Origin of the sequence: Mesorhizobium sp. NPDC059054, from assembly GCF_042739215.1 — a bacterium.
Lineage (GTDB): Bacteria > Pseudomonadota > Alphaproteobacteria > Rhizobiales > Rhizobiaceae > Mesorhizobium.
Genome location: NZ_JBHYHV010000006.1, coordinates 513,763 through 571,256 on the forward strand (window position 1 = coordinate 513,763; position 57,494 = coordinate 571,256).

The 57,494-nt window shown below is 61.4% G+C and carries 52 protein-coding genes (2 of these 52 only partly in view); 27 read left to right on the plus strand and 25 right to left on the minus strand.

What is annotated here, in order from left to right; genetic code table 11:
- The 17 genes from ACFWXH_RS26255 to ACFWXH_RS26335 form a co-directional block, all read right to left on the minus strand.
- A protein-coding gene (locus tag ACFWXH_RS26255; protein WP_379124314.1) for a conjugal transfer protein TraG crosses the window boundary here: on the minus strand, window positions 1-322 show its 5' portion. It extends 1,652 nt beyond the left edge of the window; only the first 322 of its 1,974 coding nucleotides appear in the window; its start codon is at window positions 320-322; the stop codon falls past the left edge of the window.
- Window positions 323-347: 25 nt separating this feature from the next.
- Window positions 348-2,081: a relaxase/mobilization nuclease domain-containing protein gene (locus ACFWXH_RS26260; protein ID WP_379124316.1), complete on the minus strand. Its 1,734-nt coding sequence runs from the start codon at window positions 2,079-2,081 to the stop codon at window positions 348-350.
- A gap of 242 nt (window positions 2,082-2,323) precedes the next feature.
- On the minus strand, window positions 2,324-3,037 hold the full coding sequence (locus ACFWXH_RS26265; RefSeq protein WP_379124318.1) for a lytic transglycosylase domain-containing protein: 714 nt from the start codon (window positions 3,035-3,037) through the stop codon (window positions 2,324-2,326).
- A 3-nt stretch (window positions 3,038-3,040) separates the two neighbouring features.
- A complete protein-coding gene (locus ACFWXH_RS26270) occupies window positions 3,041-3,376 on the minus strand; it encodes a DUF736 domain-containing protein (RefSeq protein WP_379124320.1) in 336 nt (111 codons plus the stop codon).
- Window positions 3,377-3,397: 21 nt separating this feature from the next.
- On the minus strand, window positions 3,398-3,982 hold the full coding sequence (locus tag ACFWXH_RS26275) for a S26 family signal peptidase (protein ID WP_379124321.1): 585 nt from the start codon (window positions 3,980-3,982) through the stop codon (window positions 3,398-3,400).
- Complete coding sequence (locus ACFWXH_RS26280; protein ID WP_379124322.1) at window positions 3,979-4,527, minus strand: DUF2840 domain-containing protein; 549 nt, start codon at window positions 4,525-4,527, stop codon at window positions 3,979-3,981. Before ACFWXH_RS26280 ends, ACFWXH_RS26275 begins: the two co-directional genes overlap by 4 nt.
- Window positions 4,524-5,564, minus strand: coding sequence for a replication initiator protein A (locus ACFWXH_RS26285; RefSeq protein ID WP_379124323.1), 1,041 nt, complete (start codon window positions 5,562-5,564; stop codon window positions 4,524-4,526). Before ACFWXH_RS26285 ends, ACFWXH_RS26280 begins: the two co-directional genes overlap by 4 nt.
- A gap of 16 nt (window positions 5,565-5,580) precedes the next feature.
- Window positions 5,581-5,862 (minus strand): helix-turn-helix transcriptional regulator, encoded by a 282-nt coding sequence (locus ACFWXH_RS26290; protein WP_379124325.1) that lies wholly within the window; start codon window positions 5,860-5,862, stop codon window positions 5,581-5,583.
- Between the two features lie 135 nt (window positions 5,863-5,997).
- On the minus strand, window positions 5,998-6,528 hold the full coding sequence (locus ACFWXH_RS26295) for a DUF2285 domain-containing protein (RefSeq protein WP_379124326.1): 531 nt from the start codon (window positions 6,526-6,528) through the stop codon (window positions 5,998-6,000).
- Window positions 6,473-6,760 carry a transcriptional regulator domain-containing protein gene (locus ACFWXH_RS26300; RefSeq protein ID WP_379124328.1) on the minus strand — a complete coding sequence of 96 codons (288 nt, stop codon included), beginning with the start codon at window positions 6,758-6,760 and terminating at the stop codon, window positions 6,473-6,475. The genes ACFWXH_RS26295 and ACFWXH_RS26300 overlap by 56 nt, the downstream gene beginning before the upstream one ends.
- Window positions 6,761-6,883: 123 nt before the next feature.
- Complete coding sequence (locus ACFWXH_RS26305) at window positions 6,884-7,141, minus strand: DNA -binding domain-containing protein (RefSeq protein WP_379124330.1); 258 nt, start codon at window positions 7,139-7,141, stop codon at window positions 6,884-6,886.
- A gap of 241 nt (window positions 7,142-7,382) precedes the next feature.
- Window positions 7,383-7,706, minus strand: coding sequence for a DUF736 domain-containing protein (locus ACFWXH_RS26310; RefSeq protein WP_379124332.1), 324 nt, complete (start codon window positions 7,704-7,706; stop codon window positions 7,383-7,385).
- Window positions 7,707-8,243: 537 nt separating this feature from the next.
- Window positions 8,244-9,971 carry a ParB/RepB/Spo0J family partition protein gene (locus ACFWXH_RS26315; protein ID WP_379124334.1) on the minus strand — a complete coding sequence of 576 codons (1,728 nt, stop codon included), beginning with the start codon at window positions 9,969-9,971 and terminating at the stop codon, window positions 8,244-8,246.
- A 77-nt stretch (window positions 9,972-10,048) separates the two neighbouring features.
- A complete protein-coding gene (locus ACFWXH_RS26320; RefSeq protein ID WP_379124336.1) occupies window positions 10,049-10,468 on the minus strand; it encodes a DUF2958 domain-containing protein in 420 nt (139 codons plus the stop codon).
- A gap of 43 nt (window positions 10,469-10,511) precedes the next feature.
- On the minus strand, window positions 10,512-11,474 hold the full coding sequence (locus tag ACFWXH_RS26325) for an ArdC family protein (RefSeq protein ID WP_379124338.1): 963 nt from the start codon (window positions 11,472-11,474) through the stop codon (window positions 10,512-10,514).
- A gap of 717 nt (window positions 11,475-12,191) precedes the next feature.
- Window positions 12,192-12,692, minus strand: a complete 501-nt coding sequence (locus ACFWXH_RS26330; RefSeq protein WP_379124340.1) for an RES family NAD+ phosphorylase — start codon at window positions 12,690-12,692, stop codon at window positions 12,192-12,194.
- 8 nt (window positions 12,693-12,700) lie between these two features.
- Window positions 12,701-13,051, minus strand: coding sequence for an antitoxin Xre/MbcA/ParS toxin-binding domain-containing protein (locus tag ACFWXH_RS26335; RefSeq protein ID WP_379124342.1), 351 nt, complete (start codon window positions 13,049-13,051; stop codon window positions 12,701-12,703).
- Window positions 13,052-13,496: 445 nt separating this feature from the next.
- Between ACFWXH_RS26335 and ACFWXH_RS26340 the strand changes: the two genes are divergently transcribed.
- A complete protein-coding gene (locus tag ACFWXH_RS26340) occupies window positions 13,497-13,931 on the plus strand; it encodes a MucR family transcriptional regulator (RefSeq protein WP_379124343.1) in 435 nt (144 codons plus the stop codon).
- Between the two features lie 122 nt (window positions 13,932-14,053).
- Here the strand turns inward: ACFWXH_RS26340 and ACFWXH_RS26345 are convergent, their stop codons facing one another.
- From ACFWXH_RS26345 to ACFWXH_RS26360, 4 genes are all read right to left on the minus strand, one after another.
- The gene (locus tag ACFWXH_RS26345) at window positions 14,054-14,647 is read right to left on the minus strand and encodes a cold-shock protein (RefSeq protein WP_379124345.1); all 594 of its coding nucleotides are present in this window, start codon (window positions 14,645-14,647) and stop codon (window positions 14,054-14,056) included.
- Window positions 14,648-14,965: 318 nt separating this feature from the next.
- Window positions 14,966-15,130 carry a hypothetical protein gene (locus ACFWXH_RS26350; RefSeq protein ID WP_379124346.1) on the minus strand — a complete coding sequence of 55 codons (165 nt, stop codon included), beginning with the start codon at window positions 15,128-15,130 and terminating at the stop codon, window positions 14,966-14,968.
- Window positions 15,131-15,139: 9 nt separating this feature from the next.
- Complete coding sequence (locus ACFWXH_RS26355; RefSeq protein WP_379124347.1) at window positions 15,140-15,331, minus strand: hypothetical protein; 192 nt, start codon at window positions 15,329-15,331, stop codon at window positions 15,140-15,142.
- Window positions 15,332-15,564: 233 nt separating this feature from the next.
- Window positions 15,565-15,873: a hypothetical protein gene (locus ACFWXH_RS26360; RefSeq protein WP_379124349.1), complete on the minus strand. Its 309-nt coding sequence runs from the start codon at window positions 15,871-15,873 to the stop codon at window positions 15,565-15,567.
- 536 nt (window positions 15,874-16,409) lie between these two features.
- Here ACFWXH_RS26360 and ACFWXH_RS26365 point away from each other — a divergent pair.
- Entirely contained in the window at window positions 16,410-16,691 is a 282-nt protein-coding gene (locus ACFWXH_RS26365; RefSeq protein WP_379124351.1) for a hypothetical protein, read from the plus strand.
- A 276-nt stretch (window positions 16,692-16,967) separates the two neighbouring features.
- Here ACFWXH_RS26365 and tssH read toward each other — a convergent pair whose 3' ends face one another.
- Window positions 16,968-19,778 (minus strand): type VI secretion system ATPase TssH, encoded by a 2,811-nt coding sequence (tssH, locus tag ACFWXH_RS26370; RefSeq protein ID WP_379124353.1) that lies wholly within the window; start codon window positions 19,776-19,778, stop codon window positions 16,968-16,970.
- A gap of 312 nt (window positions 19,779-20,090) precedes the next feature.
- Between tssH and tssA the strand changes: the two genes are divergently transcribed.
- The 18 genes from tssA (at window position 20,091) to ACFWXH_RS26460 (ending at window position 40,910) form a co-directional block, all read left to right on the plus strand.
- Complete coding sequence (gene tssA / locus ACFWXH_RS26375) at window positions 20,091-21,263, plus strand: type VI secretion system protein TssA (protein WP_379124355.1); 1,173 nt, start codon at window positions 20,091-20,093, stop codon at window positions 21,261-21,263.
- Between the two features lie 5 nt (window positions 21,264-21,268).
- Window positions 21,269-21,808 carry a type VI secretion system contractile sheath small subunit gene (tssB, locus tag ACFWXH_RS26380; RefSeq protein WP_379124357.1) on the plus strand — a complete coding sequence of 180 codons (540 nt, stop codon included), beginning with the start codon at window positions 21,269-21,271 and terminating at the stop codon, window positions 21,806-21,808.
- Window positions 21,809-21,811: 3 nt separating this feature from the next.
- Window positions 21,812-23,317 carry a type VI secretion system contractile sheath large subunit gene (gene tssC, locus ACFWXH_RS26385; RefSeq protein WP_379124359.1) on the plus strand — a complete coding sequence of 502 codons (1,506 nt, stop codon included), beginning with the start codon at window positions 21,812-21,814 and terminating at the stop codon, window positions 23,315-23,317.
- 76 nt (window positions 23,318-23,393) lie between these two features.
- Window positions 23,394-23,843, plus strand: a complete 450-nt coding sequence (locus ACFWXH_RS26390) for an Hcp family type VI secretion system effector (protein WP_165358353.1) — start codon at window positions 23,394-23,396, stop codon at window positions 23,841-23,843.
- Window positions 23,830-24,582, plus strand: coding sequence for a type VI secretion system baseplate subunit TssE (gene tssE, locus ACFWXH_RS26395; RefSeq protein WP_379124429.1), 753 nt, complete (start codon window positions 23,830-23,832; stop codon window positions 24,580-24,582). The genes ACFWXH_RS26390 and tssE overlap by 14 nt, the downstream gene beginning before the upstream one ends.
- A 1-nt stretch (window position 24,583) precedes the next feature.
- Window positions 24,584-26,458 (plus strand): type VI secretion system baseplate subunit TssF, encoded by a 1,875-nt coding sequence (gene tssF, locus ACFWXH_RS26400; RefSeq protein ID WP_379124361.1) that lies wholly within the window; start codon window positions 24,584-24,586, stop codon window positions 26,456-26,458.
- Window positions 26,422-27,489, plus strand: a complete 1,068-nt coding sequence (tssG, locus tag ACFWXH_RS26405) for a type VI secretion system baseplate subunit TssG (RefSeq protein WP_379124363.1) — start codon at window positions 26,422-26,424, stop codon at window positions 27,487-27,489. The genes tssF and tssG overlap by 37 nt, the downstream gene beginning before the upstream one ends.
- On the plus strand, window positions 27,486-28,895 hold the full coding sequence (tagH, locus tag ACFWXH_RS26410; protein WP_379124365.1) for a type VI secretion system-associated FHA domain protein TagH: 1,410 nt from the start codon (window positions 27,486-27,488) through the stop codon (window positions 28,893-28,895). Before tssG ends, tagH (ACFWXH_RS26410) begins: the two co-directional genes overlap by 4 nt.
- A 3-nt stretch (window positions 28,896-28,898) precedes the next feature.
- Window positions 28,899-29,351 (plus strand): type VI secretion system lipoprotein TssJ, encoded by a 453-nt coding sequence (gene tssJ / locus ACFWXH_RS26415; RefSeq protein WP_379124367.1) that lies wholly within the window; start codon window positions 28,899-28,901, stop codon window positions 29,349-29,351.
- Window positions 29,352-29,392: 41 nt separating this feature from the next.
- Window positions 29,393-30,727 carry a type VI secretion system baseplate subunit TssK gene (gene tssK, locus ACFWXH_RS26420; RefSeq protein ID WP_379124370.1) on the plus strand — a complete coding sequence of 445 codons (1,335 nt, stop codon included), beginning with the start codon at window positions 29,393-29,395 and terminating at the stop codon, window positions 30,725-30,727.
- Between the two features lie 4 nt (window positions 30,728-30,731).
- Window positions 30,732-32,054 carry a type VI secretion system protein TssL, long form gene (tssL, locus tag ACFWXH_RS26425; protein ID WP_379124372.1) on the plus strand — a complete coding sequence of 441 codons (1,323 nt, stop codon included), beginning with the start codon at window positions 30,732-30,734 and terminating at the stop codon, window positions 32,052-32,054.
- Window positions 32,054-35,596 (plus strand): type VI secretion system membrane subunit TssM, encoded by a 3,543-nt coding sequence (gene tssM / locus ACFWXH_RS26430; protein ID WP_379124430.1) that lies wholly within the window; start codon window positions 32,054-32,056, stop codon window positions 35,594-35,596. The genes tssL (ACFWXH_RS26425) and tssM (ACFWXH_RS26430) overlap by 1 nt, the downstream gene beginning before the upstream one ends.
- Window positions 35,578-36,120 (plus strand): type VI secretion system-associated protein TagF, encoded by a 543-nt coding sequence (gene tagF, locus ACFWXH_RS26435; RefSeq protein ID WP_379124374.1) that lies wholly within the window; start codon window positions 35,578-35,580, stop codon window positions 36,118-36,120. Before tssM (ACFWXH_RS26430) ends, tagF begins: the two co-directional genes overlap by 19 nt.
- Before the next feature lie 136 nt (window positions 36,121-36,256).
- Entirely contained in the window at window positions 36,257-37,312 is a 1,056-nt protein-coding gene (locus tag ACFWXH_RS26440) for a DUF2169 domain-containing protein (protein WP_379124376.1), read from the plus strand.
- A 119-nt stretch (window positions 37,313-37,431) separates the two neighbouring features.
- Window positions 37,432-38,364 carry a beta-ketoacyl synthase N-terminal-like domain-containing protein gene (locus ACFWXH_RS26445; protein WP_379124378.1) on the plus strand — a complete coding sequence of 311 codons (933 nt, stop codon included), beginning with the start codon at window positions 37,432-37,434 and terminating at the stop codon, window positions 38,362-38,364.
- Window positions 38,364-39,317: a DUF4150 domain-containing protein gene (locus ACFWXH_RS26450; RefSeq protein ID WP_379124380.1), complete on the plus strand. Its 954-nt coding sequence runs from the start codon at window positions 38,364-38,366 to the stop codon at window positions 39,315-39,317. Before ACFWXH_RS26445 ends, ACFWXH_RS26450 begins: the two co-directional genes overlap by 1 nt.
- A gap of 68 nt (window positions 39,318-39,385) precedes the next feature.
- Window positions 39,386-39,937, plus strand: a complete 552-nt coding sequence (locus ACFWXH_RS26455; protein ID WP_379124382.1) for an SMI1/KNR4 family protein — start codon at window positions 39,386-39,388, stop codon at window positions 39,935-39,937.
- 4 nt (window positions 39,938-39,941) lie between these two features.
- Window positions 39,942-40,910 carry a type VI immunity family protein gene (locus tag ACFWXH_RS26460; protein ID WP_379124384.1) on the plus strand — a complete coding sequence of 323 codons (969 nt, stop codon included), beginning with the start codon at window positions 39,942-39,944 and terminating at the stop codon, window positions 40,908-40,910.
- Window positions 40,911-40,990: 80 nt separating this feature from the next.
- Here ACFWXH_RS26460 and ACFWXH_RS26465 read toward each other — a convergent pair whose 3' ends face one another.
- From ACFWXH_RS26465 to tssI, 3 genes are read right to left on the minus strand one after another with little or no spacing between them, the layout of a single operon-like run.
- Window positions 40,991-42,070, minus strand: coding sequence for a HEAT repeat domain-containing protein (locus ACFWXH_RS26465; protein ID WP_379124385.1), 1,080 nt, complete (start codon window positions 42,068-42,070; stop codon window positions 40,991-40,993).
- Window positions 42,070-42,495, minus strand: a complete 426-nt coding sequence (locus ACFWXH_RS26470) for a DUF6484 domain-containing protein (RefSeq protein WP_379124386.1) — start codon at window positions 42,493-42,495, stop codon at window positions 42,070-42,072. Before ACFWXH_RS26470 ends, ACFWXH_RS26465 begins: the two co-directional genes overlap by 1 nt.
- Before the next feature lie 10 nt (window positions 42,496-42,505).
- A complete protein-coding gene (tssI, locus tag ACFWXH_RS26475; RefSeq protein WP_379124388.1) occupies window positions 42,506-44,833 on the minus strand; it encodes a type VI secretion system tip protein TssI/VgrG in 2,328 nt (775 codons plus the stop codon).
- 249 nt (window positions 44,834-45,082) lie between these two features.
- Here tssI and tagH (ACFWXH_RS26480) point away from each other — a divergent pair, with 249 nt between their 5' ends.
- The 7 genes from tagH (ACFWXH_RS26480) to ACFWXH_RS26510 all read left to right on the plus strand — a co-directional run.
- Window positions 45,083-46,138, plus strand: a complete 1,056-nt coding sequence (gene tagH, locus ACFWXH_RS26480) for a type VI secretion system-associated FHA domain protein TagH (protein ID WP_379124389.1) — start codon at window positions 45,083-45,085, stop codon at window positions 46,136-46,138.
- A 418-nt stretch (window positions 46,139-46,556) separates the two neighbouring features.
- Window positions 46,557-47,909: a type VI secretion system protein TssL, long form gene (tssL, locus tag ACFWXH_RS26485; protein ID WP_379124390.1), complete on the plus strand. Its 1,353-nt coding sequence runs from the start codon at window positions 46,557-46,559 to the stop codon at window positions 47,907-47,909.
- 25 nt (window positions 47,910-47,934) lie between these two features.
- Entirely contained in the window at window positions 47,935-51,465 is a 3,531-nt protein-coding gene (gene tssM, locus ACFWXH_RS26490) for a type VI secretion system membrane subunit TssM (protein WP_379124431.1), read from the plus strand.
- 135 nt (window positions 51,466-51,600) lie between these two features.
- A complete protein-coding gene (locus ACFWXH_RS26495) occupies window positions 51,601-52,380 on the plus strand; it encodes a PP2C family protein-serine/threonine phosphatase (protein WP_379124391.1) in 780 nt (259 codons plus the stop codon).
- Complete coding sequence (locus tag ACFWXH_RS26500; protein WP_379124392.1) at window positions 52,377-54,650, plus strand: protein kinase; 2,274 nt, start codon at window positions 52,377-52,379, stop codon at window positions 54,648-54,650. Before ACFWXH_RS26495 ends, ACFWXH_RS26500 begins: the two co-directional genes overlap by 4 nt.
- 99 nt (window positions 54,651-54,749) lie before the next feature.
- Entirely contained in the window at window positions 54,750-55,160 is a 411-nt protein-coding gene (locus tag ACFWXH_RS26505) for a DUF1036 domain-containing protein (RefSeq protein WP_379124393.1), read from the plus strand.
- Window positions 55,157-57,494, plus strand: partial view of a M23 family metallopeptidase gene (locus ACFWXH_RS26510; RefSeq protein WP_379124394.1) — the 5' portion only. The gene runs 68 nt beyond the window's last position; only the first 2,338 of its 2,406 coding nucleotides appear in the window; the start codon lies at window positions 55,157-55,159; its stop codon lies off the right edge, out of view. The genes ACFWXH_RS26505 and ACFWXH_RS26510 overlap by 4 nt, the downstream gene beginning before the upstream one ends.

Consider the following 57,494-nt stretch of genomic DNA (forward strand, 5'->3'; position numbering starts at 1 on the left):
CATAGGTTTCGGCCGTCTTGGCCTCACGCGCCCGCCAGACCGATATGCCGATGGCTGCCACGATCGAGAGAAACCCTCCGGAGGCCGCGATGAAACCGCCCTGCAAGAAAATGTCGGGCGCATAGGCGTCGTAGAAGTACCACCACGGGAAAAATGCCGTCGGGTAATACACCGGACAGCCTGCCACTATGAACCAGGGCGGACCCAGCTGCGCCTGGAAGCCCAGCTTCGACGCGACAAATTGGGTGGCGCTCCATGTCGTGGCCAGCACGATCAGGAAGACGGTGAGGATCTGACCCCAGAGGATTTTCGTCGAGGGCATGGCGGCACCCTTGCTATCCACCGGGCTAGAGACCGAGACCGCGGCGGCGGCTGAAAGCCCAGTCGACGCCGCCGTCGCCGCGCGCGAGGCCGGAGACGTGACGGCCCAGCTGCTTTTCGAGTGATGGGGACCAAGGCACGAGTTGAAAGCCGAGCCCATCATCGAGCATGGCGAAGCGGCCCGATGCGAGCGTGAGGCGCTGGCGGAAGGTGCCGGCAACATATTCGCCGGCGGCGGCCGGTTTGAACTGCAGCCCCGTGTCGGACGCAAGCTTCTCAACTACGGAATCCAGTTCGCGGCGGCGCAGCGTCTCGAGGAGATTGCCGGCAAAGATCATCTGCCGGCCCTGGCGTTCTGCAAGACCCTGTCCGACCAGATGTTCGGCGCGCTTGTCGAGCGCACGACGCACCTCGCCTCCAAAGCCGTTCTCGGAAAGTGAGATTGGGGCGCGAGCGACCGCCAGCCGATCGAGCCATGTGCAGCCCGACGCGGAGATTTGGGCCGACAGGTCAAGGTCGGAGCGAGCGGCGAGTGCGACGCGGCGTGCGCCCCGCGCGTCATCATAGGCGCGAAGTTCGACGATGGAGCCGACCGGCCCGTCGCCAGCGGCCTCGATGTGCGGAAGTTTGATGTGATGAACGCGGCCGTCCACGGCATCGATCACAGCATAGGCGGTGCCGTTGAGCTCGTCATCGAGACCTCGCTCGACGAGGCGGCCGGTCACGGCTAGGCCGAGACGCTCACCAGCCAGGACGTAGTCCGAGGAACCGCGCTCGATGCCCCGCGCCGTCAATGCGCGGTGCATGCGCGCGATGATGTCGCCCCGTTGGCCAAGGTCCCGCAGGGTCGTCTCTGCCTCCGGGCTGAGGTACCACTGCAAATGTCCGACTTGTCCGGCGACACCGAGGATTTCGAGAGTCCGAAGCCGACCGACCTTCAGCGTGTGAAACGCGTCGGGCTGACGTCCGGGCGGCGGCGCCATGTCAATGACACCGGCCATGCCGGCATCGCGCACGAGCTGGCGGTCGAGCTGGGTCCATCGGTGCGCCTCGACCTGTCTTGCAAGGCCACGGCGAATGTCGAGATCGGTACGGGGGCCGAGTTCCTGGGTGATCAGATCGCGCGCCCGGTCGCGCAGGCCATGGGAAATATAGTCCCGTGAGATCACCAGATCGCCGCCATCATCGCGCATGCCGCGCACGATCAGATGGATGTGAGGATGTTCGGTGTTCCAATGATCGACGGCGACCCAGTCAAGGCTGGTGCCCAGATCCTTCTCCATGGTGGCGACGAGATCGCGCGTGAAAGCGCGAAGGTCCGACATATCCGTTGCGTCATCGGGCGAGACGATGAGCCGGAAGTGATGACGATCGTCCTGGCAGCGCTCGGCGAATACGCGGCCGTTCGCCTCCCCCTCGCCGGGACCGAACAGCTTCGCCTTCGCATCGTCGCGGGTCACCCCGTCGCGGCGCAGGTAATCGAGATGCGCCCGTAACGGTGCAGACCGCGCCGACTGCCGCACCACCCGCGCCTTGATGACGGCACCACGCGTGGTGGTCATGATGAGACGATTGGCCTGAATGCTGGCACGCTGCCCCCGTCCGAAACGTGAGCGATTTGCTAAGACGCGGCCAGCGCGCGAAATGCCACCGGCCTTCTTCGCGGCGGCGAGTGCCTGCGCGACGAACGGGCGAGCCCGTTGTGCCCGAGCGGATCGTATCCGACCTGGGCGGATGCGGAACTCTTTTTCATCGGCCATGACGGATCACCGCGACGTTCGAAATACCTTTTGAATTCAGTGTCATGAGGTCGTTCCGCACGGTGCACGAGGAGCGTGCACCGTGCGGAACAGGCCAAAAATCCCAACAAAAACAACCGCCCGAACGGCGCGCACCGTGCGGCCTTTTATCCTGCCATCACTCGGTCGCGCCGGCTGGGGCATGCCCTTGGCACGCAGCACTGCGAACGCTGCCGATATGCTTTGCAAGGTCGGGTTGCGGTTCATGGGGTGCCGACCTGCCGGTTTGATCTTGGAAAAAGGCTGTCGGCGGCGCCTCTCGGCAAGCCGCCGTCGCGCTCCTCTTTCGAGCGGGCGAACAGGGCTGCACCACGCCAGCCTGAGGGCGAAGCCGATTGACGGCGCGCAGCTGACGGCCCGAATTCGCGCTCGAGCAGGGAAAGGACTGCCGCGACATAGGCAATTGTTGCGGCGGGCAAAGGCCGCCCGCGCGTAATGAATTCATCATAGCGACCGGGGCCGGCGTTGTAGGCAGCGAGCATGGCGTCGATCCTGCCATAGCGGTCGTACATCTCGCGAAGATAAGCCGTGCCAGCGAGGATATTGTCGCGTGGTGCGAACGGATCCTGCGCAAGCCAGTAGCGGATGCGCAGCGATGTCCAGGTCTCCGGCATGATCTGCATCAGTCCCATCGCACCGGCTGACGACACCGCGCGCACATTGCCGGCGCTTTCGATCTGCAGGACCGCGCGGATCCAGGGCAGCGGGATATCAAAACGCCGCCCCGCCTCAGCAATGTGGCTTGCGTGAAGATCGACAGACCATGGCCGCTGCTGCGGCGTCGGCTCTGCCGCTCTCGTGCCTGCCGCCGTTGCAACAAGAACCAGGACGTGCAGCCACAACACGGGTGGTCGGCTGCATTTGCGCGGCGTGCCGGTGGCACCGAGGCATAGGCTAAGACAGGCGGAAAGCGACATCGATCACTCCCTGTCTGCGCGTGCACGGCGCCGTGACCAGTGCAGCGACCAGGATGTCTTGTCTGCGCCGTTCTGGAAAAGCTTGGCGTATATGGGCTGCGCAAAAGCCGGGTCATCAAGCTGGATCGAGACATATTCGCCGGCCCTTTCAGTCGTACGTCTCCAGCCTGCGCCAATCTCCGGCCCATCATCGCTGTTGGCGTGGATGCGGTATTCGGGCGCGTTTCGGGTACCATCCTGATCCGCCGCGACAAGCACGATCTCCAGATCGAGGCTGAGCGTGTGGACACGTCCGACGAAGCCGGAGCGTGTGCGCGTGAATTCACCTATCTGGGTCATTTCGGTCTCCTCTGTTGCAGGTCATCTGGTCGGTGGACGCCGCGCCGCCTCAGGTTGAGGCAGGTTCGTTTGGGTCGGCGCGCGCCATTCGAAGCGGCCCGTCTCATCCTCGGTCCACAGCGGGGTCGCGCGACCAAGCAGATGGGCGAGCGGAACCGGTCCGAAGTAGCGACCGTCGAAACTGTCAGCGACCTGCCAATTCATCAGGAACAGCTGATCGGCGGCGATGCGGCGGCAACCCCGCCACACGGGAAGCTCGCGGCCGGCGCGATCGCATGGCAGCGCACTGCCCACGTCGATGCCATCGACAGCGATGATGGAACCCCTGCGGCAAACCGTTTGTCCCGGCAGTGCGAGGACGCGCTTGATCAGCGGGACGCCCCTGCCCAGATAACCGCGCTCGGCAAGTATGCCCGCGAGCGGTTCCTCGACGCGGGCAGCGACGAGGTCGCCAACGGCATAATGGTCGCTGGCGGCAATTGCATAGAGCCCGACAGGCACGCTGGCCGATACGTTCCAGATCAGCCTGGGGGTCGGCGCCAGTCCAGGCCGCGCAACGCCGAGCGTTGCCATGGCCGTGAGCAAAATAACACCAGCGCGCGTCACGACGTGACCCGCCTGCGCAAGAGGAAGGCGCGATGTTGACCGAGCGTGTAGGTACGGGGCGCCTGTCCGGCTGCCATCCTGTTGTGGACATGTCGCCAGTGTTCGGGCGAAACCGATTCGAGATCGATCCCAAGCCGTTCAATCGCATCGATGGTTTCCAGGACGCGCGCGACCCGTGGCCAGCCCGTTATCGTCAGCAGGATTTCGGCGCCGGGATCAATACAGGGTACGGTCTGAAAGGCCTGACCGGGCGCGACCGAGGCTACGACATCGAGACGGGAAAAGGTCGTGCCAAAGTCGTTTGCTGACCAGCGAAGCACGGCAAACACGCAACCAGGCCGGAAGGACAGGACGCGCTGGCGGCGATCGAGAATACGTTCCGCCACCGGCGCGCCGAAGCGGATCCACTGCTCCTCTCTCTTCTCGATCCAAATCAGCTGAACGTGTGTGAGATCGCCCGCTGAAAGCGCCGGCGGATGATCTGAAGCGGGTTCCCGAGTTCGGGCCGGAGATTCCTGCGCCGTTGTCGAACGCGGACCGATCATGGGCGGCCCCTCCGCTTCCGTTCAGGCTCGCACGCGGTTCTCACCTGCGCCTTGAGGTTAGATTCAATGTTAGAGTCTAAGTTAGCGATCCGAATTCCGCTGATATTGACGAGGGTTGGATCGCGTTTCGGTTCCCGTTGGCACGTGCCTGCGGTTCCCGATGGCACGCGTCGCGGCGTTCCCGATAGCACGAGGCCTTCCCCATTGGATGCACCGGGCAAGACGGGCTCGAAGGCGAGCAGCGTACGGCCTCCTATATCGACTTCGAGATAGAGCGCGTATCCCGGCAAAGGCTGGCGACGGATGATGTCCCGGAGTTCGAAAGCGAAGCGGTTGAACGGCGACATCGCGCCGGACTTTCGGTGAAGATGTCTGAATTCGAACCGCCAGCCCCGGCGTTGACGCCCGCCATGCTTGCGCACATGGCGATAGAGCCAGCGATCCAGCCCGCCCGTCAGCGCGAAATAGGCGTGGTCGATGGTCAGCACCAGCGCATCGTCGAGGACGCTCTGGTAGAACCAGTCCGGTATGATGAGTTCGATCCCATCGGCTTTGCCGTCGCGATCTGTCCGTTCCTTCCATTCGTTCAGCCACGAGAAACGATGACGCCGGCCCTCGGCGCGCTCGCGCAGGGAGGTGCAGATCGTCGTCGATTGGAGACGATCGAGAGCGGCCTTCAGACGCCGATAATCGCGCATGCTCGTGCCTCGGCCCACGAATTTGAGGATTTCATAGGGCGTGGCAACGATAAGCCGCGAGGTTCTGAGGCCGGCGTCCCGCGCTTCGACGATCTGGCTCGCGGCCCAGATCAGGACGTCGGCATCCCAGATCGTGGCCATGCCGTGCTCTGCGACCGCCTCGACGCGGATGGTGACGGGGCCGCTGGTAAAATCGAGGGGCGCGGTGCGACGGGATTTGGCAAGAGAGAAGAAGGGATAGGCCATGAGATCCTGCACGTCCCGCGGCGCGAAATTACCGGGCAGCGCCCGGAAGGGGTCGAACGGGCCGCGGTCGGAGATGGGTTGGCGCTCCAGCATGCGGATCGCACCAGGCTCAGCGCACATATCGGGCGCCAGCCGGCCCAGCCGCAGGCGCGTGGCGTTTTGCTGGCAGGACCGAGCCGCGTGGGTCGGAGGTGGAGGTGACGGCGCCACGATTTGCCCATGACTGCAGGTCATCGACGGCATAAACGACCCTTCCGCCGAGCTTGCGATAGTCCGGACCGGTGCCGTACGTCCTGTGCTTTTCCAGCGTGCGCGCAGACAGGCTGAGGAATTCGGCTGCTTCCTTGGTGCGCAGATAGCGCGGGGGCAGTAAAGCGAGTTCGGATCGCATGGGGCGGGCCTCCGTGAATGGATCGAGCTGCACTGGCGTGCAGCGGCGGATGACGACCATGGTGGCGTAGGGATGGTTGCAGGAGGGATGGGGAATTGATGGGAGGTAAAATCCCCACCCCACGCGACGCGAAGATCAGGGACGCCGTCGGTGGCGAAGGAGCTGGAGATAGCCTCCGCCGATCAGGGCTGCGGCACTTTCGACCAGACCGATCACGGTGTCGCGCAGCGGTGATGTCTTCCATGGTTCAGCCGCGACGCGAGGCGCACCATAGATCGCCATCGCGATCTCGCGATAGCTGGCCCCGTTGTCACGACCGTCGGCGGCGCGAAGCCCCAGTCGCAGACGCCGCCGACGTTGCACTGTGATGCGCGTATCGGGCGGGACGGAGAGTTGCTGCCAGTCGCGCCAGAGCCGCCTCAGGGATTCGATCCGGCTGAGCAAATCGGCGTCGAGCGGCATCAGGACTGCAAGCGGAAGCCCAGGCTCGGTGCCGGGACGAAGAAGGATTTGGGCGGCGACGACGTTGCCGTGGATTGCGTGATGCCCTTCCGGCGCGAGGCGGCGGGTCCGGAACTCCGGCGCCGGAAGCGATCGCCCAAAAGGCGGATCAGAAGCAGCAACCAGGGTAAGCACGGCGGGATCGGCGCGCGGCGACCAGAACACGGATTGCTTCAGGGCGGATAGATCTGGCCTTGCCGGGAAATCGCAACCCCCAGCGCTGCTGGGCTTCGGGTTCGAAGGGAACGCCATGGGTCCCTTTGGCGACGAGCAGCTTGTAGTGTTGTTGATAATCCCGCGAACGCCGCAGGCATTCCCAGGCGAGACCCTCCGTCGAAAGATTGTCGAGGAAGTCGTAACTGCTATGGTCGCGCCATCGGGACGTGTCCGGCTTCATGAACGGTGCCTCGCAGACATTGGGCAGTCGCATCAAAGGAAAGCGGGATGGTGCGAACGGCAAAAGTCCCCGAGCGGGCATCGGGTGATGCCTTTCCGGCATCACGCCATTATTCTCGAAGGCTCAATCACGGGGATCGCGCAAGAGCAGCAGATAGCCTGTCTCCGCCATCCAGCGCGCCCGCTCCAGATGGCTTGTGTAGACGCCAAGAGCGCGCTCTTCTCGCGCGGGATCGAGTCCAAAGAGGACGCTCGCCACCTCCTGCCATGCAGCGCCTTCAGAGTCGGCGTCGAGCAGACGCACATAGAGCTTCACGTGAGAACGGTCGTAGTCGGTGAGTTCCTCGCCGGTCGGAGCGCTGTCACGGAAGGGGGCGATCATCGTTTCACTGCTCGTTCGTAGCCCGGGACATGCGATCCTAACGGACCGCGATGGTTTCGAAAGCGGTGGCTTTCGACACCACGCGATGCCTATTTCGCATCGCATCTGCTGCCCGGCGCAGTCCGGTAGCGTCGGCTCGGACCGAACGCGTCGGCGGGACCGGAGAAGAGTTGGTGGGGCGTTTTCGCGCCCCTTGCAAGGGTGCCCCGCGCTTGCTGCGCGGGGCTTCTTGATCTGCCGGTCAGTCGGCCGCGTTCCAGATGATGGCGTAGGTTTCGTCGTCGTCGTGGCCGGCGGCGCGGCCGAGATTGGCGTAGAGTTTGCGCGGTCCGAATTCGGGGGCTGCGATGGAGAGGCTCACATAGTCCTTGCCGGAAGCCTCGCCGGTCCGGATCCAGCCGGCGCCGACCTCGACGCCCTGCGCCAGCACCCGGAAGTCGGGATGGTTGTCGGCGCTCTTGGCCTGATTGGGCACGATGTCGATGTCGGCGCGGAGGCTGAGTGTCTTGAGCTGGCCCTTGTAGCCGCCATTGTCCTGCTTGGTGACGTATCCGATCGCGGTCATTGTAATCTCCTTTGGTGTTCGCCGGGGGCCATTCCCCTGCGATGGCAGACCGTGATGGGCGATCTGGGCGGTCCGAACCCGATAGGCCGGAGCGGCAGCGCAGGACCCGAGCAGACGGCTTTTTTGAAGCGAAGCGGCGCGAGGAAGCCGCCGCAGGCGGCGGGGAAAAAAGTCGGCGGTCGAGGGTTTCGGGCCGGCCGGATCGGCCATAGGTCGACAAGCCAGCCGCAGGGGAATGATCCTCGGAAAAAGCGCCTGGAGATTTGGCTTCAACGCGTCGGACGGCGCCCGGGCACTACGGCAGCCATGACGCTCGCGGGACACTCTGGTGCGGTGCCTCATGCGATCATGCCCACCCGGAAATGTGCGCGTTGAGACGACAATCGGGCGAGGAGTTGCCGCGGGGTCGGTGATGACACAAGCGCCAGAACCGCACGGGTCAAGACTTGCGGCCCGCGACAGCTGAGCAAGCCTGTTGCGGACTGGGGCCGGAGCAAGCGGCGGCATGCCAACCTGCCGCCGCCTGCCACACGACAATCATTCGGACATGATCAGCCGCTGGACCTGCGCCCAATGATCGGCAGTGCGGAAGCCACCGCGATCCGTGTAGCTCTCGACGGGGAATTTCATCCAGCGTGGCAGCCAGCCATTGATCTTCTGCCTGCCATTGTCACCCGAAAGGAAGTCGCGGATGATGGTCTTCTGCGTCTTCACCTTCTCCGAGATATTGCCGTCCGCAACCTCCCTGCCGCCAATCTCGGCAAGCATCGCATTGGCGACTTCCCTGTCGCGCAACAGGTCGAAGAAAGTGTCGTCCGCTTGCCAGCATGCGGCCATATCGACGTTGAGATACGTGCCGAGGAGTTCGACGATAGCCGTGCCCGCGCAAAGCGTTTCCGCCATGACAACAGCCAGGATGCGGGCGACGTCTTCATCCGGCAATGCCAGCAACTGAGTGAAGACGGTGGCGAGCGTAACGCCATCGCAGTAGCCCCCGGCAACGGTCGGATCGTCGTCAGATCGTCCGAGCAGTGCCAAAACCCCGCGCAGCTTTCCGGTGAACGTCGCTTCCGCCGCGCTTGAGGCAATGCTTTCGGCGATGGCCTGATTGGCGGCGCGTTGCGGTTCCAGCCGAACCTGCCAAAGCGGCGAGCCGGCAATCGCATGGGCCACCATCAGCCGCAGCACGACACTCGGATAGTCGAAGAGTGCCGCGCGGACGGCTGCATGGCGGTGCAGGTCGACATAGTTCTGCATTGAGCCGGTGAGTTCCGGGCGCGCCGCCTTGGCGGGCGTGTCGTCCTGCTCGCCGCCATCGTCGCTGGCGCGGCGCCGCGCTTCCTTGCGCGTCAGCCAACCTTCATGAAACTCGACTTCGCCGCGCTGCGAGACGGTGATGAAGACCTTGCCGCCCTTCTTCTTCGGCGTCTTTTCGTGTTCCCAATCGTAGAAATACGTGCCGGTTTCCAGCACCACCACCTCGCGCCAACCTGCTTCCAGATAGGCGGCGCGTCTCGCCGCAATCGCCTCATTCTGCTTTTGCCAGAACAGATCGATATCGGCGAAATAGCTGTCCTCGCCGAAAAGGTCGGAAACGATCTGCCCGCCATAATCCTCGACGCCAAACAACGCCACCTTGGTGGAAATCGACTGGCCGCCCAAAAGCCATTGCTTCAACTGCCGCCCGTGCGGAGCGTATTGCGCGGGATCGGCAAAAAGCGCCAGCCATTCCTTCTGCTTGGCGCTAGACGCCATTGTCAGATGGCGCACCGTGTCGGCATCGATGTCATCCTTGCGATAGGCTTCGCGGATTTTGGGCAACAGGCGTCCCAACGCCAGCACGCGCTTCACTTGGAGTTCAGTGATGCCGAAGGTCGCAGCGATGTCGGCAGCGGTGCGTCCTTCCTTGATCAGACGGGTGAAGGTCTCCCATTGCGAAACCTCGTCCGGATCGAGGCGCGCAATGTTTTCGATCAGCGAGGCCTCCAGGGCATCGGCGTCGTCGCCGTCTTCCATGATGGCGCATGGCAAGGATTCGAGCTCGCCGCGTTCTTCGGCAACAAGCCTCGCGGCGAAATAGCGCCGCCGTCCGGCGACGATTTCGAAGGTCTCCGGCGAGCCGTTCGGTCGCACTAGAAGCGGCACAAGGACGCCGCGCGCCCTGACCGAAGGCAGGATATCGGAGACATCCGGCGGACGTTTCGAATGCCGCATGTTGGCGGGCGAGATGCTCAATCTATCGATGGACACATGAGCGAGCTGCATGGTTGCTCTCCTTTGGCTCTGGTGGAGAATTGCCCCTTCCGCGAGGCCACAGGCCGAGCGGCGGGCTCGTTTTGCGCCTAGCGGCGCTCGTCATCCGCCGCATTGGGCGGAAGCTCGGAACGGGAAAGGGCAAGTGCTGCTGCCGCATGCCGCAGAAGCTGCTCGGCCTCGACAATGTGGCCAGCGACGCGCGCGGCCTCGGCGTAGACCGAGAGCGGAAAGCGGGGCGCGAAATAGAGATCGCGCTCGATGCCGAGGCCAAGCGGTCCCTTGACCGCCTGCAATTCGGCAAGACTGACACTGCCGAGTTCAGGAAAACCAAAGCCCAGATCGCAGAGCCCGAACAGCGTGTCGCCGTCCGCCTCGAGCTCGGTCAGAATCCATGTCGCGGCCCCGACCGGATTGAACAGTTTGACGACCGGGACATAATTGGTTTCGGTCTCGGCTGCGCCATTGGCGAGCAGCCGCGCGCGCAGTTCATCCGTGATCAAGATCATGGGAAAGCTCCTTCCTGGAACAGCTCGGATTGATTGCGCGCGCCTAGGCGGCGAAGCTCTTCCGGGGCTCGCTTTCGGCGCCGCCATTGAGGGCGAGCAGGAAATCGGCGGCTTTCGAGGCGAGGCTGGCAGCGCGGAAAATCGCGCGATTGTCCTCGCGCAGCACCGTCAGCCATGAGCCGATATAATCGGCATGGCGAACGGTCGGCTCGATGCCGAGGGAGGAGCATACGAAGGCCGCCGCCATCTCGGCGACGAGTTCCTCGCGGGCGTAAGGTTTCGAACCGAACGCACCGGACATGTCGCGGCTGAGACGTGTCTGGTGCCCCGTCCAGTGGCCGAGCTCGTGAAAGCAGGTGCGATAGTAGTTGATCTGTTCGAAGAAAGCCGGTTGCGGCGGCAGCTGGATGAAATCGACGCCGGGCATGTAAAATGCGCGATCGCCACCGATGCGGATATCGGCGCCCGATGCGCCAATCAGTGCCTCGGCATGCGGGATCGTCTCGCGCTCGGGCAACGGCCCCGTCTGTTGGTGGAAATGGTCCGGCAGGCCGTCACACTGCGAGACGTTGAAGACGGTAAACCGCTTCAAATAGGGTATGGCCTTCGGCTCGATGTCTTCGGCCTTGGCGCGCTCCTTCTCGTCCTTCGGAATGAAGCGATCGGCATGCACGATGGTGGTGCCGTGCTCGCCTTTCCGGACAGAACCGCCAAGCGCCAGCGCCTGTCGGAAGGTCAGCCAGTCCTGACTGGCATAGCCACGCTCGATGACCGCGCCCCACAGGATAAGGATGTTGATGCCGGAATAGCTGCGCCGGGTTGCCGCATTCTTCGGCAGGCCAATGGCCGCCTTCGCCGCGCCCCAAGGCTTGACCCAAGGCACACAGCCGCGCTCGAGGTCGGCAATGATGCGATCCGTGATCTCGGAATAAAGGCTAGCCCTCGGCGGCTGGCCGCCCTTTGCACCACCCTCGCGACGGGCTGAACGCTTACCGGTCTTGCGCATGATCTGGTCTCCGCTCGCAAACTCGCTGCGCCCTCCCCGGAAGCGGGGTGGGCGGCGAAAACGACCGGAAAGGCCCGCCGTAGAGGCGGCCGGCATCCGAAGGACCGAAATGGAATGGAGGACCCGTAGCGCGAGCGAAGGGTTGCGGGCTGCCGCGTCGGGCCTAGAAGGGAGAGCCGCCCACCGCGCAACGGGGAAGGCCCAAAAACAATCACGCCGCCCTTGGGCGACCGCTTCCGCAAACAGTAAGTCGCGAAACGCTTTGACTTTCTTCTGTCTCAACGCGCGTTCGGGATAGACGACATGGTAGCTCCAGCTCGATTAAGAGAGATACCGAAGGGGGCCCAACCGTCCCGCTGCCAAATCCGCTGACTCGAACGCGCTTCGCCGAGAAGAACACCGTTACCGTGTACGGCGGCTTCTAGCGCCATGGCTGCGCATGGAGGGCGATTGGCAGATGATCCGCGAATCAGTCTGCGCGCGATGACCGATCGGCAGCAGCGACGCCAGGCCGATCCCGCGAGATAAAGAAAGACCCGCTCGCCAACGGAGCGGGTCTTTGTTGCCTGAGGCGGAACTCGATACATGGCCGCATGGGCAATCTCGACGGTTATGGTGAAAAACTGGTTATCGAGAGCTTCAAATCGCGGCCCGATATGCCCTCGCAACGCCATTGATTTGCGGCCGGCAAACTCCAGGATTTCGCGCAGAAGGCGGTTAGCGGGACAGGCGTCCCTCCTCGTCGATAAGGGCAAGATACGCCTGTCGCTTCTCATCCCCCCAGATCCAGAGAACTAGGTTCAAATCATCAGCCGAGGCGCCTGGCGCGAAGGATCGAACCAGAAGGCCGTTGTGGCCGGCCTGGATGAGCGTGCGCGCAAACACCTGTGTTCTCGCTTGCCCTCGCGTTTTCATCTGGTCACGCCAGGTCGTGTCGGCCAGTCCTTTGGCATCCATGTCGAAAGCGGCAAGCGCGTCGGCGTCGCGGCCGTCAAAGATGCGGTCGATATCGGCGTCATAGGAAACAAGCGTCGTCGGCTGCAGATTGCCGATCTGGTTCGCCTCCCTGATCGCCGTCAACACCGACAAGGAGCAGTAGAGCGCCGGCGTACCCTTGGGATTGAAGCGGCCACCATAGAGTTCGGCTCCGCGGCCCGACAGCGGTTCGCGCGCGTAGACAGGATTGAGCGCCCTGTAGAGCTTTCCTTGATAGTGCATCGGGACGGTCAGGCGTAAACGCCAGCGTCAACCGCATCGATATATTCGAGAACTTCGTCGACACGTCCGCTGCCGACAAGCTGCATGGCCGTCTGGCCAGAGAATCCCGACAGGGGTTCGGAGCGATACCAGGCATAGGCAATGAGAGCCGATCCGAAGCGCGGCTCGACCTTGTTGATGACTTCGACCATTTCACGCAGCCGGCGCTGGGTCTTGTGCGAACGCACGCGCTCCTGCCGCTGGATGGCATCCTTGCCCAATCCGGCCGAGCGGGCCACGTCCTCGCTGGTGGTGCGAAGCACGTCCGCGATCTTGCGCGGCGCGAAGAGGCCCTTTTCCGAATATTGAGCGATTGTCATAAATTCACCTTGCCATTAATTATGACGCTATTTAGCGTCAAATTTCCCGCGTTTCAAGATGCCGGCACATCGCGCCGTTACAAGAGAAATCGTTTGTACCCTGCCGCTCATGAGCGATCAGCCGCGTTTGACTGCGTAGCGAGCCATGTCCCGTAGAGGGTCGCCGAAATCCGCCCCACCGCGGTCTATCCGGGCAGGCCCGAACAAAATATTACAATCGGCAGCACCGAGGCAGCGATCGGAACCTTGCCAACCGGTCCGGAATCGGGGCGGTCGCATTGGACGCGAACTTGGCGACCACTGTTCGGCTGACATGCTCGCCCGATGCCCTTTAGAGCTTCGCTAGAACCTGCCGCATCCCCTGGAACTTTAAGTCTGAAATTTCGCCTTTCGAAGCGGCCGTTCTTGGATTATGGCGGACTGCCAATAACTGGGGAACGATAAAATGGCTGGCGAAACCTTACCTTCTACCGACAAGCTCACCGAACTCACAGCCGATATCGTGAGTGCCTATGTTGGGAACAATCCTGTTCCGGTACCTGATCTGCCTGGCGTCATCGCGAGCGTGTTTCGGAGCCTAAGCAGCATCAACAGCCCGAAGGAAACGGTTTCTGAGCCGCAGAAACCGAAGATCTCCATCCGGAAGTCGGTCACGCGCGACTACATCGTCAGTCTGGAGGATGGAAAGCGGTATCGAACACTGAAGCGGCACCTGGCGACCTTGGGACTCACACCGGAACAGTACCGCGAGAAATGGTCGCTGCCGTCTGACTATCCGATGGTGGCCGAGAGCTATTCGCAACAGCGGTCGGCACTGGCAAAGAATCTGGGCCTTGGTAGAAAACCAGGCCAAAAGCGTGGGCGTCTGGAAAAGCGCTAGGTCCGAGTCGCTCGCGCTTGTTGAATTGCAATGCTTTGGCGTAGGTGCGTCGTTCTTTGAGTTTATCCCGCCAACATGGCCGGTGCCCTCGTGGAGAGGCAATGTCGCTCAAGCGCCGGCATCTAAGCGAGGCGGATGCTTCTTACTTCCAGGCCTTTCTTGCCCGGTCCGCATTCGATGAAGACCTTTTGTCCTTCCACCAGCACGCTTAGCCCCGAACGGCTTAGCGTGGTGGCATGAACGAAGACGTCCTGTTCACCATTGTCAGGAGCGATAAAACCGAAGCCTTTTTCGGGATTGTACCATTTTACAGTGCCCTCCCCCTGCGGCTGCGCAACAGTCGGAGCAGCGGCTTCTCCATGCGGCTGTGCCGGATTTCTCTTGATCTGATGGCTGATCTCCAGCACTTGCGCGACCTGCGGTCCTTTTGGACTTTTTTCGATCGTGACTTTCAGACGCGTCCCGTCGGAGACATTGCGGCTCCCGGCTGCTTCCAATGCTCGCACGTGGAGATAGGCCTCCGTGCCATCCGGGAGTTTGATGAAGCCAAAGCCCTTGCTGGCGTTGAACCACGTCACCTCGGCATCCACAGGCTCTATGGCCGTGGCCCGTACCTGCTGAAAGTAGCTTGGCTCAGATATCCGCTCCGAAAAGGGCGAGAAGTCATCACCTTGCCGATGCCGGCGCGGCTCACGATGATCTCGATATTTGCCCATGGTTGTCTCGATTGGCCCGGAGGCGACGCTGCGCTTTCGTGGAGACGATATCACCATCAGCGAGGCAGTCGAAGACTTCGGAAAACAAAGCCCTCGGAACGCCGGTTACGCTTTGGAATTCGCGGCGCGAAAAAGCACGCAGTCAGACAATCTGAAAACAGACGCGGTCAGGCCTTAAGTGGAGCCCTCCCTGAAGTAACTGGGCCTCGTCAAACGCGGCCCCGACGAAAACCGGCCAACAAGCCTTGGGCCAAGTTGAGGCCGTACGATACGAGAGAGCCCGGCAATTTTGTGAGGCTTTAACGACGGAGCGTGGAACTATTCGTTGTCGCGGCGATTGAAGGCCCCAGTCCTCAATATGGCTTTCGTGTTTTCGCGCCGCATAAAAATCGCCAAGCCAACGAGAGCTGCCGCAAAGATCGGCACGAGGGTGAGAACCACGAGTCCGATCTCACCGGTAAACATCTGATCGTTTTGAAACATCAAGAACTCCTATTGCGGCGAACTTGCTGGCTGAACCGGCTGTATCTTTTGTTGATTGGCCTCGGTTCCTACTGGCAAGCCAGGAGCCTCACCGGTCTCGACTTTTTGTGTGACTGGCCCTTCACCTTTCTGAATGGTGGGACCGCCGCCATCGCACGCAGCAACAACAGTCAGCATGGCGATCAGAATGAAAACTCTCATCGGTTTTCCTCCGCCAGAACGAACGGATCGTGCCATCGGAGGTTCCAAATTTGTTACGTTCGGGGCGGACGCCTCCCCAATAGCCGCAGGATGCTCGGCGTCGACAAAGGCACGCCTCGTTGACTGACATGCCTGTCAATCAGGCTGCTTGTGAGGCAACTCGGGCGCGCTTCCGCCACCTCCGGCGTGGCTCGAGACTGAGGAAGTCTGACTGGCAGAGCCGGGCGCGCGAGTCAAACCGCCGTTGGGGGCGCAGCGGCGGCAGCCGGCTGTAGCAACGGTTCTGAGAGATATTTCCGAACGAACGGTCCGGTGACGGAGCGTTTATCGCTCACTATCATTTGCGGCGTACCCTCGAAAATGACTTTGCCGCCGCGTTTGCCAGCGCCGGGCCCCAATTCGATGATCCAATCGGCATTGGCGATGACCTCGACGTTGTGTTCGACGACGATCAGGGATTTTCCTTGTTCGACGAGGGCATCGAACAGGGCGAGAAGCCGATCTACGTCGCTCATGTGCAGACCGGACGTCGGCTCGTCCAACAGATAGATGCTGCTTCGAGCGAATCCACATCGGGCGCGCCATAATGCGGAAGGCGATGCCTGATGAATGTGCTGTAGGTTTCGTTGAGCTGGCGCTGGGATTCCGCGGCGACCGTGTCAAAAACGAGCGAGGATTTGCCCGATCCAGACACCCCCGTGAAGACGACTATCTGATGTTTCGGGATCGAGACGTCGACGCTCTTCAGATTGTTGGTACGTGCGCCCCTTATTTCTATCGGTCGTGGTTGGTGTGCTTGATGCGTTCCCATCTGCGCCTTCGCATAAATCAGAGCCAGATTGGAAGAAGCTCTGGCGCGCGTGATGGTTCCGACGCGGAGACTGGTGATGTCTACCATTCCCCAGCGTAGCGTCAGCCGCAGGTCGAGGGAACGATGCGTCTGTCGACCGCTCTGTACTGATTGCAACTTCCCTTGCGGTTACGGAAACCTGCCCCACTTCTTTTCGAGTGGATTTGAAAAAAGCATGGATACGGCGGCTGCGCCGTTCACGTGCGATCCAAGCGAAGGGAGTCCGCGATGAACTATATTGCCGTGGTGGGCGTCACCGAGGAGGTAGCGAGAAGCCAAGCGGCAGAGAAATCTGGCTACGAACCTTCGACCATCGGCCGGCTCGCACATATCGTAGACCAGCGCAGCAATAGCCGTCAGGATGCCTACGTTTTCGAAACATCCAACGATGTCACAAGCCATTCCATGTACGTCGTGGCCAACTTGTCCGATGCCTTCGATCTCCGAGGCGCAATCATCGAGGACGGTCCGATATTGAGGTTCGGTCCTGAGCTGACCGTCGGAGGCTAGCGTGTGGCAGATTAAGAACTCGGATGAAGCGCATTGAACTGATCGCAACCGAAATTCGCCATTTGCCTCCCCGGGGAGCTCGCTCCGCCTTCCGTAGTGGTCGGCTCGCGAATGCGAAGGCTAGATACGCTCGAACTTAAGCAATAATAGCGCGTCGTCCGGTTAGGGGGAGGACGGTATCGGTCTCCCGCTAGCACCGCCCCAGCATCACCAGGTGCAAAGGCTGCCCGGGCCGTCCGGATGAGAACTCGCCCTGTCTCGTAACCAAAGACCGAGCTATTCGAATTTGTAAGTGAACCCCTCTGACGAGGCTCCCACAGTGACCTTCGTCAACTTCTCCCCTTCGAGCGCACGATTGAGCACGCCGCGGCTCAATTCTGGAAGCAGCGTATTGGTGAGGATGGCGTCAATCATGCGGCCACCGGATTCTATTTCGGTGCAACGCGCCTTCACCAGATCCATGACGCCGTCGCCAATCACCAGCTCGGCATCGTTGGTCGCCCTGAGGCGACGTGCGATCTTGCTGAACTGATGCCTGGTGATTGCCTCGATCATGGAGGCGGAAAGCGGATAGTAAGGGATCGTCACAACCCGACCAAGGAACGCCGCCGGGAACACCTTCAAGAGTGGAGCGCGCAACGCCGTGTCGAGTTCGTCGATGCTCGTCTCCACAGTCCCATTCCTTGTATGGTCCATGATGACTTCGGATCCGACATTCGACGTGAGCAAGATCAGCGTGTTCTTGAAATCGATGCGCCTGCCTTCACTGTCGTCCATCATGCCCTTGTCGAAGACCTGGAAGAATATTTCGTGCACATCCGGATGCGCTTTCTCGACTTCGTCAAGCAGGATCACCGAATAGGGCTTTCTGCGCACAGCCTCGGTCAGGAGACCGCCCTTGCCGTAACCGACATAACCGGGCGGCGCCCCCTTCAAGGTCGAGACGGTATGGGCTTCCTGGAACTCAGACATGTTGATCGCGATCAGGTTCTGCTCGCCGCCATAGAGCGTTTCGGCCAACGCCAGCGCGGTTTCGGTCTTGCCGACGCCGGAAGGACCGCAAAGCAGGAAAACGCCGACAGGCTTCTCGGGCGCGCCGAGACCGGCGCGGCTTGTCTGCACACGGCGGGCGATCATCTCCATCGCGTGATCCTGGCCGACCACGCGCCCGGACAAGGTGGACGCCAGCTTGAGAGCCTTCTCGGTCTGGCTGGACAGCATCCGTCCCGTCGGGATGCCAGTCCAGTCCTGAACGACTGCTGCCACGGCATTGCGGTCGACAGACGGCAAGATCAGGGGTGTCTCCCCCTGTGCGGTGGCGAGTTCCGCCATGAGTCCGCGCAGTCGCGAGAGGTCAGCTGCCGTTTCCGGCTGCGAACCACCAATTCCTCGCTCGCCGCCCTCGGCGTCGGCACCCGCATCCCCAGTCTCGGTTGTTTTTGATTTGTCGGCTGCGTTTTCCTTGCCTTTGGAGGCTTTTTCTTCAACCGCCACGGCTTCTGCACTCTCAGGCTTCAGTGCGGCTTCTGCGTTCGCTGCGGGATCCAACGGCTGGCCTTCGCCACGCAGCTTCGCACGCAGGTCGAGAATCTCGCCCACCAAGAGCTTTTCCCGATCCCAGCGCGCCTGGGCAGCAGCAAGGCTGGTCTCGGTCTCTGCCAGCCCGGCCTCGGCCTTGGCTAACCGCTCTGCAACATCGATACCGATTGCCGCCTCGCGGCCGATGATGCCTCGCTCAACCTCGAGCGCCTGGCGTCGGCGCAGGATGTCCTCGACCTCGGCGGGCGTGGCATGCTGCGAGACAGCGACGCGAGCGCAAGCGGTGTCGAGAAGGCTCACCGCCTTGTCCGGCAGTTGCCTGGCCGGGATATAGCGATGCGAGAGCGAGACCGCGGCCTCGATCGCCTCGTCCAATATCTGAACCTTGTGATGACGTTCCAACACCCCGGCAACGCCGCGCAACATGAGAACGGCCACTGCTTCTGCAGGCTCATCGATTTTGACGACCTGGAAGCGGCGCGTGAGCGCCGGATCCTTTTCTATGTGCTGCTTGTATTCGGCCCAAGTCGTGGCGGCGATGGTACGAAGCTCACCGCGCGCCAGCGCCGGCTTCAGAAGATTGGCGGCATCGCCGGTCCCCGCCGCACCGCCAGCGCCGATCAAAGTGTGCGCCTCGTCGATGAACAGAATGACCGGCGTCTCCGAGGCCTGGACCTCGTCGATCACCGCTTTCAGCCGTTTCTCGAACTCGCCCTTGACGCTGGCACCGGCTTGCATCAGTCCGATGTCGAGCATGCACACACTGACGTTTTGCAGTGCTGGCGGCACGTCGCCCTGGGCGATGCGCAAGGCAAAACCCTCAACCACGGCAGTTTTGCCCACGCCAGCCTCGCCGGTCAGGATCGGATTGTTTTGCCGGCGTCGCATCAGAATGTCGACGATCTGTCGGATTTCAGGGTCGCGGCCCACGACCGGATCGATCTTTCTGTCCCGGGCGCGCTGGGTCAGATCGGTTGCGTATTTGGCGAGAGCCGACTCCCCGCTCATTCCACGTTTCACTGTGGCCTCGGCGGCGGCAACCGTTGCACCCGCTTCCAGCGAGCCTTCGGTGATCTCCGCAAAGCGGGAAATGACCCCGTCAGCATCTACTTTGTCGAACTCGGCGCTGATCTTCGACAGCAGGCCTTCCAACACCGCGGTCTTCAGGCAGGCGAGCATTATGTGCCCACTGCGTACTTCTTCCACGCCGAACTCCAGTGTCACCAGGTTCCATCCCTCTTGGATGGCGTGAAAAATATGATCGGAGAATTCCTCGATGGAGGTCGCTCCATAAGGGAGCTTGTCGACGGCGCGGGTCATGTCGGCAGTTAGCCGGCCTGCATCCAGCCCGGCGTCGGCAACAATCATCTGGACATCCGAGCGTTCGGACAGCACCAGTTGTTCGATGAAGTGGACAAGTTCGACATAAGGATTGCCGCGCAGCTTGGTGGCATCGGCAGCAGCCTTGAACGCCCGCAGACAGAGGGGGTTCAACTTGGCGACGAGCTCCTTGCGTTTGAAGCTCTGTGAAGACCGGCGCTGTTCCATCCGAACCTGCTCCCGAAGTCTGCCAAACATACCCTGCCATATCGGCGACGGCTTGACAAAGCATGTGTGCGTCTTGGGCGTTTGAACGGGCACAGCCCGGCAAAAACCTCCTTAACAAACACCGGATTTCGGCTCGGGCTATGCGAAGCATTTCACATACCGCGTCCGACAATTGCGCCATGGGTCTGTCGAAGAAACGGTCGCGTTCGGCTTCCGTTGGCTTTTTGAAATGCGGCATAATTGTGGTAAAGTGAGGTCGTGTGATAACGTTGCGTCACATAGGGGTCTCAGGGCCGCTGGCTGGGGGTTGGTGTGATTGATATCGCACTCTGGCTGAATCCTCTGGACGGTGAGAATCCGTCGGGAGAGGATTTGCGCAACGGCCAGGCCTTCCACGAGCTGGCGCGCCTCACCGAACCTCAACTCAAAGTTATTCACGACGGCACCGGCAAACCCACCTCGCAGTCCGCGCCCGTCGATTGGGCCGCTGTCATCGAGAAGGCAGAAGAGCTTCGGCCCCGGGGCCGGGATCTACGCCTTTTGGTCATTGTCGCGCGAGCTCTCGCCAACGAAGAGGGACTGACAGGGCTTGCACAGGGTTTGACCCTGATTTCCGGGACCTTCAACCAATACTGGAGCACGATGCATCCCGCGTTGCGGGCAGACGCGCCGCCACGCGAGGCCGCCTTGCGTCGCATCAACGCGCTGCTGGATCTCCAAAACGGCCAGGAAGGCCTGCTGGCCGATCTGAGGGGGATGACCTTCTTCTCACCACGTCAGATCGGACCGATCAGCGGACGCGATCTGGAAAAGAGTGCGCTCGATGAACGCGTCATGCTGCAGGAAGCAGCTTCCGGTCTGAACGCAACCGAAAAGGCAGCGCTGGTCAGTGCCCACAGTCAACTTTTGAACCGCGTGCGCAGCGGCTGCGCGGCGCAGGCTGATCAGGCCACGGGGGCAATGACGTCGCTGCTCGCCGATGCCCGTGCGGTCATCGCTGCCCTCGACGAAGTTGACCTCGCCCTGAACAAGCATATCGAAGGCAATGGCCCGGTCATCCCTGAATTAAGGCGTTTCTTGCAGCGTTTGCTGACGACCCTGGAACGGAACTCTGGCGCCGGTACGGCGGCAAATGGCGCAGCCGAACAGTCCCCGCAGCCAGAGGAGCGGCTGGCCCCCGTCCACAACGGTCATGGAGCCGAAACGATGGCAAATGTGACAGGCCTTGGGGCGCCAGGCGTCGGACTGCCCGATCGGATCGCCTCGCGCGACGATGTTGTCAAGTGCTTGGACCTGGTCGTCGCCTTCTATGACCGCACGGAGCCGTCGAGCCCGATACCGCATCTTGCCCGCCGCGTGCGCCGGATGGTGCACATGGATTTTGTGGAACTGATGGAAGATCTCGCCCCGTCCGGGCTGAAGGAATTCCGGCTGCTTGCCGGCGTCCCCGATCCCAAGAAGCCGGTCCAGAAGGATGAAAGGTAAGGAGCATGCCAGCAGAGAGCAAAGCTAAGGTCATCGAAAGAAACCGCGCCCCGCGCGTGCAGATCGCCTACGATGTTGAGACCTACGGCAGCCCAACGACGATTGAACTGCCGTTCGTCATGGCCGTGATGGCAGACCTTTCTGGCGCCTCACAGACCAAGGAAGCGTCCAAGTCGGTCCTGGACCGCAACTTCGTCGAAACCGACGCCAACCGCTTCCCCAAATTCATGGAGGCTATGGGGCCTCGGGTGAAGGCGCGTGTGAAGAACACGTTGCCGCAGGCCGAAGGGGCCGAACGGGACGAAGAGCTGGCCGTCGATCTCACCTTCTCGAAGATGGGCGATTTCGCTCCCGACAAGGTCGCCGAGCAGGTGCCGCAACTGGCCGAAATCCTCAAGATGCGCCGTCAGCTCGAAGAGTTGCTCGGCTTCATGGACGGTCGCGTCGACGCCGAAAAGCGCATTGCGCAACTTCTGAACAACGAGCCGCTGCTGAGCAGAATCGCCAGTCAGGCGATGTCCGACGACGACAAGGCGGAGGGGTAAGCCATGGCCGAACAGCAAAAGACGGCAGTCGCCACTGCCGAGGCAGAAGCGATTGATCTCGGTGAATTCAGCGGGCTCCTGGAAAAGGACTTCAAGGTCAAGAAAGACGACAGCGAAAAGCTGCAGCAGCTTGTGCGCAACCTGGCGCTCGCTGCGCAATCCCGTTCCGAGACCACCACGATCTCGTCCAACGCGATCAAGTCGATCAAGTCCCTGATCGCGGGCATCGACAAGATGTTGACGACGCAGGTCAACGAGATCCTGCACGCACCGGAAGTGCGGGAGATGGAGGGTACATGGCGCGGCCTCTGGTATCTCGTCAACAACACCGAGACGGATGCCAAGTTGAAGATCCGGGTGATGAACATCTCCAAGGAGCAGCTGGCCGACACGCTCGAAGATTATGAAGGTCAGATGTGGGACCAGAGTCCGATCTTCAAGAAGGTCTACACGGACGAGTATTCGATGCTTGGCGGTGAACCCGTCGGCTGCATTATCGGCGCATACGAATTCTCCAACCATCCGCGCGACGTCGGCCTGCTGCGCAATATTTCGGGCATCTGCGCCTCCGCGCACACGCCCTTCATCGCTGCCGCTTCACCGCGCCTGTTCCGGATGGACAGCTGGCAGGAACTGCCGAACCCGCAGGACCTGCAGATGATTGTGTCCAATCCGGCTTATGCGTCATGGCAGTCGCTGCGCGAGAGCGAAGACGCCCGCTACATCGGCCTCACCATGCCGCGGGTGCTGGCGCGACTGCCTTACGGCACCGAGACCGTTCCGGTTAAGGGCTTCACCTTCGAGGAAGAGGTCGGGGGCGATCACAACAAATACGTCTGGATGAATGCCGCCTTCCCGATGGGGGTGAATATCAACCGCAGTCACAAACTCTACGGTTGGGGCACCCAGATCCGCGGCGTCGAGAATGGCGGCACCGTGCTGAACCTGCCGGTACACGCCTTCCCGACCGACGACGGATCGATCGCGATGAAATGCCCGACGGAAGTCGCGATTGACGACCGGCGCGAGGCTGAACTGGCCAAGCTCGGTCTGATGCCGATCCTGCACCGCAAGAACACCGATCTTGCTGCCTTCATCGGCGCGCATTCGCTGCAGGACGACGAGACCCGGGCGGGTCGCCTTGTGGATCCTGACGCACAGGCCAATGAACGGCTGTCCGCCAATCTGCCGTATCTGTTCCCGGTTTCGCGCTTCGCGCATTATCTCAAGGCGATCGCACGCGACAAGATCGGCTCGTTCAAAGAGCGATCCGATATGCAGATCTGGCTGACCGAGTGGATCAACCGGTACGTGCTGGCCAATCCAGCCTTTGCCGACGACAAAGCGCGCGCCAAGCGCCCGCTCGCCGCAGCCGAGGTCCAGGTCGACAGCGTCGAAGGCCGGCCCGGCTACTACAATGCCCGTTTCTACCTGCGCCCACACTACCAGCTGGAGGGCATCAACGCCTCGCTCCGGCTGGTGTCGGAACTCCCATCAGTAAAGGGCTGAAAAGCAGCGAACTCATCTTGTTTCAGAGCGGTGGAGAAAGACAATGCCAACTACAGCAAGAACCGATGCGCCTTCGATGAAGATCGATGGCTTCTTGAAAGTTCCAGACATCAAGGGCCCGAGCCAGCGCGACGGTCACGAAGACGAAATCGAAGTGCACGGCGTCGACTACAAAATGATCGCGCCCTACGACCCCAATTCACTTTCGCGCCGCGGTCGTGTCGCGCTCGGCATGATCAAGTTCACCAAGCATTACGACAAGGCATCGCCCTACCTGAAGAAGGCATTGTTTGAGAACAAGGCGCTCGACGAAGTGGTGTTTTCGGCACGCCGCACCATCGACGGCGAAACCAGCGACTACCTGGTCGTGACGCTCACAGACGCCTCGATCATGGAATACGACATGCGCCAGGCCGACGACGAGGCGGACCTGATCGAGGAAGAAGTGAGCTTCGCCTACAAGAAGATCAAGTTCGTCTATGACAAGGACGACGAGATTGAAATGGACGTCTATGTCGGCAAGTGAGGCCAGACAGCCCAGCGCAAAGGTGCGGTCTGCCGGCAGTCCCCGGGCAAAGCGCGAGGCGGTGCAACCCTCATTGTGGGACCGTCTCGTCAACGACTTGCCCGGCCTGACATCGGAAATCGATGGCCTGCGCCGGCTGCTGGAAGAAGACCTGGGCGCCGAACGCCTCGAAAGCCTTCTTGCCGGCAGCACGCGCGCCATCGATGGCGATGCACAGCTGACGCCCGAGCAGCGGCAGCGCCTGCACCGGCTGGCCTTCCAGACAGAACACCGCGCGCAAATCGAAAGCCGCGGCGTGGTGGTGTCGGCGCGTGTTCTCAAAGAAGCCGTCCGGCGCGACATCGAGGCCCTGTTCAATACCGAGCGCTTCGAATCCACACCGATGCTTTCCGATGCGGAGCAGGAACAGTCATTGGACGAATTGCCGTCGCTTGTCGACTTTCCAGAAGTACGTCGCAGCGTAGTCAACTATGGTGTGCCGTCCTTCTCAGGTCGTTCCTCGCGCGATTTCGACCGCGATGTACTGGCACGCGAAATCCGCATGGTGCTGGCTACCTTCGAGCCGCGCCTCAAGGAAAGCGAGACGACGGTCAACGTCACCCTCGGCGACAGAAGTTTCGGGCTGAAGATCGAGATCGACGCCGTGCTGATCATGACTCCGACACCGGAGCGCATGCGGCTGCGCACCACCATCAATCTCGACAATGGCCTGGCCCGCACCGAATTGCGGGAGGCCTGAGATGGATCGGGTCTTCGTGGAATATTACGAAGAGGAACTGACCCATATCCGTGCACTGGCAGCGGAATTCGCCGACATGCATCCGGCGGTCGCCCGCAACCTTTCCCTCGACACGGTCCCCTGCCCCGATCCTTATGTGGAACGGCTTCTCGACGGTGTAGCCTTCCTTGCAGCACGCACGCGATTGAAGGTGGATGCCGAGCGCTCGCGTTTCTCGCGCGCCGTACTCGATGTGCTTTATCCGGATCTGTTGACGCCGGCGCCCGCGACTGCGATGGCGGTGCTCAAGCCGGGCCAGCAGGTGCAGTCCATGATCGCCGGCTACGCCGTCCCGCGCGGCACACGGCTGGTCTCCGGCCTGAATCCTGGACTGTCAACCCGCTGCACCTTCACCACGGCGCAAGAGGTCAATTTGTGGCCGATAGCGATCACGTCGGTCGCCTATTTCCAGGACCGCAGCGCACTGGCTGCGGCCGGCATCGCGCCGATCGGCGGCGCGCGTGGCGAAGCTGCCTTGCGCATAACCGTTGCCCGAAACGGAAAAGGAAAACTCAGCGAGTTGTCGCTCGATCAGCTCGACCTGTATTTTTCGGGCCGCACCAGGGCACCACTGCTCTTCGACGCAATCTTCGGCGCCTGTTCGGCGATGGGGGCACGGGCAGAAGGCAAGACCAATCCGATATCGATTTTAGCCGAACCCGAGATGGTCGGCATCCGCGACGACGAAGCGTTGATGCCGCGCACACGTCCCACTTTCGAGGGATATCGGCTGCTGCGCGAGTACTTCATGTTTCCGGAGCGTTTTCATTATGTGCGGGTCGCCGGCCTGCAGCCAGTGGTCCGCAATTGCGAGACGGGAATAGAGATCATCTTCCAGTTCCGGCGTCAGACGCCGGAGCTGGCCGACGTGACAGCGGCCGACCTCGAGCTTTTCGCGACGCCCGTCATCAATCTCTTCGAACGCGAATGCAACGTCATCGAAGTGGATCCACGGAGGACGCGTCAAGTACTGCACGCCGACCGCACTCGGGCGCGCGACTTCGAGATTTTCCGGGTCACCCGCGTGGAGGATGCCGAAGCCGAAGGCAGTGAAGCCGAAATTCCGGAGCTGTTCAGCCCGGGACAGAACCGCGGTAGCGGCTGGGTCTATTCGACGGAACGGCGCCCGCGCCGGGCGACGGAGGACGAACGGCGAGACGGACTTACCCGGACCTCCTACACAGGCGATGATGTCTTTTTGGCCATTTCGCGTCCGGCCGGCAGCCTGGCCAACCGGCAGCCCAAGCGCCTCGATGTCACGGCGCTGTGCACCAACCGCGATCTGCCGATCCTGGACGACACACCAAAACTGACTTTGGAGACGGCTGACCCGGTTGAGGCAGTGAAGTTGCTGGGCGCACTACGTCCGCCGCAGCCAGCCATTCCGGCATCGCTTCCCGAAAGCGCCGATGGAGAATCCCGCGCCGACAATCTTGCCTGGCGACTGGTTGCTCAATTGTCGCTCAACTTCCTGAGCCTTGCCAAGGAAGGACGTGGGGTCGACCCGCTGCATGCGCTGCTCGACCTCTACGCCGATCGTGGGGATCCGAGCCTCGCCCGCAATGTGCATTCCATTGTGCGCGTGGACTCGCGCCCGGTGATCGAGCGGCTTCGCATCGACGGGCCTATGTGTTTCGGACGCGGCACCGAGGTCACGCTGCATGTCGACCAATCGGTGCTCGCTGGCCAAAGCACACTGTTGCTTTCGGCTTTGCTTTCGCGGCTGTTCGCTCGCTATGCGGGCATAAACGGCTTTGTGCGGACACGCACTCGTCTGCTGCAGAAACAGGAGGACGTGCCATGGCCGATGACGCCCGGCAATCGCTACCTGATCTAGCGAAGTCCATCCTGCCCGAGACGGAGCCCCTATCGGAGGACTTCGACTTTTTTGAACTGTTGCGCCGCCTCGAACGGCGCCACGGACTGTTCGGCTATTCGGGCCAGGTCGATCGCGAACCGGCCAGGCTCGGCCAGCACATACGCCTGAGTTTCTCGGCCAGAGACGTGGTCAAGTTCCAGGAATCCGCCGACAAGGCGCCAGCACGGATAACGGTCGCCAATCTCGGCCTGCTTGGACCAGAAGGACCGATGCCGCTGCACTTGACGCGCTGGGTGCTTGACCGGTTGTCCCAGCGCTGGTTCGCCGGCGCCAATGCGGAGCAGACCAGCGACACGACCTTCGTCGATTTCGTCAACATCCTCCAGCACCGCATGATGGCGCTTTATTACCGCGCCTGGGCCGACGCGACCCCGGCGGTGCAGGTCGAACGCCCGGTTGGTGGACGTGTTCGCGCCATGCTTGAAGCGATGGCGGGGATAGGTCTTCCCGGGACCCAGGATCCCGAACTTGACCCGACACGTTTGCGCCAGGCGGGGTCGCTCGCCAATCAGATCGATGGTTCGGAACGGCTGACGCTGTTCCTCGCCTCGGCCTTCAACGTGCCGGTTCAGATCAAGGAATTCGTCGCCGCGTGGATCAGCATGCCGACGACACTGCAATCGCGTCTCGGCAATGCCTACGCTGCGCTTGGGCGCGAGGCAACGATCGGTCCTCGCATCTTCAGTCGCCAGAGTCGGATCGAGCTGCGCGTGGGCCCGCTCGATATCGAGAATTTCAAGGCGTTCCTGCCCGGCGGAAGGCAGCTTGCCCTGTTCAGGAAGGCAGTGCGCGAGATGATCGGCGAGGCGCTCGACGTCGACTTGCGTATCGTGCTCGCCGGCGATGCCGTACCGGCGCCGCGCCTCGGCACGATCCAGCTCGGCCGCACCGCCTGGCTACCCCGTCCAATTGAAAAACGGGATGCCGATGATCTCAGGCTGCGCGCGATCGTCGGCTGGCGGCCGGAAATGGCGGAGGTGGCGGCATGAGCCTGCTGCTGACACTCGAACACGGCCCCCATCCTCAGGTCGTAAGGCAGACCCGTCTGGATGAAGGGGAGCTGGTTATCGGCCGCAGCGCCGATGTCGGCTGGCAGATCAACGATCCGGACATGTTCGTTTCGCGGGCTCATTGCAGGATCAGCGGTGGCCGCGATGGCTATTTCATCACCGACACGTCGAGCAGCGGGCTGTTCATCGACGGCTCCGACAGCCCGCTGGGCACCGGCAGGTCCACGCGCCTTGAGAGCGGCATGCGACTGCGAATGGGCGACTACGTCGTGCATGTCGAGATCCAGGCAAAGGGAGGACAAACATCGATCGGATTGCCGCAACCGAGCCAAGTTGCGCCCGCCTGGTCAACGCCGCGATCACGAGCACCGGCAGGCATTGGCAAAGACGACTTCTTCTCGGCGAAGGTGGAGGAAGAGCCACGTCGGCCGCGACCGGCAGATCTGCCGGATCCATTCGAGCAGCCAGTTGCGGGTGCCTACGAACGCGCGTCGAACATTCACAGCTCGCCTGCCTTCGACGATCCCTTCAGTCTTGACCCTGTCGCGACGCCGAAGTCCGCTCAATCGAATCCGTTCGAGCCCGCAGAGATGCGCGACGATGCCGCAAGCCCCGCATCAAGCCCGGCTGATTTCGATGGCGACTTCGGCTTCGGGCCAGCCGCGACGCCCGCTTCAATCGGACCATCCGGTGGCAGCGAGCAGGCCGCCGATGGGCAGCAGGCCATTCGCCCGGATATTGCGCTGCGGGCGCCGGAGCCCCCTGCTGTGATGCGCCCAGCAACCCCGCGCAGGCAAACTCGTTCGACACCTGGGGACATCGAGCTTCGCGCCGCATTCTTGCGCGGCATGGGCGTCGAGGAAGCCGATTTCCCCGAACGCGATCCGAGTGCCGAAATGGAAAAATTCGGGCGCGAATATCGGCTGATGCTGGACGGCCTGATGCAGCTTCTGCGCAAGCGCGCTGAGGAAAAAGGGAGTGCGCGCGTCGCGCAGACGATGGTTGGCACCTCCGAGGTCAACCCGCTGAAATTCCTGCCGACGGTCGATGACGTGATCGCCACCATCATCTCTGAACGCAGTCCCGGTTTTCTGTCGGGCGAAGCAGCGATCGGCGACGCGGTGAAAGACCTGGCGCAGCATCACGTGCGTGCCTGGCGCGGTGTGCAAGCAGCCCTGCGGCGGATGATCGATCGCTTCGATCCGGCAGCGATCGAGGCTGAGCTGAAAGCCAATTCCGCGATCACCAACCTGCTGTCCGGCGGACGCAATGCGAAGCTGTGGGAGCTTTATCAGAAACGCCATCGCGATATCGCCCAAAGTGCGGAAACGACCTTCCTGGGTGAGATCGGCGCAGACTTCAGGGATGCCTATGAAGAGGAGTAGAACATGATCGATCGACGCGAATTCATGGTTGCCCTCGGCGCAACGGGGTTGCTTGCCGCATGCCAGAGCGGTCCTCCCAAGCCATCGACCGTTTCGGTCAATGTGAGTGGCGGCCCCGGCATGAACCCGGGACCGGGTGGGGGTGATCGGCCCGTCACCGTGCTCGTGATGCGGCTGCGCAGCACCGGCAAGTTCAACTCTGCCGACTATTTCGCGCTGCAGGGCGACGCCGGTAGCGCCCTCGGAGCCGACCTCATCGGCTCCGATACGATCTCGGTCGGTCCAGGCAAGGTTGCAACCAAGACGATCACGGTCGAGCCGGACGCTACGGCGCTGGGGTTCGTCGCTCTGATCCGTGAACCAGGCGGACGGAACTGGCGCACAACCAAATCCGTGTCGCCGGGGTCGACATTCGCCGTCAACGCCAAGCTCGGCAGCGGCGGCATTTCTGCCTAGGCCGTCGAGGCAAACGATGGTTGCGCGCGGAGAGTAGCGGCATGAGTGATGCAAACAGGGTGCTATGGTCCGAAGGCCTGTTTCTCAGGACCCAGCACTTCCAGCAGCAGGACCGGTTCTTTGAGGGGATGGTGCGCGGCGCGCTGCAGGCCGGCCAACTCCACACGTTCGGTTTCCAGAAGCTGATACTCGACCAGTCGCTGCTCGATGCCGGCCAGATTTCGATCGTGTCGGCGCGCGGTATCTTTCCCGACGGCACGCCGTTTGCCATCCCCGAGACAATGGATCCACCGACCCCGCTGTCCGTCACTGCCGACACCGGCGCGGGGCCAGTAATGGTTGCCCTGCCGCTCGAGCCGCCTGGAGGCGTCGGTTTCGATCCGGCGCACGCGGCATCGAGCGGGGCGCGCTACCACGGCCGCATTGTTTCGGTGCGTGACGCCGTGCAAGGTGGTGCAGACGCCGAAGAGATCGAGATCGCCCGGCCACAGGCGCTGTTGCTCGCTCCTGGCAAGCCGGTGGGCGGCTACACAGCGTTGCCGATCGCCGACGTCAAGGGAATCCGCGCCGACGGCGGTGTCTCTATCAACGAGACCTTCTTGCCACCGACACTGATCACCGGTGCCGTCGCGTGGTACCGGCAGTTGCTGCTGGAGGTGGTCACCGGCCTTGAACAGATCGCCGAGGCCCACGGCAAGATGGTGATGGGCGGCCCCGGGCGCAGTGTCGAGGACCTCTTGATGCTCCACCTTGCCAACGCAGCTCGCCCCCGACTTGCGCATATGCTGGCGCAGGAGGTCTTTCATCCGGCCGAGCTTTATCTTGAGCTCGCCGGCCTCGCCGGCGAGATGGCGACCTACGGCTCGAGTTCGCGGCGGCTCAGCGAGCTGCCGGCCTATGATCATATGGCTCCAGGTCCCGCCTATATGGCGCTTGCTGATGCCCTGCGATCGCTGATCCTTAGTCTTCGCTTCATCGAACCGAAATCGCGTGCGCTGTCGGTCATGCGACACGCGACCAATGTCTGGAAGGTGCGCATCGACAATCCAAAGCTTCTCGTGTCCAGCCGCATCGTCATCCGCGTCGGCTCGGAGCTTTCTGAAGACGCTCTTCGCAAGATCTTCGTGAACCAGGCAACGGTCGGTGCCGCCGACCAATTCGAGGGGCTATGGAAGTCTCGCCTACCCGGCATTCCTTTGAAACCGCTTCATTCGCAGCCGCGGGAAATCCCCTATGACGGCGATCGGCTCTGCCTGGAGCTTGACCAGAAGAGCGAGCACTGGGCCTCGCTGCTCGACGCCCCTGGCTTCGTCATCGGTGTTTCCGGTGTCCTGCCGAGCGAGCCGCAGGTCGACTGCTATTCGGTGAACAGGTGAGGCCATGAGCCGGGATGATCCTTTCGGACTGTCGGAGGATCGCGAGCGCACCCGCATCAGGTTGACGGGTGCAACGCCAAGGCCGATGGCACCCTTGGCACCCGGAGTGCCCTTGAAGCGGGCGCGCGCTCACCCCAACACGCTGATCAACGCTTTCGCGCCGCTGCTTGAATTTGCGCCAGAGCTCGAAAGCGCGCTGGCGCCCGAGAATCCCGAAGTCCTCCGCACGCGCCTGCTCGACGAATTGGTACGCGCTCGCGACACGGCAATGGCGGCGGGCTCTTCGCTGGAACGCGCCGATCAGGCGGCCTGGGCAGTGGCGGCTCTCCTCGACGATCTAGCACTCAACACGCCCTGGGGCGGCGCCGGCGCGTGGCCACGCCAGCCGCTGGTGGTCATGCTGCGCGGCGACGTCGACGCCGGCACGCAGTTCTTCTCGCGCCTCGATGAACTCGAGCGGCACCCTAACCGCGACCGCGAAATGCTCGAGCTTCAATATTACTGCCTGGCGTTGGGCTTCCGCGGCAAATATCGCGTGCCCGGCCGTGCCGGCGATCGCTCGCTCAATGCGGTCCGCGTGGCGGCGGCGCGCTTCCTGCGCAACCCCGACGCCGAAGACGCGGCGCTCTCGCCTCACTGGAAGGGCGTGGTCGCTTCCGATGAGCCGCAACGCTTCATCGTTCCAATCTGGGTGATGGCAGTAGCAGCAGCCGTCATCGCCGCCGCTATCTATGCCGGCCTTTCTATGGTGCTGAGCAGCCAGGCGGTGGAACTCTCCGCACTGGTACGTGCGCTGCCGCCGCCCGCACGCGCAGACATCATGCGCGCTGCGTCGAAGGTCGATGCGCCCGAATCACCGGCGCCGGTCGATTTCGCCTTGTTGCCTGAATTCAAAGCCGAGGCTCCAGGCAATCTCAAAGGAGCGCTCAGCGGCACCGAAAGCGTGTCGTTGGCCAAGCTGGTCATCCAGTCCTCCGATCCTGAGCTGTTCCAGTCTTCGCGCCCGACGCTCAGGCAAGGTTACGAGCCGTTGGTGGCATCGATCGCCAAGGTGATCCTTGCCAACCAGGAACTGATTGGAAACATCACCGTCGTCGGCCACACGGACAATGTGCGGCTGCAAAGATCGAACCCGCTCTCATCCAACCAACGGCTGTCGGAAGCGCGTGCAGGAACCATAGCCGATCTGCTGGTCCAGGCGGGCGTGCCGCGGGAGCGCGTCCATTCCGAAGGCCGCGCCGAGACCGATCCGGTGGCTGACAATTCGACGCGCGAGGGTCGCGCGCTCAACCGGCGCGTCGAAGTCCTGGTCGAGAAGAGGCTATGATGTTCATCCTGCGCTTCCTTTGGGCCGTTCTGACCTCGCGCATTCTTTGGACGCTGATCGGCATCGCGCTGCTTTCGCTGCTCATCTGGGTGTTCGGTCCGATCATCCAGGTCGGCCCCTATGCCCCATTCGCTTCCGAGAATGTGCGAATTGCCATCATCGCAGGACTGATCATCCTGTGGTTGATCTGGCTGATCATCGCCCAGCGCCGCGCAATCCGTGCCAACCGCATGTTCGTCGCCGAGATCACAGCGCCGGTGGAGACCAAACCGCTTACTCCCGGCGAGGAGAGCGTCGCTGCCGTCGGCGCCAAATTCGGCGAGGTGATGGCGGAGTTGAAGCGTCGCAAGCTTGGCGGTCGCAAGTTCCTGCGCGAAATGCCCTGGTATGTGATCGTCGGCCCGCCAGCCACCGGCAAGACGACGGCGTTGCGCCAGTCCGGTCTCAATTTTCCGATCGACCTCACCGACGATCTGCAGGGCGTCGGGGGCACACGCAACTGCGATTGGTTCTTTTCGGAGCACGCTGTCCTGATCGACACGGCCGGGCGTTATGTCCAGCAGGAAAGCCAGCCGGATGTCGACGCGACCGAGTGGCTGGGCTTCCTTGACCTGCTCAAGAAGCATCGAGGCAGGCGGGCGCTCAACGGCGTCATCGTCGCGCTGTCGATCGATACGCTCTCGGAAGGTGACGACGCTATCAAGGCACATGGCCGCAAGATCCGGCGCCGGCTGGCCGAGCTGAACGATCGGCTCGAAATGCGGCTGCCCGTCTACCTGATGCTGACCAAGGCCGATCTGATCAAGGGGTTCGAAGCGTTCTTCGGCGGTCTGTCGACGTCAGCACGCGAGCAGGTTTGGGGAACGACCTTCGCGCTCGATGCGCGCATTGATGCCAAGACCATCGAAAAAGAGCTCGCTGCGCTTTCCACAGAACTGGAGCGACGGCTGGTGCCACGCCTCGAGGATGAGGACAAACTCGGCTCTCGCGCAGAGATCTTCCGTTTCCCGGCGCAGCTTGCGAGCCTTTCCGAGCCGATCCAGGTCCTGATCGAGGCAATGTTTGGCGAGAGCCGCTACGAAGAGGCAGCCTGGCTGCGTGGTCTCTATCTGACGTCAGCGACCCAGGAAGGCGCACCCATCGACCGGCTGACCGCCGCGCTTTCCTCCTCGTTTGGGCTGTCGCCACATCGCCCAATGCTCGCGCCGCGCGTCGACAAGCGAAGCTTCTTCCTGCGGAACCTCTTGACCGAGGTTATTTTCAAGGAAGCCGGCCTGGGCACTTTCGATCCGCTCGCGCAACGCCGCCGGGCCTGGATATGGCGGGGGGCGGCCACTGCCTGTGCGCTTGCCGCCTTGCTCGCGGGCGGCCTGTTCACCTGGTCCTATGTCGACAATCGTAACGCCATCACCGCTCAGGCCGGTCAGTTCGAGGCACTGCAAGCACCGCTCACGGAGGTTGCTGCGACACCTGCATCGGTGGAGCAGCCATCGATCGATGGAGCGCTAGGAGCGATGGATGCGGTCGCGACGGCACGCACAATGCCGCCCGACGCGGTCCACAATCTCATTGGGCCGACCGCTTCGGCCGAGCTCCTCCGCGCGCAGACGGACACTTATGACCACGCACTGCGCAACGTGCTGGAACCGCGCATGGTGGCGCTGCTGGAAGCCACAATGTGGCGGCAGATCCGTGATCCGGACTTCATGCTCGGCGCACTGAAGACCTATCGCATGATGACAGGCCTGTCGCAGATGGATCCTGACTTCGCGCAGAACTGGTGGGTGAATAGCCTGCCGGAATTTGCGCCCGCTCCCCCCTTCCCAACTGCCGACGCCGAGGAACATCAGCTCGCCGCGATCCGCCGCATGACGATTGATGAGAGCTATATTGGCCCCGACAAGGAATTGCTCGCCGAAGCGCTGAAGACGGTGTGCACGATTTCGCTGCCGGAGCGCGCTTACAGGCAGTTGCTGGCCGACCCTGCAGTGGCGGCCGTCAAGGAATGGGTGCCGGCCAATTTCGCAGGCCCCAACGGCGCGAAAGTGTTTACGCGCCGCTCGGACAAGACACTGCGTGTCGGCGTTCCCGGCGCATATACCTACGCGGGTTTCCACGAAGCCGTCCTCGACCGGGTCGAGGATGTGGCGGCACAGGCAGCGCTCGACCGCGCTGTCTTTGCCGGCGGCTGCTCTGAAAACGCCGAGACCTCCGTGTCGGCGCTGTCTGAGGACATACTGAAACTCTATTACGACGATTACATTTCGCAGTGGGACAGCTTCCTGCGCGATATGAAGCTGGCACCGCTGCGAGACCTCAATGTCGCCAGCGAAAACCTCAAGGACCTGTCGAGCGCGGATTCCGCGCTGAAGCGTCTGCTGACCGCAGTGGTTCAGGAGACCGACCTTACCCGATCCGACGAAGCACAGGCTGACGACAAAGGCGGCGCCGCCACGAAGACAGGCTCGAAGCTATTGAGCAAGCTCGGCAAGCTCGGCAAGGTCGTGAAGACAGGGGCAAAGCTTTTGCCGCGCGCGGGCTCCGCCAACCAGGTCGACATGACTGGCAGCCTGGTGGCCGATCATTTCAAACCACTGAAGGGCACGATCGCCGAGGTCGACGGCCAGCCACCAGCGCTCGATGCAGCCGTCGTGGCACTGACGGCGCTTTCCAACGTGCTGCAGACGGTGACCGCCAACCCCGACCCGCAGGACGCCATCAAGAAGCAAGGCGGGCTCGCCGAATTGACCGGAGCGGTGGCGCGGCAGGCGCAGATCCTGCCCTCCCCGATCAACGACTGGCTCGGCGGAATTGCCGGCGACACCAGTAACCTGTCGCAGAGAGCCGTCACCAATGAACTCAACGCCATCTGGCGTGCCGACATCCTGCCGTTCTGCCAGGCCGCGCTCAACAACCGCTACCCGTTCAGCCCGGAAAGCGCGGTGGACGTCAACGTCCGCGATTTCCAGCGCCTTTTCGGCCCAACCGGCATGATCGATGCCTTCATCAACGACCACTTGATCAACTATGTCGACACAGCCAGCAAGCCATGGAAATGGCGTGCCGACTTCGGTCTCGACCCTGCTGCCCTGGCAGCGTTCGAGCAGGCGCGACACATCCGCGACGACCTGTTTCCCGGCGGCACCGGCCCGGTAATGAATTTCACGCTGGAGCCAAAGGATCTGTCTCCCAACCTGGCGCGGGTGACGCTCAACCTCGATGGCCAGAACCTCGTCTACTACAACAACGCGACCAGACCGCAGCCAATGACGTGGCCCGGCAAGGACGGAACGGGCGTGATCTCGCTTGCCTTCCAGCCGGTCGACGGTTCGCCTGAGGTCTTGCTCAACGAGACCGGCAGTTGGGCGTGGCTGAGAATGCTGCGCGGCGGCAAGTTCACAGGAACCAAGCTTACAGACGTCTACAGCCTGCGATTGGGTACGAAAGGCATGTTTGCCGATTTCGAGCTCAAAGCGGCCAGTGTCGAAAACCCTTACACGCTCGAGATGTTCAAGAAATTCACATGTCCGCCTCAGATCTGACCCTGCCCGGCTTCTACGGCAAGATGCCCGCCGCCGGCGATTTCGTGACGCGGCGGCTACCGGGAGATTTCGTGCGTGTCTGGGACCGCTGGCTCGCGCAGCACATCGTACCGCTGTTCGGCCATGAAACCTGGCCGCAGGAGACAGCCTTGCGTTTCTTGGCGGGCCCCGGTTCCTTCGGCGCCTCGGCCGGCATCTTGCTGCAGAGCGCCGACAGGATCGGCAGGCGGTTTCCGTTGAGCATCGTCGCGCGGCTTGTCCGAGCGCCGCTGAAGCTCGCCTATTGCGACGACTGGTTCAACGGCATCGAGAGCGCCGCCTTCGCCGCTCAACGGGGGGAACTGACACCGGATGAACTCGATGCGGCACTCACAGTCCTGCCCGTGCCGCAGGTCGAGCAAGATGGCGAGACGATCGACGATCTGGTCATTTGGACAGCGCGAACGGATATTTTTGACGTCGCTACAGAAGCGCCGCAACCGATGCTAGAACAGACGTTCGCCGCGGCTCGGGGGACCGGCTGATGCAAGCTGGCGTCGGCGCGATTCAGCGCACTGTGAGTTTCGGCCGTAAGGTTTCATCCGGCTTTGCAGCGGCGCGAGTATGCAGCCGGGTTCAGTCACTGACGGGCTACTTCAGCGCTGGAAGAGTTCGGTCAAGATGTTTCCGTTGACAAACCTGACACCCTTCGCGGCCGAGGGCCTGTGGACGCGCGACGAGAGCGGACAGGAAGTCTGGCTGGTAGCGATCAAGGCGTCCTTCGAGATCGATCCTGCGGGCGAGCAGGTTCCGCTGAAAAAGCAGATACCGGTCAACATGGCGCCAGTGTTTTCTACAGACGCCAAGGAACTGGTGGATGATGACGATTTCCACATCGAAAAGAAGCATACGGATGTGCTTATCGAAGGGCATGCATACGCCGCTGGCGGCAAGCCAAACGTCGAGACGACGGCGCGGATGAAGATCGGCGAATTGGACAAGATTGTCAGGGTGACCGGAGACAGAATTTTCGTACCCGGTCCGGTCTCGGTACGCATGACGAACCCGGAGCCGTTCATTCGACTGCCGATCAGCTGGCGTCGCACCTACGGCGGCACGGATCTGGAGGCGTCCAGTCCGGATTGGGATCAACGCAATCCCGTCGGCACGGGGTTTGCAGTCAACCCGCAAAGGCTGATCGGCAAGGCGGCACCCAACTTCGAATATCAGGACGCACCTTATCGCGACCACCGGAGTGGCCGCCCTGCGGGCTTTGGCCCCATCGCGGCCCATTGGCTACCGCGCGCCGGATACGCTGGGACCTATGGGAAGGAATGGGAGAAGACGCGCAACCCGCTGCTGCCTCACGATTTCAATCGTTTGCATTACCAGTGCGCACCACAGGACCAGCAAACCAGATTACCGCTTGTTGGCTATGAAGATGTCAGGCTTGGCGGGTTGACTGCCGACGGGTTCATGCAGTTTCTGTTGCCACGCGTCACCTTCGACATCACTTCGCATTTCAAGAACCAGCCTGACATCAAGCACAAAGGCGCGTCGATCCACACGCTGCGAATCCGGCCGGACGACCGGCAGTTCGTCATTACCTGGCTTTCGGCTTTGCCTGTGCCTTATGACGAAGAGAAGTTGTCCACCACAACAATCCGCATTCGACGTCGCACAGGCATTTCTGATGCGATCAGCCGCACCGGTGTCTGGCAAGGGCCTACACGATGATAGGCGGAAACCCCATAGTCATTGTCGGCACCGGCGGCCGCACGCCGCTCGGATTTTCCGCCGAGACGAGCGTCGCCGCCGTCCGAGCTGGAATATCGGCCATACAGGATCACCCCTATATGATCGATCGCATGGGCGAGCGGATGAAAGTCACCCGGGACACCGGCATCGATCCGGCGTTGAACGGTCCGGATCGATTGGTGGCGATCGCGACCTCTCCGGCACTCGACGCCTTGGCTCCCCTGCGCAAGACAAATTCGTCCAACCCTGTCGCGCTCATTTTGTCGACCGGCGAGCCGCGGCCGGGGCAAGACGGCGATTTCGCCGCCACGACTGACGCGCAACTTCGCACCAGGCTGTCGCCGGATATCGCCTTGGCCAAAGGAGGCTCCAACGCCGGCGGTCATGCGGGCGGGATGCTGGCCATTCATCACGGCTGTCGGATGCTGCAGGAAGGCAAGGCCAGGTTCTGTCTTGCGGGCGGCGTCGACAGCTATCTCGAGCCGGAGACTCTGGAGTGGCTGGACGAACGCGAGCAGCTTCATTCCGATGAGAACACCTATGGATTTTGTCCGGGCGAAGGGGCCGGATTCTGTTTGATGACAACGCTGCAAACCGCACGGGAACTGGGAATCGAACCCTTGTTGGAGGTGCTTTGCACCTCCGTCGCCTTCGAAGAAAATAAAATCAAGACCAAGACGGTCTGCCTGGGAGAAGGCCTGAGCACGGCCTTTCAGCTGCTGTTCGAACAAGCGCCCATCGATCCCGTCGACCGGATCATCTGCGACATGAACGGTGAGCGTTATCGCGGCAATGAATATGGTTTCGCGGTGCTTCGCAATCCGGGTCGCTTCAAGGATGCCGCGGATTTTGAAACGCCAGCCGACTGTTGGGGCGATATAGGCGCTGCGTCGGGACCTCTGTTCGTCAGCATGGTCGTCCAAGCTGAAGCCCGAAACTACAGCAGGGGCCCCCTTTCGCTGATCTGGACAAGTTCCGAAAACGGCACCCGGGCTGCTGTGCTGCTTGGTGGCCCCAGGGAACCGCGCTGATGCCAACCCACATCACAGTGAACGGCCTTGGGCTCACTCACAAGAGCTCGACCGGCTTTTCGAAGGCGACGATACCGGATGTCTGCAAGACGCCTACACCGGGCGGTCCCGTACCGATGCCTTACCCGAATTTTGCGATGAGCAGCACGTTGGGCGACGGAACCACGACGGTTTTTGCGAAGGGCGGTCAGATGATCGCTATCAAGGGCTCCCAGTACAAGATGTCTACCGGAGACGAGCCCGGCACCGTCGGCGGGGTCAAATCCAACACGTTCAAGCAGGCGACGGATTGGATCACGTATTCCTTCGACGTCAAGATGGATGGAAGCAACGCCTGCCGTGACACCGACAAGAAATTTCACAACAATAAGAACACTGTCGATCTCATGGGCAATGCAAATCCGGCTCCTCCCGCAAAGCCGAACATATTGACCATCCCATGCAAGGACGCGCCGGAGAACCCTTCTCCCGGGCGGCACAAATTCAACAAATGTGAGCAGGAAGAAATCTGCGCAAAACTCTCCCAGATAAACAAAATGATGAAGAGCCCTGGCGGCATAAAGAGTGCCGGAGGCGGAAGCGGGCCTCGCGGATACGACCAGCTGCGGGAAGACGGCGACAAGCGCGCCAGCCAGTTGCGAGGCATGGCCATGCGCCGAAGCCAAAACCCGGAACTTCAGGCGCTCAACAAGAAGGGTTTCAAACATATCTCGAACAAGGCCCCCGACTATTGCCGGGACGCCCTGCAGCAGAAGGCAGAGTCGAGCACCCCGCCCTACAGGAGTTTCAGCGTTGATCACATCAAGGAAATCCAATTCTGCGGCCACCCGACAAGGCTCAACAATCTGAGATGGATGTCGCGCCGTCCCAACAGATGGATCGGCGGTCAACTCAATCAGTTGAAGACGAGCGGTGCCGGCAAACACACGGGTGTCAAAGGCGATTGCTGCTGACCGATCGAAAATCGCCCTTCCTTCGGGCGAACAAGTGCCATCGCAACCATGACCGAGAGACGAGATCCATGACCGAACCATCGTCGCTTCCGGAACTGATCGAACAGCTTGCCAATGCGCTGCGCGTCTATGACCGACTGGCTTTCGATGAAGAGTACGACCATCCATTGGGCAAGCCATGTTCGCCGCAACAACTCAGTGTCCTGGAGAAGAAACTCGGCAAGCCACTTCCCCCGAGCTATCGAAGGTTTCTAGAGCTTCATAATGGGTGGGGCGAGCTGTCGGGCGACGCCAAACTGCTTTCGGTTGAAGACCAACGAGCTGAATGGGTCGACGAACATCTTGCAGATCTACAGGAGATTTTCGCGGAGTTGGACCAGGAGAACCCCTTCGAAAATGGAGCCCTCCCCGTTTTCCTCGGCGAGGATTCAAATCAGTGCCTTTACATTGACCCCCATACGGTTCGCAGCAATGGTGAGATGGACTTCGTCGCGCTCGATATCACCACCGAGGAAAGGCGCTTTCCTGATTTCACGGCCTTCCTGGTCCATAAGCTGAACCTGCTTCGCGACATGATCGACAATCAGAAAAGAGGCATCTCTCGAGACGAAGCGGAATAGAAGGATGCAGGTCTCCCATCTGTCCGCAGCGCTTACGCAACCTTTATGGGTCGGTGATGAGGTTGCGCTCAAAGTTATGCTCGATCTCACGGTCTATCTCGAAGGGCCGACCGAGCGCGATTTTGAATTCCTGCTGGATCTCTATGAAAGTGTTTGTCCGCCTACCAGGCTGCGGGAATTCAAGATTGCCGAGTTGCCACTCTGGTCGTCCCTCGCTCAGCCGATATTAACCATGCACGGACGGGCCGCTGCGGCGGCAGGCATCAGGCGTCCGTACTTCGAACCGGTACGCGAGCGCATACGTCAAGGCAGAGCATTTGAAGCGCAATATTGGGACGGGCAGGAAATCGACGTGCTGAGCGGAAGTTGGAGCCTCAACTGCCGGCGCATTCATCTCAGGAGTGAAGGACTGTTCACCTTCGCGCGATTGCTGCTGCCGCTGGATACGGAACTCGACGTTCTGGTTTCCACGGCCGTCGCCATAGCCGAGAACGTGCCACTACATTCGGGCCATGGCGGCCTGGCTTTCGTTTACGAACCCCTGCTTCTGGACGACGCCTTTGATGCGATTTACAGCCGCGCCCGGCGTTTCTGGGGCGTGGATATAGAACATATGAACGGCACGCTGCCACTGACGAAAGACGGCATAAAGGGCGTCAACTGGATCACTTTGGTGGGCAACGCCTTTGCCTTGAAACCCGACATTCGCACCACGCTCGCAAGTCTCCGAGACGTACCGAGCGTGACAACGACGCGACACAAGCAGGCTTATGTCTTGATAGCGGGTGATTGCCCCTCGGCGTGCGATCGCAATCGGCCGGACGCCAGCGACGTTCCCTATGTGGCGGTGGCCAACGCGCTTGCACCTCTGTTCCTGACCGGGCACCCGGACTTCCCGGGCGAACGCTTCGCGGCGAGCGGAAATACGATGGGCTGGATTCGCAGGTTTTTCGATCCAGCCGGGTGGCGTTGAGGCAGCTAGTCTTTGGTACTACCTGTCTTCGACTGCCTTGCAACAAAGAGTTAGAGCGTTCCCGAAAAAACAGAAGACCTCTAGTCTAGTAGATTCCGTTCCTTTGCCCAGTCCTTCACATTGTCGGCGACCGGCAGAAATGGCGGATCGCCGTCGAAATGATCGGCGAAAGCCTGCCCCAGCAACGACGACTCGATCGAGAAAAGCCGGCCGTCCTCGCGAGCTTCGGTAAAAAGTTCGAGGAACGCGGCTCCTGCCGGAGCGGCCAACGCCGGTACGCGCATCTGGCGGATCAACCAGTGCAGAAGTCCGCGATCACCAAGCATGCCCGAGCCTCTCACGGCCAGGGGCGCGGTTTCAGGTGACTTGAGCAGTTCAACCAGCCATGCGCGGACATCCTTATCTGGAGCCGCCTTGATTGCCGCGCGCAGCGCGATCATCGCCTCTGGGCCGCCAGCGACAGCCACCTTGCGCAATCCGGCAGTGGCAAGGTCTCCCGAACCGAGTTCCGCCAACGCCCAGCAGGCCCACAATCGTGGTGGTTCATCGATATCATCCAGGCAAGCAGCGATCTCGGCGACAAGGTCGGTGCGCCTCAGGGTCCCGGCCAGACGCAGGGCGACGGCACGCACGCGCGTGTCCGGATCGCACACCAACCGCGCCAGCATCTGTTTCGGATCGACTTTATGTCCCATACATGCTGACGCCCCCAGGAAGCGTTGGAAAGCATCCTGGGCACCGATCCAATCGCGCACCAGCGGACCGATCGTCTGGGGTTTATGCCATATGAGTGCGCCGACGACACCACGGCCATTCTCGGACTGCCGACCCAATTCCACTGCTTCGGCGATACGCTTCCGGTCGGCCTGTTCGATTGCGAACCAGGTAAACAGGAAAAGCTCGCCCTTCTGCGGAAAATCCTCATAGGCGGCGAGGATGAATGGCCAGCCAGCCGACCCTGCAATGCGCAGAGCGTCGAGATTCGCTTCGAGCCGCTTGTCAACGCCAGCGACAGCCTTCAGATCGGGAAGCTCCGCCATCATAAGCGTATCACGCTGCGCCCATAGGAAGGCCGCCTGTTCCACGTGCTGCCTGACAACATCGCTCACAACCGGTCGCAGCGTAGGATTAAGGTCGGCACGCCACATCGTCTTCGACATCAGTTCAGATCGATCGAGCCGCCACGTATCCTGTTGGTGGCACTCGCCTGGCTGGTCACATAAGTGCCTCGGATGATAATGCGCCCGTCCTTCTCCATGAGAATGGTCGCCTCGCCGCAGCGCAACTCAATGCGTTCCTCGCCGATAATGCATACTCGTTCCCCGTCGCGGATTATCTGCGGCGATGAAACCTTGCGCATGGGCTCGACAACGCGCCCGACAATCAAAGGGCGACCCGGATCGCCATCCTGAAACAGCAGGGCAACCTCTGCACCGATCTCATCGGAAGCCAGTTCGGTCAGGCTGCGGGCGGCAACGGCCGTCTCCTGCGGATTGCCCGGGAAGACAACAAGCGGAACGCCGCTGTCGAATCCAAGGAAAATCCCTATGACTACCCCGTCGATACGTTCGCGCGTCTCACTCATCGCCGTGCCCTCAATTCTCGCTGATCTTCGAGCCTTTCATCGTGATGTCGCCGGAAGCCTTGAGGCTGATCGTGCCAGACCCCTTGATTGAAATGTCCTTGCCTTCGATCCCGATCGATCCATCCTTCTTCATCATGATTTTCGCCGACCCACATTTGATCAGGATTTCGTCACCGGCATCGATCACCAGTTTCTTTCCAACCTTGATCGAACTGTTCTCTCCAACACTGATCGAACTGCCCTTCGCTATGCCCAACGAGTGAGCCCCTCCGACCGTCGTGGAATCATCGGCGCCAATGCTGGCGCTGCGGGCTGCGCCGACGCTGAATGTTTGAGCACTGCCAATGGTCACGCTTTGATCCGCGCTGACATTGACGGTCTGCCCGGCCCCGATGTTCCAACTATCCCCTGCTCCAATATCGTGGCTCTGACTGATCCCCACCGTCACCGATCGTGTCGCTCCGATCGTGTTCGTTTGCGCAGCGCCCACGGTCCGCGCTTCAGCGGCCGCCACCGTGTCCACACGCGCGGCCCCAACCGTTATCGTCTGAACCAGCCCCACCGTCTGGGAATGGTTGGCGTCGATGTTTTCCGTCGAATTGGCCACGACATGGATCGTCTCGTTGGCCTGGACCGTCAATGAGCGGTTTGCGCCCACCGTCTCGGTATCATTGCTGCCGATGTTGGTGGTCTGATCGACGCCGATCTTGACCGTCTTGTTGTTGCCGACGTCCTCATCGAGGTTGTGGCCGACGGAATGTTTGGCATCGTGATCGATACGGTCGGACTGGTCGTGCTGCACGGTCTTGTTGCGATCATGCTTGATCAGCAGGTGGTGGTCCTTCTGGGCTTGGAAATTGACCAGTTCGGAGCCCGCCTTGTCCTCGAACATCAGTTCGTTGTAACCGCCGCCGCCCTTCGAGGAGTCGGATTTCCAGCCCGACTGCGTCGCATTGCCTGGCAGCCCGTAGGGCGGCATCTGCGAGGCATTGTAGACCCGGCCGGTGATGATCGGCAGGTCCGGGTCGCCCTCGATGAAATCAACGATGACCTCCTGTCCGATGCGCGGGATCTGGATGAAACCCCAGCCGCTGCCGGCCCAGGTCTGCGACACCCGCACGAAACAGGAAGAATTCTGGTCCTTCTTGCCGAGCCGATCCCAGTGGAACTGCACCTTCACCCGTGCATATTTGTCGGTGAAGATTTCTTCGCCCGACGGGCCGACCACGGTCGCGGTCTGCGGTCCGCGCATGATCGGCCGCGGGGTGAGACGCGGCGGCCGGTACGGCACTTTGGTGGGCGCCACGCCCAGCATAACGGTAAAGTTTTCGCTGTGGGCCTCGTTCTGGGTCCGATAGCCCGGATCGAACAGCCGGTATTCGGCGCTGATTACCAGATATTCCTGGTTCTGGTCGTCGCGCGGAAAGCTCTCCAGATTGAACTTGCAGCCGGAGAAAAGGCCGCGCACAGTCCCCGCCGCTGTCGTGCGCAGGTGCACCGACTGAAGTTCCTCTCGGCGGATTCCGGCAATGGTATCGCCGCGTCCAACGTCGAGATGCGCGCCGGGCTGGCGGTAGTTTTCGCCGGAAGCTTCCTTATGGCTGAACGGCTGCGCGGACTTTGCCATCAAATCGGCGCCAGGCTTCTCGAAATCATAGTCGGTATGCGCATAGGCGCCGGGTCGCACCATGCTGCCAGGGATCCATTCGGTGATGTATTCGACATCACGCCGCGAACCCCGCCCTTCGAAATTGTAGAGCACCTTGTCGTAGCCCGGCGCAGGCTTCAGCTTGCTCATTGCATCGCACAGCACGAGCGTGTGCTGGCCCTCATCATGCTCGAAGAAATAGAAAATACCCTCGTGCTCAAGCAGCCTCTGCACGAAATCCAGGTCGCTCTCGTCGTACTGCACGCAGTATTCGCGCGACGGATAGGAACCTTGCAGCCGTTTCTCGAATTTCGCCGTGCCGTATTTCGAGAATATCTTTTCGACGATCTCCACTGCCGTCATGTTCTGGAAGATGCGGCAATCGGTGGTGTTGCCGAGAAACCAGAGCCATGGCCTGACCACCGCTTCGTAGAAAGCCAGCCTGTCTTCGATGCGGGTGAGCCTGAACTCCGACACGAGGCCGCTGAACCAGCGCTTTGGGTCGGATTCCCCCTCGATCGAAACGATACCGCCCAGCATCTTGAGCGGATCGACGTCACGGCTCTTGGAGACGAAGCCGACAGTATATGCAAAACAGCGGCTGATCTCATCGCGGCCGATGAGATGGGTGAAGGTCAACAAGTCAGCGCCTACCGGCGTCTGCACAACCGTGGCGCGTTCGTTTGGCATGGGACGTGCCCCTCCTGGACGCGACCGCCAGTGTGATGAATTGAAGCCCCCGTTCTGTGAAATGCGTCACGTTCGGGAATTTCAAAAACACCGCACGAAACCCTTTTGAGCGTAGCACATGTTTGATCAGGGCTAAACAACAGCTTGGAAAAACAGCGGCTGGCGCACCCCTGTGTGAAACGCTGCTCGCCCACTGCCCCTGCAAGCTGCTAGAATAGCGGGACATGAGGGCTCGCGGGGCGGTTCGGGATGTTCATCTCGCTCCAGATCAGCAATCTCGATGGGCTGCCAGCGGGGGCCGCTACAGGCTATGCCGCCCGTGAACGCAGCTTCGATATCGGCCGGGAGAATTGCGACTGGACGTTGTCGGATCCAGACAAGTTCATCTCGGGCCGTCATTGTGAAGTCGATTTCCAGGCGGGTGCGTTCTGGCTCTACGACGTCTCGCGCAACGGGACCTTCGTCAATGGTTCCCGACAGCGCATGACCACCCCTCATAGGCTGATCGATGGCGACAGGCTGCTTATCGGCCGCTATGTCATTGCGGTTTCGATCACTGAAGGGCGCGTCGATGCAACCGGGACGACGCAACGCGAACCTTCGCCGGCGGGCCGCCCGACAGAACCCGACATGCCGTCGCCTAGATCCTTGGAGCGACACCCTGCTCCAGCAGCACCGATATCGACGTCCTCATTGCTGCGGCCCGGCGCATCCGCACCGGTTCAACAGTCGCCCGGAACGGTGGAGATCCTGCGTGATATCGCAACTGCCGCCGGCATCGCTCCTGACCTGCTGCAATCGCGCGATCCGCATCAAGTTGCAGCCGAGATCGGTGCTGTACTGAGAATCTCCGTCGAGCAATTGTCGCTGCTGCTCAAGGCGCGCGCGGCCGCCAAGGTGCTCGCCAAGAGCCCCCATCGAACGATGATCGGCGCTGAGGACAACAATCCGCTAAAATTCGTGCCTGGCACCAATGACATATTAGAGATCATGTTTGCCAAGCGCAGGGCCGGCTATCTCGATGCCAAGCACAGCGTCGAAGACGCATTCCAGGACCTGAAGGCCCACGAGATTGCGACCTACGCCGCGATGCAGGCCGCGCTTTTCAGACTGCTCGATGATCTGTCACCTGAGGCGGTCGCCAGGAAACTGCCACCCACGGCCTTCTCGTCAAAGAAGAGCCAGGCTTGGGACGCCTTGGTCGCCACCTGGCGCACCATGGAGGAGAAGCACGAAAACGGCATGCTGGACGTCTTTCTCGCCTATTTCGCCGAAGCTTATACCAAGGCCAGCAAGCAGAAATAGCCTAGCGCACTTCGTCGGCGGCAAAATTGCGCTGTCTGTAATGGGTTTCATAGAAGGCGCCGTCCCTTCGCTCATCCTGCTTTCCAATTTCAATCGGCCTCCTGTGCGATTAGAATGATGGCTGGGAGCTTGCCTGCCGGGCAACGCGGCATGGCTTGGGGCGTGCAGCGATGTCATGTTTCAGCAAAAAGCGCTTTTCGATCCGACCCGAAGCCCGGCCCGGAAGGTGTAAACTAGGCTCCTTTGAAGTCAGCCGCACCTTGACGACGGAGCTCCAATGAGCTCGACGGATGACCCCTCGGACCCCGCGAACCGGACAGTGATCCGTGCGCCGCGGCTAAAGCAACCGTCTCCTGCGGCTACCGAAAATGGAGAGCAAGGAGTAGGGCGTGCGCCACCCGCCGTCCGCGAACCGACGGTGTTCGATCCACGCATCGACAAACAGATGCCGAGCGGATGGTCCTCTGGAACCGTCGTCCTTGAAGGCTCCGATCCAGGTCTAGCTGCGCCGCCTTCGACGCTGCAGCAGACCACGCTTCTCACCGCGGCAGGCCGCGTCAGGTACGAAAGCGCGAACCCGATCGTCGCGGCTGCGGCTCCCTTGTTGCTGCAGCTTAGTTACCTGCGGCTGGTGCCGGTGGACCGAAAAGCGTCATCGTTGGCAGACTACATCGCAAGCGCAATCGAGACATTTGATCGTACCGTGACGAAAGCCGGCGTCGGGGAGGACGATGCGCGGATCGCGAAATTTGCCCTTTGCGAAACCGCAGACGATCTCGTCGGCAACCTGCCATGGCCAGGAGCAAGCGGTTGGAGCCAGCACAGCCTGGCGGCGCGGTTCTTCCATACTCAACCCAAGGGGACCGGCTTCTTCGAAGCGCTGAACAAGATCCTCGCCAAACCTGAAGCGCGTTGCGAGCTGCTCGAACTGATGCATGCCTGCCTTTCGCTGGGCTTCGAAGGTCAATATCGGGGGTTGGCGAACCAACGGGAAACCCTCGAGCGCGTGCGATGCGATGTCTATGACACGCTTCGCTATTTCAAAGCACGTGGACCCGACGAGATCTCTCCCCGGTGGCAGGGCATGGCTGCGTCACAGCCGAAGCCAAGAACCAGGCTTCCGCTTTGGGCGGCTGCAGCGGGCGCGATTGCACTGGTGACAGCGGTATTTTTCGGGCTGCGGATCCTGATCACCGATGAAGGGGATGCAGTCGCCAGGGAACTGCTGACACTCAATCCTTCGGCGCCGGTCACGATCGAGCGCGCCAGTGTGGCGAAGGTCATCGAAGCGACACCTGCCGAGCGGCCGCAACCCACCGCCCCCACCCAAATCGACCGGATCAGCGCAGCGCTCGCCAAGGAGATCGCAGCCGGCGGGCTAAGCGTCCGCACCAAGGGCGACTTCATCGTCGTGGAGATCAGCAATCAGCTGTTGTTCGCATCAGGCCAGGCGGACCTGAAGACACAATTCCAACCTGTTGCCGTGCATATCGCCACGACGCTCGATTCCGAACCCGGACCGATCAAGATCGTCGGCCACACCGATACTGTGAAGCCGAAGAAATCGAGCACGTTCAAATCGAATTTCGACCTTTCGGTTGCGCGCGCGAAAGCGGTTCAGTCGACGCTAGCCACGCTGCTGAAAGACCCTTCGAGGCTGAGCAATGATGGCAAGGGCGAGGATGAACCGATTGCAGACAATGCGACGCCGGACGGCCGCGCCAAGAACCGCCGTGTCGACGTGATGATCCAGAAGGAGGAGACGTTGTGAGCGGGCGCGCCGGAGAACGAGAGTGATGCGCTGGGTGCTGCGGATATTCAGCATCGTCGCCCTCGCCGGCTTCTGCGCCGCTGTGTGGTTTGCCGGCCCCATGGTCGGCTTTGCCGACAGTCGCCCCCTCAGCTCCGATTGGCTGCGTGCAGCGGTCATCGGGGTGAGCATTGCCGCGCTCGCGCTGTTTTATGGCATCAAGTCCTGGCGGAGGCTCAAGGCGCAAAAAGCACTCGAAAAAGCGATCACGCGTCACGACGAAAAGGATGACGATGCGCGAATACTCGAAGCGGGTATGAACGAAGCCATCGCGACGCTGAAGCGGACGACCAACAAACGCGACTTTCTCTATGAAACCCCTTGGTACGTGGTCATCGGCCCGCCCGGCGCAGGCAAGACGACGGCACTGGTCAATTCCGGGTTGAGGTTTCCGCTGGCCGGCTCTGGAAAGGCCCAGCCTGTGGCCGGGATTGGCGGTACGCGATCCTGCGACTGGTGGTTCACCGACGAAGCGGTCCTGATAGACACGGCTGGTCGCTACACGACATTCGAATCGGACGCTGCGCGCGACAAGTCGAGCTGGCTTGCCTTCCTCGGACTGCTGAAGAAGCACCGCACCAGGCAACCGATCAATGGCGTCATCCTCGCCATCAGCATCGCCGACCTCATCCGCTTCGACGAGCGGCAACTCGAGACACACATCACCGAAATAAGAACCCGGCTGCGCGATCTGTACGAAACGCTGAAGATCCAGTTTCCGGTTTATCTGCTTTTCACAAAAGCCGACCTGATTTCAGGGTTCATGGACTACTTCGGCAATTTCGATGAGGCGCGCCGACGCAAGGTATGGGGGGTCACGTTTCAAACAGCCGACCGAACCAGAAACATGGCCGGCGAGGCTCCCGCTGAATTCGACGCACTTGTCGAGCGTCTGGCGGAAGAGACCACCGACCGACTTCACGAAGAACCTGATCCGGCTACGCGGATCGCCATCTTCGGCTTCCCGGCTCAATTCGGTGCGCTTCGCAGCCGGATTACGCATTTCGTCGGCAGCCTGTTCGACGCTTCGCGGTCGCAGGTGAATGTCAGCCTGCGAGGGCTCTATTTTTCTTCCGGCACCCAGGAGGGCACGCCGTTCGATCAGGTGCTGGGTTCGATCGGGCGCAGTTTTGGCAGCGCACCGCAGGCGCATTATTCAGGCGCCGGAAAGAGCTTCTTCCTGCACGATCTACTCACCAAGGTCATCTTCCCGGAAGCAGGCTGGGTTTCTTTCGACAGGCTCGCAGAACGACGTGCCAGGTTGGTCCGATTTGGAGGACTTGCGGTGATCGCGCTGACAGCTTTGGCGGCCCTCGGCATCCTGGGCCTCAGCTTCCTGGCCAACAAATCGCTGATCGCTTCGACCAGGCAGGCGATGGCTGAGTATCGCGACAGTGCGGATTCGTTGCTCAAGAGCACGACGGTGACGGATGTCGACCTGGAGAACGTCATCGGGCCGCTCGATCAATTGCGCAACCTGCCGACCGGTTTCGAAGGCGGCGATCAGGCGAGACCGATTGAAGAAACCTTTGGACTCGGCCAACGGCAGAGATTGCTGTCGGCCTCCATGACGGCCTACCGGCAGGCGTTGGAGCGGACGTTCCGCTCCCGGCTCCTGGTCCAAGCGGAGCGGACGATCCAGGTCAGGATGGCCGACCCCGCCAAGCTCTACCAGCCGCTGAAGATCTACTTGATGCTGGGCGGCAAGGCGCCAAAGGTCGATGACGCGCTGATCGTTTCGTGGATGAAGCAGGACTGGGAGGAAAACCGCTATCCCGGCGAGAACAATAGAGAGGGACGCGCGCAGATCGAAAAACATCTGCGTGCCATGCTTGCGCTCGACGACTCCTACGATCCGGTGTTTGAACTCAACCAGCCGCTGATTGAGGCCGCACAGCGCTCACTAGGGCGCATGAGCCTTGCTGACCGTGCGTCGGCCCTGATCATGTCCGCGATCTACGCCGCAAGGCTGGATGACTTCTCTGTCATAGCCAACGCAGGGCCCGAGGCGCAGCTTTTGTTCGAGCGCGTGGATGGCGGCGACCTGGCCGATCTTCAAGTCCCCGGCCTTTACACTCACGCCGGCTTCAATCGCTTCTTCCTGCCTCAACTTTCACGCGTCGCGCAAATGCTCGTCGATGAGCAATGGGTGCTGGGCGGCGGCGGCGAACAGGGCGGCGTAGACCAGGACCTGCCCAAACTGGGTCCCGAACTCGTCGAGCGCTACGGCAGGGAATTCGCCGCCAGCTGGAACGGCGTGCTCGACCAGCTGAAGTTCAAGCCGATGCTAGAGGACAAACCGCAATATATCGCGTTGTCCGCCGTCGCATCGCCCGGTTCGCCGCTTGACCAACTGTTCACTGCAATCGCCGAGGAAACCCGACTGACGAAAGCCGACAGCGTTGCTGGGGATGAGGTCGGCGCGGCGCCGGAAGACCTGGTAGGGATAGCCAAAGGCCTGGCCCGCATCGGCTTGCAGGTAACCGGAGGCAAGTCACAAAGCCGAGCCGGCACGAGTTCGGCACTTGCGCAAAATGCCGGTGCAAACGTCGAGGCACAGTTCCGACCTTTCCAGACGCTGGTCAGCGGCGCTGCCGGACGGCGGCCGCTCGATGCGCTGACGCAGAACTTTCGCGACATTTTCCAGAGCCTGAAAATCTCTGCCGATGTCCCCTCGCAGACGGAACGCGTGAACGCCAACCTGCGGCTACAGATCTCGACGCTGCGCGCCAATATCTCGCGTCTGCCCAAGCCACTTGCGCGTATGGTGACCGCAGCCGCCGACGAGTTCGAGGGCAATGTCGTCGAAACCTCGGTGGCCAATCTCAACCAGAACCTCGATCGGTCGGTAACGCGCGCCTGCGAGGAGGCAGTCAATGGCCGCTATCCCTTCGCTGGCGACGTTACCGAAGACATCTCGATGACGGATTTCGCCAGGTTGTTCGCTCCTGGCGGAGTGATGGACCGTTTCTTCGCCCAAAACCTTGCCCCGCTGATCGATATGACAGGTCAGGAGTGGTCCTGGAAGCAGGATGCGCGTTTCAACCGCGGCCTTGCCAAATCGACCTTGAAGGCGTTCCAATCCGCGGCAGAAATCCGCAGCGCCTTCTTTCCCTCTGGTGGATCTGCGCCATCGGTCAACATCACCTTCACGCCGTTCTCACTCAACGGCGACGCCGAAAGCGCGATCCTCGACATCGACGGCCAGACCGTCCAGAGCAGTCAGGCCGGAAACGTGCCGAGCACGGTGACTTGGCCGAATGGCACAACTTCCGCTTCCGTCAGTCTCAGCCTGCTACCGGAAATGCCCGGCCGCGAATCCGCGCTCAAATTCGATGGTCCGTGGGCGCTGAAACGGCTGCTCGACAAAGCAACCATCACCACCAGCGGCGGCAACACCGAAGCACGCTTCGTCATCGGTGGACGCGATGTTGCATACACGATCCAGACGGGCTCTGGAGCCAATCCCTTCCTGCTGCCGGCATTGACCGGCTTCAGCTGCCCCAAGGCTTTTTGAGATGGTTCAACCACCGGACAGCACCAGCCTCAACCGTCATTTCGATACTCTAAAGTGCGCGCTTGTGGCAAAATGGCATGTGTACGCGGCCCATCGTTCGTCACAGAGGACGCTCGCGAAGCGTTTGGTGGCAATTTGAGCACTGTCGCCCTTCCCGTCGAAAGCTTCGGGGTGAGTCACAAGGGCTGCGTGCGCGATCACAACGAGGATAATTACCTCGTCGAACCGCAGACCGGCCTCTGGGTGGTAGCCGACGGCATGGGCGGGCACGAGGCCGGTGAACTCGCCTCCGCCAGCATCGTCGACCATCTGTCAACGATTGGCATTCCGAGCTCGGCGCCAGATCTTCGTGCTCGCTTCGAGGACCGGCTCAACCGCGCCAATACCGAGATCCGCAACATCTCGCTCTCTCGCGGCATTACGATAGGCTCCACCTTCGCAGCCCTACTCGCCATGGACGGCCGTTTCGCCTGCCTGTGGGCCGGCGACAGCCGCATCTATCTGGTTCGCAACGGCTTGATAACCCAGGTCTCGAAGGATCATTCGGAGGTCCAGGAACTGCTCGACCGTGGCGTCATCAGCGCGGAAGAAGCCCTTACATGGCCTCGCCGCAACGTGATCACGCATGCGGTCGGCATCAGCGATCAACTCAAGATGGACTTCCAGCAGGGCGTGTTGATGCCAGGCGATATTTTTGTTCTGAACACCGACGGGCTGACCGCGCATGTCAGCGACGCGGAGATCGAGGCGGCAGTCAGATCTGCCGATCCGCAGATGGCCTGTCGGAGCCTCCTGGAGATGGTCCTGGCACGTGGCGGAACCGACAATGTGACCATTGTGCTTGTGAAGATGGGCGCCGGGCGCAACGGCATGTTGAATTCGGTTCCCTCCGGAGCAGAGGGGCTCGCAAGATGAGCGACGATGACAAGACGCGGGTATCGGCGAACGTTGCCTATGCGGGTGTGGGTACGCAACTCAGCACCATCTACGAGCTCGACGAGAGGATCGCATCCGGTGGCATGGGCGAGGTCTATCGCGGCCATAACATTCAGACCGGTGATCATGTCGCGATCAAGATCGTGCTGCCCGAATTCGCCCGCGACCAGACCATACTGTCCCTGTTCCGCAAGGAAGCTTCGATCCTCAATCATCTGTCGCATGACGCCGTCGTGCGCTACCACGTCTTCACCATAGATCCAGGAATTGGCCGGCCTTATCTCGCGATGGAATTCGTGGACGGCCCGTCATTGTTCGACATCATCCGGCTCGGCTCCATGCCTTTGCCAGACGTTCGCCGCCTCTGCCATCGCCTCGCATCGGGACTCAGCGCAGTGCACCAGGCTGGCGCCATCCATCGGGATCTTTCACCCGACAACATCATCTTGCCAGGTGGTCGGGTCGAGCGCGCAAAAATCATCGATTTCGGCATAGCGCGCTCCGCTACCGTCGGGGGAGAGACACTGATCGGCGGGAAGTTCGCCGGAAAATACAATTATGTTTCGCCGGAGCAGCTTGGACTTTATGGCGGCGAAGTCAGCGAGCAATCCGATATCTACAGCCTCGGGCTGGTGCTGGCTGCAGCGCTGCGTGGGAAGCCGCTGGATATGAGCGGCTCGCAATTCGAGGTCATCGAAAAACGCCGGACCGTGCCCGATTTGTCGGACATCGACCCCGATTTCCGCGATGTCCTCGAAGCGATGCTGCAACCGGATCCACGCGACCGGCCAGCCAGCATGGCAGAAATTGCCAGGGCGACGCGGGACGACGACCTCGACGCGACAACGCCGCCATCATTCAGCACGCGCGAACGCTCGGGATTGCAGCGCTCCGGGGGGACGACACCGCCCGACACTCAGCCGCATCCGCCTGCCGGCGAACAGCGCTTCGTTCAGCACGTGCGGCCAGCGCATCTGTCGCAACCGGCAATAGCGCCGGCTTCGTCCAGCCCGCCGACGTCGAACCCGCCACGCCCCTCTTCCCGCAGGCCATTGATTGCCGGTGGTGCTGCGGCCTTGGTCTTTTTAGCCGCTGCCGGTCTTTATTTCAGTGGTGTCTTGTCGCCGCTGACGGAAAAGGCAGACCCACCGGCTCCGAACCCAACCGCTGAGGCGCCGCCTGCCTCTCGGCCGGAGAAGATCGCCAGCAATAACCGGACACAAGGCTCGCAGCCAGTCGAAACACAGCCTGCGCAATCTCCGGCAGGGAATTCGTCACCCACCTCCCCCACCCTGAAAACTGCCGAGAGCCAGAAGCCGGAGCAGCCAGCCGCCGGGTCACCCGGCGACAAGGCGCCCGAAACGAGCCAGACGGAAACCGACAACGAGCAGCCGCCCGATACCAAGCCGAATGCAACCGAGCCCAACATATCGAACGTCGACGACAAATTCCCCAAATCGCCGAAAGCGAATGAGCCGGCTCCTGCTTCAGCCGAAAGCCCGGAACCGGTGCAGCGGGAAACGTCCCCGACGCAGCCGGCCAACAAGCCGCTGGGAAAAGAAGACGTCGCCGTCAATCTGCCCAAGCAAGAGGGCCCGGGGGATAAGGGGATCGACGCAGTAGTACAGCGTGCTTCTTGGGTGCGCGACTTCAGCGGCGGAGCCTGTTTCTATGCGTCGCTTATATCGGCGATCAATGGTGCGCCAGCCATCGAAGGCTTCGGAACGACCGTGCAGCCGTTCGAGCGAATGCTCGGTGATTTCCGGTCGAAGTTCCATGTCGAGCCGGAGATTGGCGTTCGACTTATCACCCAGCCACAATGCGAGTTGACCGGCTTCTTGCGGTATTTCGATCGCAACAGCGCCGAACGGCCGCAACTCGCCCTCGACAGCATGTCGGTGCCAGACGGCTCGCCGATAAGCGGCACGCTGGTTACGCGTGGCGGGCTTGTCTCGAACGTGATGCTGATCGACCACAAGGGGATTGCGTTCAACCTCGACGACCGCATGGTCGCACAGAGCGACAAGGCCGCGTTCAGTATCCCGATCGGTCTTGGCACCGCTGACAAAGCGGCCGGCAAGGCGGTGCCGCAGATCATACTCGTGATCACCGGGCCGCGGGACATCCAGGCTGCAATGTTTGCAAGACCGATGCCGGCCTCGGAGTTGTTGCCCAGGATCCTCAAGGAGATCGAGGCCGACGGTTCGCAATTTTCCGCCACCGCCAAATATTTTCGACTTGGCGGATAAATATGGATGCCGATGGATTCCCGCTGCCCGCGTTTGTTCCAGTCGCCATGCCGCAAGCGTCACGGCTGGTTTCGAAATTGGCCTGGGGTCTCCGGCCGGATGGCGGTCGCCACACTGGTCGGCGCAATGCTGCTTTCGATCGTGTCGATCGACCGCGCCCGCGCGGAGTTCACGGTGTGCAACCAGACGCTGGACGTCGTCAATCTCGCTGTTGGACAGAAGATCGATAACGCCGACCAGACCGACGGCTGGTGGACCATCGGCGCCAATCAGTGCGTAAACGTTATCCGCGAGGAATTGGTCAACCGTTACATCTATCTTTATGCGACGGATGTCTTCGGTCACGCGATCCTCAACGGAGCGGTCGAAATGTGCATCGACCGACGCCGCTTCTCGATACGCGGCATCGAGGAATGCTGGCAGCGCGGCCACATCGCAGCACATTTTGTCGAAGTCGATACGCTCGAGCAGGCGCGCTGGACGTATTTCCTGACCGGAAACAGCCCGTGACGCACAGTATCGACACGAGCTTCAAGCGGAAGAAGCAGGCGCGCCTGAACGAGCACCGGCGTAGGCTTTGGCGAACCATCTTCGGCGGCCTTGCAGCGCTCGCCCTCATCTCGATCGCCACCGGCTTCTATCTCACCAGGGACTATTGGTCGTTCGGTGACGAAGACGAGGAACTGCATCCCGTCGAAGGCATGGAAGACATACCACCCGATGCGCGGGTCTATGTGCCAGCGATCATCGACCTCGCCGGCGATCCGATGTGGATCACGCTCGCACCGGATGCCGACACGGCAACGAAAAGCCGCGCGGTCACACGCCCGGCCGAGCTCGACAGTTCCGGAGCGTCTCCGCAGATCGAGATTCTTTCCGACGTGATGCTGAGCGCCAGCGAAAAATTCATGACCACGATCCCGTCGACGCAGGAGGACTTCGCATTTTTCCAGGCGCAGCGACAGGCGGCTCCGAGGGCTTCGGCACCGGCGGCCGCCGATCAACAACCGGATCAGCCGGCGCCAGCCGATCCGCAAGGCGACCTGGAAAACGATCTCCAACCTCCGCCAGACGATGGGCCAGCTTCGGTTCCAGCCCCCAAAGCCGATGTGGGCGATCCCGAGGCGGGCTGGGGGGAGACCATCGACCAGGGCGAGGCAGCGCTGCCAGCGTTCAAGAAAACCGCTATCGACAACACCACCACGGTTGCGACGGTCACCAGCGAATATCAGCGCTTCGAGGCAACCGAGGACACGTTCGTTAAGATATTCAACGCCCGCAGCCTCGATAGCGTGGCGCTCGACGCGCAATTCTCCGCGGATGACGCGAAACTGGCAGGCGAGGCGCTGAAGACTCTTTTCAATCGCGATGGACTCGAACCCGGCTTTGTCGTCGCGCTACGCGGATTCCGACCGAACCGCGAAAAGACGACAATGTCGCTCATGCAGGTTTCTGTCTACGCCAGGAATGTCTATGTCGGCACTTTGACACGCAGCGCGGCGGGCGCTTTCGTATCGGGCGTCGACCCGTGGGTCAGCGACGACCTCTTCAACTATTCCGGCACCTCCGATCAGGGCGGCCCCAAGCAGCAATATCGTCTGCTCGATGCGATCTACTCGACGGCCGCGCGCAACAAGGTTCCGACAAGCGTTATCGGCGAGGCGATCATGTATCTGTCCCGCGGACAGGATCTGGATGCATTCGCCAGCGAGGACCAGCGCCTGATGCTGATCTACTCGCAGACGCCACGCGGTCAGGACGAGCATTCCGGAAGGGTTCTTTATGTCGGGGTCTCAGGTGCCGAGAAGAATCTCGACTGTTTCGTATTCCAACAGAGCGACGGCCAGTATGCATGCGTCACGGGCAATGACGAGGTTCGTTCCCTGTCCGTGGTCAACGGCATGGTCACGCCCGTGAGCGGCGTGATGACCTCGACCTTCGGCCCACGCAAGCATCCAATCCTGGGCACAGTTCGAATCCATAAGGGGACCGACTGGGCCGCTCCGGTCGGCACACCGATCGTCGCGGCGTTCGATGGCGAAATCACCTTCCAGGGCGACGGCGGCGGCTATGGCAATCTGGTGAAGATCGCCCATACCAACGGGCGCGAGACGCGTTATGCCCACATGCAGAAATTCGCCCTTGCAAGCGGCATCGGGACAAAGGTGAAGGCCGGCGACGTCATCGGGTATGTAGGAACCACCGGGCTTTCAACGGGCCCGCATCTTCATTTCGAACTCTATCAGAACGGCGAGGCGATCAATTCACTGGGGACGGCCACCACGGTTGCCGCCAGTAATTTCGGCAGTTCATCCGATGTTGCTGTCGAGACGCTGACCGACCGGATCGTCCATGTGGAAAGCGGCGGCCGCGCGCGCGCCAAGAACCCGAATTCGTCCGCAACCGGCGCCGGCCAATTCATCACCAGGACATGGATTCGGATGATGAACACCTATCGCCCCGATCTTGCCAGGACATTATCGACGGCCGATCTGCTCGCGCTTCGCTACGACGCCACGCTCTCGCGTGAGATGGTGCGCAACCTGGCACGAGAAGGCGAAGCGTATCTGCGCGGGCGCGGGCACCAGATCACCGCCGGACGGCTCTACCTCTGTCACTTTCTTGGCATGGAAGGGGCGCATCAAGTATTGGCGGCGCCGGGGGCGTCCCAGTTGAGCGCGGTACTGGGATCGGCTGTGATCCAGGCCAATCCCTTTCTCACCGGCAAGACAGCCAGCTACGTCATCGACTGGGCCGAGCGCAAGATGGGACAGAAGGTGACACGTGTGGCAGTCGATCAGAGCCAGCCGACGACAACGCAAATTCGTCAAACATCGCCGGAGT

What these genes read in the sequence shown, in the direction of transcription:
- ACFWXH_RS26330 (WP_379124340.1), bottom strand. Translation starts at nt 12,692, where the DNA reads ATGCACTATCAAGGAAAGCTCTACAGGGCGCTCAATCCTGTCTACGCG.
- tagH (WP_379124365.1), top strand. Translation starts at nt 27,486, where the DNA reads ATGAGCCTGCTGCTGACACTCGAACACGGCCCCCATCCTCAGGTCGTA.
- ACFWXH_RS26355 (WP_379124347.1), bottom strand. Translation starts at nt 15,331, where the DNA reads ATGAGAGTTTTCATTCTGATCGCCATGCTGACTGTTGTTGCTGCGTGC.
- tagH (WP_379124389.1), top strand. Translation starts at nt 45,083, where the DNA reads ATGTTCATCTCGCTCCAGATCAGCAATCTCGATGGGCTGCCAGCGGGG.
- ACFWXH_RS26505 (WP_379124393.1), top strand. Translation starts at nt 54,750, where the DNA reads ATGGCGGTCGCCACACTGGTCGGCGCAATGCTGCTTTCGATCGTGTCG.
- tssJ (WP_379124367.1), top strand. Translation starts at nt 28,899, where the DNA reads ATGATCGATCGACGCGAATTCATGGTTGCCCTCGGCGCAACGGGGTTG.
- ACFWXH_RS26365 (WP_379124351.1), top strand. Translation starts at nt 16,410, where the DNA reads ATGAACTATATTGCCGTGGTGGGCGTCACCGAGGAGGTAGCGAGAAGC.
- tssM (WP_379124430.1), top strand. Translation starts at nt 32,054, where the DNA reads ATGTTCATCCTGCGCTTCCTTTGGGCCGTTCTGACCTCGCGCATTCTT.
- ACFWXH_RS26280 (WP_379124322.1), bottom strand. Translation starts at nt 4,527, where the DNA reads ATGATCGGTCCGCGTTCGACAACGGCGCAGGAATCTCCGGCCCGAACT.
- ACFWXH_RS26465 (WP_379124385.1), bottom strand. Translation starts at nt 42,070, where the DNA reads ATGTCGAAGACGATGTGGCGTGCCGACCTTAATCCTACGCTGCGACCG.
- tssL (WP_379124372.1), top strand. Translation starts at nt 30,732, where the DNA reads ATGAGCCGGGATGATCCTTTCGGACTGTCGGAGGATCGCGAGCGCACC.
- tssB (WP_379124357.1), top strand. Translation starts at nt 21,269, where the DNA reads ATGCCAGCAGAGAGCAAAGCTAAGGTCATCGAAAGAAACCGCGCCCCG.
- ACFWXH_RS26305 (WP_379124330.1), bottom strand. Translation starts at nt 7,141, where the DNA reads ATGATCGCCCCCTTCCGTGACAGCGCTCCGACCGGCGAGGAACTCACC.
- ACFWXH_RS26390 (WP_165358353.1), top strand. Translation starts at nt 23,394, where the DNA reads ATGAAGATCGATGGCTTCTTGAAAGTTCCAGACATCAAGGGCCCGAGC.
- ACFWXH_RS26350 (WP_379124346.1), bottom strand. Translation starts at nt 15,130, where the DNA reads ATGTTTCAAAACGATCAGATGTTTACCGGTGAGATCGGACTCGTGGTT.
- tagF (WP_379124374.1), top strand. Translation starts at nt 35,578, where the DNA reads ATGTCCGCCTCAGATCTGACCCTGCCCGGCTTCTACGGCAAGATGCCC.
- ACFWXH_RS26285 (WP_379124323.1), bottom strand. Translation starts at nt 5,564, where the DNA reads ATGCTGGAGCGCCAACCCATCTCCGACCGCGGCCCGTTCGACCCCTTC.
- ACFWXH_RS26450 (WP_379124380.1), top strand. Translation starts at nt 38,364, where the DNA reads ATGCCAACCCACATCACAGTGAACGGCCTTGGGCTCACTCACAAGAGC.
- ACFWXH_RS26460 (WP_379124384.1), top strand. Translation starts at nt 39,942, where the DNA reads ATGCAGGTCTCCCATCTGTCCGCAGCGCTTACGCAACCTTTATGGGTC.
- tssF (WP_379124361.1), top strand. Translation starts at nt 24,584, where the DNA reads ATGGATCGGGTCTTCGTGGAATATTACGAAGAGGAACTGACCCATATC.
- ACFWXH_RS26335 (WP_379124342.1), bottom strand. Translation starts at nt 13,051, where the DNA reads ATGACAATCGCTCAATATTCGGAAAAGGGCCTCTTCGCGCCGCGCAAG.
- ACFWXH_RS26315 (WP_379124334.1), bottom strand. Translation starts at nt 9,971, where the DNA reads ATGCAGCTCGCTCATGTGTCCATCGATAGATTGAGCATCTCGCCCGCC.
- ACFWXH_RS26310 (WP_379124332.1), bottom strand. Translation starts at nt 7,706, where the DNA reads ATGACCGCGATCGGATACGTCACCAAGCAGGACAATGGCGGCTACAAG.
- ACFWXH_RS26440 (WP_379124376.1), top strand. Translation starts at nt 36,257, where the DNA reads ATGTTTCCGTTGACAAACCTGACACCCTTCGCGGCCGAGGGCCTGTGG.
- ACFWXH_RS26290 (WP_379124325.1), bottom strand. Translation starts at nt 5,862, where the DNA reads ATGCGATCCGAACTCGCTTTACTGCCCCCGCGCTATCTGCGCACCAAG.
- tssG (WP_379124363.1), top strand. Translation starts at nt 26,422, where the DNA reads ATGGCCGATGACGCCCGGCAATCGCTACCTGATCTAGCGAAGTCCATC.
- ACFWXH_RS26340 (WP_379124343.1), top strand. Translation starts at nt 13,497, where the DNA reads ATGGCTGGCGAAACCTTACCTTCTACCGACAAGCTCACCGAACTCACA.
- ACFWXH_RS26300 (WP_379124328.1), bottom strand. Translation starts at nt 6,760, where the DNA reads ATGAAGCCGGACACGTCCCGATGGCGCGACCATAGCAGTTACGACTTC.
- ACFWXH_RS26270 (WP_379124320.1), bottom strand. Translation starts at nt 3,376, where the DNA reads ATGACCCAGATAGGTGAATTCACGCGCACACGCTCCGGCTTCGTCGGA.
- ACFWXH_RS26500 (WP_379124392.1), top strand. Translation starts at nt 52,377, where the DNA reads ATGAGCGACGATGACAAGACGCGGGTATCGGCGAACGTTGCCTATGCG.
- tssE (WP_379124429.1), top strand. Translation starts at nt 23,830, where the DNA reads ATGTCGGCAAGTGAGGCCAGACAGCCCAGCGCAAAGGTGCGGTCTGCC.
- ACFWXH_RS26260 (WP_379124316.1), bottom strand. Translation starts at nt 2,081, where the DNA reads ATGGCCGATGAAAAAGAGTTCCGCATCCGCCCAGGTCGGATACGATCC.
- ACFWXH_RS26265 (WP_379124318.1), bottom strand. Translation starts at nt 3,037, where the DNA reads ATGTCGCTTTCCGCCTGTCTTAGCCTATGCCTCGGTGCCACCGGCACG.
- tssM (WP_379124431.1), top strand. Translation starts at nt 47,935, where the DNA reads ATGCGCTGGGTGCTGCGGATATTCAGCATCGTCGCCCTCGCCGGCTTC.
- ACFWXH_RS26455 (WP_379124382.1), top strand. Translation starts at nt 39,386, where the DNA reads ATGACCGAACCATCGTCGCTTCCGGAACTGATCGAACAGCTTGCCAAT.
- tssH (WP_379124353.1), bottom strand. Translation starts at nt 19,778, where the DNA reads ATGGAACAGCGCCGGTCTTCACAGAGCTTCAAACGCAAGGAGCTCGTC.
- ACFWXH_RS26445 (WP_379124378.1), top strand. Translation starts at nt 37,432, where the DNA reads ATGATCGATCGCATGGGCGAGCGGATGAAAGTCACCCGGGACACCGGC.
- tssK (WP_379124370.1), top strand. Translation starts at nt 29,393, where the DNA reads ATGAGTGATGCAAACAGGGTGCTATGGTCCGAAGGCCTGTTTCTCAGG.
- ACFWXH_RS26345 (WP_379124345.1), bottom strand. Translation starts at nt 14,647, where the DNA reads ATGGGCAAATATCGAGATCATCGTGAGCCGCGCCGGCATCGGCAAGGT.
- tssI (WP_379124388.1), bottom strand. Translation starts at nt 44,833, where the DNA reads ATGCCAAACGAACGCGCCACGGTTGTGCAGACGCCGGTAGGCGCTGAC.
- ACFWXH_RS26470 (WP_379124386.1), bottom strand. Translation starts at nt 42,495, where the DNA reads ATGAGTGAGACGCGCGAACGTATCGACGGGGTAGTCATAGGGATTTTC.
- ACFWXH_RS26320 (WP_379124336.1), bottom strand. Translation starts at nt 10,468, where the DNA reads ATGATCTTGATCACGGATGAACTGCGCGCGCGGCTGCTCGCCAATGGC.
- ACFWXH_RS26325 (WP_379124338.1), bottom strand. Translation starts at nt 11,474, where the DNA reads ATGCGCAAGACCGGTAAGCGTTCAGCCCGTCGCGAGGGTGGTGCAAAG.
- tssC (WP_379124359.1), top strand. Translation starts at nt 21,812, where the DNA reads ATGGCCGAACAGCAAAAGACGGCAGTCGCCACTGCCGAGGCAGAAGCG.